Genomic DNA, 54,548 nt, shown 5'->3' on the forward strand with positions numbered 1-54,548 from the left:
GGTGGCATCGACTTTCGCCTGCGCCGGCAGTGCCCACGCCCCCGCCATCAGCAGTACAGCAAGTTTCTTCAACACAGCAGACTCCTTTGCGACGGACTCCTGTCCGTCACTCTTATTTTCGTCCGCGGCGGATGCCGCTTTTTATTCAGGAGGTGAGGGTGGCCTTTGCGGCCTGCCGGGTGGTCCCGGTCTGTAGGGTGTTTCTGCGTGAAAAAGGCCTGCTGTGCAGGCCTTTTCCGTACATCAGTCGACGCGCTCGAACTTCAGGTCCCAGACGCCATGCCCGAGTCGCTCCCCGCGACGTTCGAACTTGGTGACCGGGCGCTCTTCCGGGCGCGGCACATAGGTATTGTCCGCTGAAAGGTTGCGATAGCCGGGTGCGGCATTCATCACTTCCAGCATGTGTTCGGCATATTGTTCCCAGTCGGTGGCCATGTGCAGCACGCCGCCGACCTTCAGCTTCTGCCGCACCAGCTCCGCCCAGGCTGGCTGCACGATGCGACGCTTGTGGTGACGCGACTTGTGCCACGGGTCCGGGAAGAACAGCAGCAGGCGGTCGAGGCTGGCATCGGCCACACAGTCGCGCAGCACTTCAAGGGCATCGCAGCTGTAGACGCGGATGTTGCTCAGGTCCTGGGTCAGCATGCCGTTGAGCAGCGCGCCGACACCGGGACGGTGCACTTCCACGCCGATGAAGTCCTGCTCCGGCGCGGCAGCGGCCATCTCCAGGGTGGCGTGGCCCATACCGAAGCCGATCTCGAAGGTACGCGGTGCCTGGCGCCCAAATACCTGGTCGAAATCCCGCAGCCCGTCTGCCAGCTCCAGGCCGTACTTCGGCCAGCCCTGGTCGAGGCCGCGCTGCTGGCCTTCGGTCATGCGCCCGGCGCGCATCACGAAGCTCTTGATGGCGCGCATCGGACGGTTATCGGCGTCGGGCTGATTCTCGGGCTGATTCTCGGGAATGTCACTCATGACTCGGACCTTGCGGGTAAATGCACGCGCGGGCCGGCTGCCTTTGGCAAACCGGCCCGCGCGTCGGTGTCTATTAAATGCCTGCCAACGATCTCGCGAGCTAGAGCGGAACTAGGCGAAAAGTGGGGCGGGAGCGGAGTTTACACGCAGTAAATGAGCATCCCGAACCACTTTTCAACGACGTTCCGCCGACGCGCAGCAGATCGTTAATTGATCAGGCCCGTCATCGGCGACGATGCGCTCGCGTACAGCTTGCGCGGCATGCGGCCGGCCAGGTACGCCAGGCGCCCGGCGACGATAGCGTGCTTCATCGCCTCGGCCATCATCACCGGGTTCTGCGCATGGGCGATGGCGGTATTCATCAGCACGGCCTCGCAGCCCAGCTCCATGGCGATGGTGGCGTCGGAGGCGGTACCCACGCCGGCATCCACCAGCACCGGGACGGTGGCTTCTTCGAGAATGATCCGCAGGTTGTACGGGTTGCAGATGCCCAGGCCCGAGCCGATCAGGCCGGCCAGCGGCATCACCGCGATGCAGCCGATCTCGGCCAGCTGGCGCGCGATGATCGGGTCGTCACTGGTGTACACCATGACGTCGAAGCCGTCCTTGACCAGCACTTCGGCGGCCTTGAGGGTTTCCACGACGTTGGGGAAGAGGGTCTTCTGGTCGGCCAGGACTTCCAGCTTGACCAGGTTGTGGCCATCGAGCAGCTCGCGGGCCAGGCGACAGGTGCGCACGGCCTCGACGGCGTCGTAGCAGCCGGCGGTGTTCGGCAGGATGGTGTAGCGATCCGGCGGAATCACGTCCAGCAGGTTCGGTTCGCCCGGGTTCTGGCCGATGTTGGTGCGGCGCACGGCGACAGTGACGATCTCGGCGCCCGAGGCCTCGATGGCGACGCGGGTCTCCTCGAGATCCTTGTACTTGCCGGTGCCGACCAGCAGCCGCGAATTGTAGGTGCGGCCAGCCAGGGTGAAGGGCTTGTCGACCGGCAGGTTGGAGTTGGGTTGGCTCATCGAATCACTCCTGAAGGAAAGGCGGGCGGGGCCTGAAAGTCTGGGAGGCGGCTGCTAGCCGCCGCCGATGGCATGCACCACTTCCACCTGGTCGCCTTCGCTCAGGGCGGTGGCGGCGTGCTGGCTGCGCGGCACGATGTCCTGGTTGAGCTCGACCGCGACACGCTTGCCGGTGAGGTCGAGACGCTCGAGCAGATTGGCGACGCTGTGGCCGTCGGGCAGCTCGAAAGGTTCGCCATTCAACTGAATACGCATGGGCGGGACGGTCGTTGCTGGAGGGGGTCGGCATTCTAGCCCGATCGCGCTCGATGACCAAGTTACCGGAGCGTCGCACTCGGGCTTTTCTGACGCCCGGGTCAACCCAGGCGGAAGGCCGCGGCCAGCAGCAGCGCCCAGCCGATCAGGAAGAACAGCCCGCCGATCGGGGTGATGATGCCCACACCCAGACCGGCCAGGGTCAGCAGGTAGAGGCTGCCGGAAAACAGCAGGATGCCGACGGTAAAGGCCCAGCCGGCGAGGCTGACCAGGGTGCCGCCGATGTGCGCCGAGAGCAGCGCCACACCGAACAGCGCCAGGGCATGCAACATCTGATAATGCACGCCAGTCTGGAACACCGCCAGATACTCGGGGGTGAGCTTGCTCTTCAGGCCGTGGGCAGCGAAGGCGCCGAGGGCGACTCCGGTGAAACCGAAGAAGGCGGCGAGCATCAGGAAAGTACGCAGCATCGGAAAGCTCCAGACAGGTGAGTGCCGCTATAATGGCCCGCTCATCCGCCCAGGCAAAGCCTCGAATGCCCATGCTGCTCCGCCGCCTGCTCAAGATCGCGCTCTGGTTCGTCGCCATCAGCGTGGCGCTGGTCATCATCCTGCGCTGGGTGCCGCCACCGGGGACCATGGTCATGGTCGAGCGCAAGATCGAATCCTGGTTCAACGGCCAACCCATCGACCTGCAGCGCAGCTGGCGTTCCTGGGATGAATTGCCGGACAGCCTCAAGCTCGCGGTGATCGCCAGCGAGGACCAGAAGTTCGCCGAACACCACGGCTTCGACGTGCCGGCGATCCAGAAGGCCCTGGCGCACAACGAGCAGGGCGGCAAGGTGCGCGGCGGCAGCACCATCAGCCAGCAGGTGGCGAAGAACGTCTTCCTCTGGACCGGGCGCAGCTGGGTGCGCAAGGGCTTCGAGGCCTGGTTCACCCTGCTGATCGAGACCTTCTGGTCCAAGCAGCGGATTCTCGAGGTCTACCTCAACAGCGTGGAATGGGACGCCGGCGTATTCGGCGCCCAGGCCGCTGCCCAACATCACTTCGGCGTCGATGCGAAACGCCTGTCGCAACAGCAGGCCAGCCTGCTGGCGGCCGTGCTACCAAACCCGCGCAAGTGGAGCGCCGGCAAGCCCGGTCCCTACGTGCGCCAGCGCGCCTCCTGGATTCGCCAGCAGATGTGGCAGTTGGGCGGCAGCGACTATCTCGAACGCCTTTAAGGCGTCTCGCCGGCCTTGAACGTACTGCGCGGCACCACCCGCACCCATTGCAGGCTGCCGTCGCGGTGCAGCAGGGTCATGCCCTTCTCCGGATAGACCCAGGCTTCGCCGCCATCGACCTGCAGGCGCAGGCGTGGATCGCCCAGGCTCACCGCCAGACGACCGACCGCCAGGTCTTCCTGCGGCGCCAGCGCCAGCTCGGAAACCGGCTTGTTGCCCAACTGCCCCATCAGCTCGGCGCTCAGCGGCTGGTCCTTGCTGCCCGGCTGCATGCCGGTGGCCTTGGCCAGGCTGGCGTGCTCGGCCTCGCTCAGCGCCAGCTCCGCCTCGACATGCCAGGGTCCCTCTTCCGTCACCAGCCGGCCGCGGTAATGCAGTTGCGGGCCATCCTGGCTGGCAGTCAGCCATAGCTCGCCTGGCTGCTGGTCCTGCAGCTCGTTCAGGGTCAGTTGGTCATCGGCCAGCGGCTCGAAGACCTTTTCCTTCCAGTCGCTGAACCACTGCGGCGGCTTGGGCGGCGCCGACGTGCGGGCGACCCAGGTTCCCAGCCCGAAGGCCAGCAGGGCGATGACCAGGAAAAACATCCCGTGGACGGGACGCAGGCGCGGCATGGGACTCTCCAGACGCTGAATGCGGACAGAAAAAAACCGCACCAGGGTGCGGTTCGCGACTCGCAGGGTGCGTCGAAGCCGATCAGGCTTCGATGCGACCCTTGAGCTTGTTCATCGCGTTCTTTTCCAACTGACGAATCCGCTCGGCGGATACGTTGTACTTGGCCGCGAGGTCGTGCAGAGTCGCTTTCTCCTCGGCCAGCCAGCGCTGGTAGAGGATGTCGCGGCTGCGCTCGTCCAGGCCTTCCAGCGCCTCGTGCAGACTGGCGGTGGAGCTGTCGCTCCAGTCCGCTTCCTCCAGCTGGCGCGCCGGGTCGTAGCGATGGTCTTCCAGATAATGCGCCGGGGACTGGTAGGCGCTTTCGTCGTCGGCATCCGCCGCCGGGTCGAAGGCCATGTCATGCCCAGTGAGACGGCTTTCCATCTCGCGGACTTCGCGGGCCTCGACACCGAGGGTTTCCGCGACGCGGTGCACTTCGTCGTTGCTCAGCCAGGCCAGTTTCTTCTTCTGGCTGCGCAGGTTGAAGAACAGCTTGCGCTGCGCCTTGGTGGTCGCGACTTTCACGATCCGCCAGTTGCGCAGGATGAACTCATGGATCTCGGCCTTGATCCAGTGGACGGCGAACGACACCAGGCGCACACCCATTTCCGGGTTGAAGCGCTTCACGGCCTTCATCAGGCCGACGTTGCCTTCCTGGATCAGATCGGCCTGGGCCAGGCCGTACCCGGAATAACTCCGGGCGATATGCACGACGAAGCGCAGGTGCGCCAGAACCATTTGCCGTGCCGCTTCCAGATCTTGCTGGTAGAAGAGGCGTTCGGCCAGTTCGCGCTCCTGCTCCGGCGTCAGCAGCGGAATGCTGTTCACCGAGTGCACATAGGCTTCCAGGTTCGCACCGGGAGCCAGGGCATAAACAGGTTGCAGAGAAGTGGTCATGCGAATCCTCCGATTCACGAAACTCGCGCAGTGTAGCACTGCGAAATCTGACTGCAAGCGGGTGTAAAAGTTCCTTTACACCCACTTAACCCCTGCATAATCAGGGGTTTCAGCGCGGTGCCAACTCGCGCAGGTGGCGCGCCACGGCCAGCCAGGCACCGATCCAGCCCAGCAGCACAGCGCCGATGGTGAGCGACAGGCCGTCGTCGACCGGTACGCCCGCCAGGCCGAAATCACTGCCGTACAGCCCGGCCAGGTTGACCACGGAGCTGTTCAGCCAGTCCAGACCGAAGGCCAGCAGCGCCCAGGACAGGATTCCCGCGCCCAGGCCATACAGCGCGCCCATATAGAGGAAGGGGCGACGTACGTAACCGTCCGTCCCGCCGACCAGCTTGATGACTTCGATTTCGTTACGGCGGTTTTCGATGTGCAGGCGGATGGTGTTGCCGATCACCAGCAACAGGGTCAGCACCAGCAGGATGGTCAGGCCGAAGACGAAACGGTCGCCCAGCTTGAGGATCGCCGACAACCGCTCGACCCAGACCAGGTCCAGTTGCGCCTGTTGTACACCCGGCAGCTCCGACAACCTTTGACGCAAGGCATCCAGCTGGGCCTTGTCGATCTGTTTGGGCGTCACCGAGATGACCGCGGGCAGCGGATTGTCAGGCAGCTCCTTCAGCGCTTCGCCAAGGCCGGACTGCTCCTGCAACTCCTTCAGTGCATCTTCGCGACTGATCAGTTGCGCCTCGATCACATCGGGCATTTTCTCGATCTGTTCGCGCAGGTCCTGGCCCTGGGACTCGCTGGCCTTCAGGTCGAGGAACAAGGAAATCTGTGCGGCGCGCTGCCAGGAGCCGCCGAGGCGCTCGACGTTGTTCAGCAGCAGCGAAAGCCCCATGGGCAGGCTCAGGGTGATGCCCATCACCAGGCAGGTGAAGAAGCTGCCGAAGGGGTGGCTGACCAGGCGATGCAGGCTGTCCATCAGGCTGGCGCGGTGGTTTTCCGCGTAGGCCGAGAGGGACGCACTGTGGTCCTGGTGTTCGTTATCGTCCGGGCGCTCGCGGGTGTTGCGCGTCGGGGTGCCTTCTTCGTCACCGCGGGGCAGGTCATTGGCGCTCATCAGGCGTTCTCCTCACGGTCGGCAATGATGCGGCCGCGCTGCAGGGTGATCATCCGGTGGCGCATGCGCGCGATCAGCGCCAGGTCATGGCTGGCGATCAGCACGGTGGTGCCCAGGCGGTTGATGTCTTCGAACACGGACATGATTTCCGAGGCCAGGCGCGGGTCGAGGTTGCCGGTGGGTTCGTCGGCGAGCAGCAGGGCCGGACGGTGCACCACCGCGCGGGCAATGCCGACGCGCTGCTGCTGGCCGGTGGAGAGATCGGACGGACGGTCCTCGGCCTTCTCCTTGAGGTTCACCCGGTCCAGCGCCGCTTCGACGCGGTAGGCGATGTCTGCCTTGGGCAAGCCGAGAATCTGCATCGGCAGCGCAACGTTCTCGAACACGCTGCGGTCATCCAGCAACTGGTGGTTCTGGAACACCACGCCGATCTGCCGACGCAGGAAGGGAATCTGCGCGGTGGAGATGCGCGAGACGTCCTGGCCGCCGAGCAGCAGCTTGCCGGAGGTGGGCCGTTCCATCGCCAGGATCAGGCGCAGCAGGGTGCTCTTGCCCGCACCGGAGTGGCCGGTGACGAACATGATCTCGCCGCGCGGCACGCGGAACGAAATCTCGTGCAGGCCGACGTGGCCGTTGGGATAGCGTTTGCCAACCTGCTCGAAACGGATCATGCGATTTCCCGGGTCTCGAAGAGTGCACGGACGAAGGCATCGGCTTCGAAGGTTCGCAGATCGTCGATCCCTTCGCCGACACCGATGTAGCGGATCGGCAGGCCGAACTGCTTGGCCAGGGCGAAGATCACCCCGCCCTTGGCGGTGCCGTCCAGTTTGGTCAGGGCCAGGCCGGTGAGTTCCACGGCGTTGTTGAACTGCTTGGCCTGGTTGATGGCGTTCTGCCCGGTTCCGGCGTCCAGCACCAGCAGGACTTCGTGGGGAGCCGTCTCGTCCAGCTTGCCGATGACGCGGCGCACCTTCTTCAGCTCTTCCATCAGGTTGTCCTTGGTGTGCAGGCGACCGGCGGTGTCGGCGATCAGCACGTCCACGCCACGGGCTTTGGCGGCCTGCACGGCGTCGAAGATCACCGAAGCGGAATCGGCGCCGGTGTGCTGGGCGATCACGGCGATGTTATTGCGCTCGCCCCAGACCTGCAGCTGCTCGACGGCAGCGGCGCGGAAGGTGTCGCCGGCGGCCAGCATGACTTTCTTGCCATCGAGCTGCAGCTTCTTCGCCAGCTTGCCGATGGTAGTGGTCTTGCCGACGCCGTTCACGCCGACCACGAGGATCACGTAGGGCTGCTTGTCGGTGGGGATGGTCAGAGGCTGCTCGACGGGACGCAGCAGGCCGGCCAGTTCTTCCTGCAGGGCCTTGTACAGCGCTTCGCTGTCGGCCAGTTCCTTGCGCGCCACGCGCTTGGTCAGGTTCTGCACAATGGTGGTGGTGGCCTCGACGCCGACGTCGGCGGTCAGCAGGCGGGTCTCGATCTCGTCCAGCAGGTCGTCATCGATAGCCTTCTTGCCCAGGAACAGGCTGGCCATGCCTTCGCCGAGGCTGGCGCTGGTCTTCGACAGGCCCTGCTTGAGGCGGGCGAAGAAGCCCATCTTGGCCGGTTCTCCGGCGGCAGGCTTGGCCTGCGGTTCGGGTTCCGGCTCAGGCTCAGGCTGCGGGGCAACCTCAGGCTCGGGCTCCGGCTGGGCTACTGCGACGGGTTCGGGCTGGACGGGCGCAGCGACGGGCGCGGGCTCGACCGGCTGCGCAATCGCATGCGCCTCGATTGGCTGGACGACGGGCTGCGGCGCTTCGACAACGATCGGCGCAACGGGTTGCGGCTCAGGTTGCGGTGCGGGCTGCGCCAGCGGCTCGACCGGCACGCTGGCGGGCACCACGTCGATCACGGGCTCAGGCGTGGGCTCGGCGCGCGAGGCGACCGGCTCGGCCTGGACGGCGGGAGCCTGCTCGGGGGCGGGAGCCGGTTCAGCGGCAACAGGCTGTTCAGCCTGGGACTCGGCCTGCTCGGCGGGTTGTTCCTCGGCCTGGGGCTTCTTGCGCCACCAGCCGAACAGACCCTTCTTCTCCCCGGCTGGCGGGGCCTTCTTGTCGTCGTTGGAACCAAACATGTAGGGATCGAATCTCTAGGGGGCGCCACACAGGCAGGCAACAAAGAGCCAGGCAGAAAAAAGCCTCGAAACAGCTTTGCGAAGCCCTGAACGTGGCCGCCCGGAAAACGGATGGGTATCCTAGCATCTCCTCGCCCGCCGGGGTTAAGAGGCTGGCCGCCAGCCTGCATAGACCCCGCGGACAGCCCGAAAGGTTCAGTCCACGATGAAAACCCTTGCACGCCGTCACGCCGGCCTGCTGCTCGGTTCCCTGTTGCTGCCGCTGATGGCGAGCGCCGCGGAACCACAGCCCACCCACGAATACACCCTGGACAATGGCCTGAAGGTCGTCGTCCGCGAGGACCACCGCGCCCCCGTGGTGGTCTCCCAACTCTGGTACAAGGTCGGCTCCAGCTACGAGACGCCCGGCCTCACCGGACTCTCCCACGCCCTGGAGCACATGATGTTCAAGGGCAGCCGCAAGCTCGGCCCCGGCCAGGCTTCTCTGGTCCTGCGCGACCTCGGCGCGGAAGAGAACGCCTTCACCACCGACGACTACACCGCCTATTACCAGGTACTCGCCCGCGACCGCCTGCCGGTGGCGCTGGAGCTGGAAGCCGACCGCATGGCGCACCTCGCCCTGCCGGCCGACCAGTTCAAGAGCGAGATCGAGGTGATCAAGGAAGAGCGCCGCCTGCGCACCGAGGACAAGCCCAGCGCGCTGGCCTTCGAGCGCTTCAAGGCCGCCGCCTACCCCGCCAGTGGCTACCGCACGCCGACCATCGGCTGGATGGCTGACCTGCAGCGCATGACCATCGACGACCTGCGCCACTGGTACCAGGCCTGGTACGCGCCGAACAACGCCACGCTGGTGGTGGTCGGCGACGTCAGCGGCGACGAGGTGAAGGCCCTGGCCGAGAAGTACTTCGGCGAGATCCCCAAGCGCGACCTGCCCGCCGCGCGCAAACCACTGGAACTGGCCGAGCCGGGTGAACGCCGCCTGAAGCTGCACGTGCGCACCCAGCTGCCCAGCCTGATCATGGGCTTCAACGTGCCGACCCTGGGCAGCAGCGATGACTCGAAACAGATCAACGCCCTGCGCCTGATCTCGGCGATCCTCGACGGCGGCTACAGCGCGCGCCTGTCCGCGCGCCTGGAGCGCGGCGAGGAAATCGTCGCCGGCGCCTCGGCCTCCTACGACGCCTTTTCCCGCGGCGACGGCCTGTTCTTCCTCTCGGCCACCCCCAACGTGCAGACCGGTAAGACCCTCGACCAGGTCGAGTCCGCGCTGTGGAAGCAGTTGGAGGACCTGAAGAAGAACCCGCCGAGCCAGAAAGAACTGGAGCGCGTGCGCGCCCAGGTCATCGCCGGGCTGGTCTACGAGCGCGATTCCATCGCCGGGCAGGCCAGCACCATTGGCGAACTGGAAAGCGTCGGCCTCGGCTGGCGCCTGGCGGACAAGGACCTGGAAGCCATCCAGGCCGTCACCGCCGAAGATATCCAGCAAGCCGCCCGCACCTACTTCACCCGCTCCCGCCTGACCCTCGCCCAGGTCCTGCCGGAAGTCGCCACCGACAAGGAGCCGAGCCATGAGTGAACGCAATGGCCTGCGCTACGGCCTGGTCGGGCTGATCGTCATCGCGCTGATCGCCGGACTGGTGCTGTTCGTTTCCCGCCCCGCCGCCGAGACCGCCACCGCCGCCCCTGCGCCCGCGCAACCGGCTGCCGCCGAGACCGCCGCCCCCACCGGCCTGCAATCGCTCGCCGAAGCTGCCGGCAAGGCGCCCAGCCACCGCAAGCTGAACATCCAGCAATGGCAGACTGCTGAAGGCGCCCGCGTGCTCTTCGTCGAGGCCCATGAGCTGCCGATGTTCGACCTGCGCCTGACCTTCGCCGCCGGCAGCAGCCAGGATGGCGACGCCTACGGGCTGGCCATGCTGACCAACGCCATGCTCAACGAAGGCGTACCCGGCAAGGACACCAGCGCCATCGCCGCCGGTTTCGACGACCTGGGCGCCAACTTCGGCAACGGCTCCTACCGCGACATGGCGGTGGCCAGCCTGCGCAGCCTCAGCGAGCCAACCAAGCGCGACGCCGCGCTGGCGCTGTTCGACCAGGTGATCGGCCAGCCGACCTTCCCCGAGGACGCCTTGGCGCGCATCAAGAACCAGGTCATGGCCGGCTTCGAGTACCAGAAGCAGAACCCCGGCAAACTGGCTGGCCTTGAGCTGTTCAAGCGGCTCTATGGCGACCATCCCTACGCCCATTCCAGCGACGGCAATGAGAAGTCGGTGCCAAAGATCAGCGTCGCCCAGCTGCGCGCCTTCCACCAGAAGGCCTACGCCGCCGGCAACGTGGTCATCGCACTGGTCGGCGACCTGACCCGCGAGCAGGCCGAAGCCATCGCCGGCAGCGTCTCCAAATCCCTGCCCACGGGCCCTGCCCTGCCAGCGCCGGGCGAGCCGCGGACACCCAAGGCCGGCGTCACCCACATCGAGTTCCCGTCCAAGCAGACCCAGCTGATGCTGGCGCAGCTGGGCATCACCCGTAACGACCCGGACTACGCCGCGCTCTACCTGGGCAACCAGATTCTCGGCGGTGGCGGCTTCGGCACCCGCCTGATGGACCAGGTGCGCGAGAAGCGCGGCCTGACCTACGGCGTGTACTCCGGCTACACCGGCATGCAGTCGCGCGGGCCATTCACCATCGGCCTGCAGACCCGCGCCGAAATGAGCGAAGGCACCCTCAAGCTGGTCCAGGACATCGTCCGCGACTACCTCGACAAGGGCCCGACGCAGAAGGAACTCGACGACGCCAAGCGCGAGCTGGCCGGCAGCTTCCCGCTGTCCACCGCGAGCAACGCCGACATCGTCGGCCAGCTGGGCGCCATCGGCTTCTACAACCTGCCGCTGGATTACCTGGAGACCTTCCTCAGCCAGGTCCAGGGCCTGAGCGTGGAACAGGTGAAACAAGCCATGCGCCGCCACCTCGACCCGGACGCCTTCGTCATCGTCACCGCCGGCCCCACCGTGCCGCAGCAACCGCTGCCCCCGCCCACCGACAAACCCGCCGCGCAACCTGCCGGCGTACCGGAGCATTGATGAGCAAACGACCCGGTGGCGCCCCGCGTGCCGCACAGAAGCCCCACGGCGGCCAGGGCCAGCTGCGCATCATCGGCGGGGAATGGCGCAGCCGGCGCTTCGCGTTCCCCGACGGCCCGGGCCTGCGCCCTACACCCGACCGGGTGCGCGAGACCCTGTTCAACTGGCTCGCGCCCTACGTTCCTGGCGCCCGCGTGCTCGACCCCTTCGCCGGCAGCGGCGCGCTGTTCCTCGAAGCGCTGTCCCGTGGCGCCAGCGCGGGCCTTGCGCTGGACACCAACGGTGAAGCCGTGGCGGCGCTGCGCGGCACCCTCGACACCCTCAAGTGCGCCACCGGCCAGCTGGTGATGACCGACGCGCTGCGCTACCTCGATAACCAGGCGGCGCAGCCTTTCGACCTGGTCTTCCTCGACCCTCCCTTCCACCAGGACCTGCTGCAGAACGCCTGCCGTCTGCTTGAAGAGCGTGGCTGGCTGGCCAAGGACGCGTGGGTCTACACCGAAAGCGAAGCCGTGCCCTCCAGCCTCGGCCTGCCGGGCAACTGGCGGCTGCACCGGGAGAAGAAGGCGGGTTCGGTGCATTACGCGCTTTGGCAGCGACAAGAGTCCTGAGCAGCAGCGAACCGTTGCAGCCATTGCAACGGTTCGCTTTTGAGGAGTCGCAGGAGCGACTCCCGACAGGAAGTAGCCCCATCAACTGGCAGCAAAGGACGGCTGAATCATGACCACCTTCCCGCTCTCGATCCGCGAACAACTGCTGGCGCTGGACGAGCGTTGTTTCGAACAGCCGGCCAGCGACTGGGCCGGTGAGATCGCCCTGCCCGCCGAGCTGGAACGCTTCTACCGCGAAGTCGGCCCGTGCGACTGCACCCTGGATACCGCCGGCAATCCGTTCTTCATCCCTTCGCTGGCGAAGCTGTGGAAACAGCAGGCCGGCTACCGCTGGCACGGCCTGACCGGCGAGCGGCTGGCGGGGTGGATCGATGACTGGATCGTGGTGGCGGACCAGGGTTCCGATCCCTTCATCCTCGAATGCTCCAGCGGCCGCATCCTCTTCGACCAGCACGGAGGTCCCTGGGATCCCGCGCCGATGTTCGACAACATCTGGCAGATGACCGCCTGCCTCGCCACCTTCGCCCAAGTGTGGCGTGGGGCCGGCGAGGACATCTTCGCCGAGGATTACAGCGTCAATCCGCTCTACCGCCGCGAACTGATCGGCGAGCTGTCGCAGTTGCTCGGCGACGCCCGCCGCGCGGAAAGCCTGGCCGACGAGTTCGGCTGGTAGCGAGCCTCACTGGCTCGCTGATTCCGCGGCGTCTGCCGCCTCTGCTGCATCAGCCGAGCTGGCTTCCACGGCTTCGGGCTCGGACGATGCATTCTCCACAGCGCGATTGGCGTGTCGGCGATCCGCCGCACCCGAGCAGTCCGCAGTACCGGACAGCTCGCCATCCAGCGCAGCGTGGGTCCAGTTTTCCAGACGGGTGTACCAGGCGGTGTCCTCGCCAGTCTTCAGCCAGGCGATGGCTTCCGCGTCCTGCTGCTGCGCGGCCTTTTCCAGCCAGAGCCGCGCCTGCAGCTTGTTCATGCCCGCGCCGGAACCATTCCAGTAGGCCTCGCCGACCTTGAACTGGGCGCGGGCATTGCCCTGGGTCGCCGCCTTGCAGAACCATTGGAAGGCCCTTTCGCGGCTGGCGGCGTAGCGGTCCAGCAGGGCGGCTTCCTCCTCACTGGCGGCGTCGTAGACGCCCTGGGAATCGTCGAGGTAGAACCACCCCAGGTTGGTCTCGGCATCCTCGCTGCCCGCCTTGGCGGCGCGCTCGAACCAGGTGCCGGCCTTGACCCGGTCCTTGTCGACGCCTTCGCCGCCCCAGTAGAGGACGCCCATCTCGTTCTGCGCGCCGGCATCACCCTGCTCCGCCGCCCTGGCGAACCAGCGTGCCGCCTCGACCTTGTCCTCCGGACCCCCGTCGCCATCGCGATAGAGCATGGCCAGTTGGACCTGCGCGCGAGCCATGCCGGCCTCGGCAGCCTTGCCCCACCATTTGCGCGCACCGGCGTAGTTCTGCTGGTGGTAGAAATAGGCACCGAAATCGAACAGCGCCTGCGGCTCGCCCGTTGCGGCGGCCTGCTGCAGGCGGGTGAATTCGGCGAACAGTTCTTCGCCGCGTGAATCACTCTGCTCGGCGCTGGGCGCGTCGTCACTGAAGTCGGAAGAAGCGCCCTCGGCCCAGGCAAAACCGGGCAAGGCTACGGTGAGTGCGGAGAGGAACAGCCAGCGGCTGAACATAGGGGACAATCCTCATGTCGGTTGAATCGGTCGGCCATCCGGGCCGACACCTTGATGCTGCTGGTGCAGCAAGCCCTCAGATGGACTTGCCGATATCGACGGTGCTGGTACGCACCAGTTCCACGTCATCGACCACCATCTTCCACTGGTTACCGTCCTGATAGGGCGGCTTGGAGACCTTGAAGTGCGTGTCGAACGGACCGAATCCAACCGTGAAGCCGTCGGCCTCGTAACGCTTGATCGGCGCCTCGATGGACTTCGAAGTGCTGCCCGATACCCGCTTGTAGACGACGCGCCCGTCGGCGGTGACCAGAAGGCTCATCTGCGGCGCAGTCCACAAGCCGACGTATGACTTGTGCTCCTGCGGCACCGGTTCGCCGCACGCGGCCAGCCACACGAGCAGGCTCAACGCCGCGATTTTCTTCCACATTCCATCCGCTCCTTTGCGTGGGTTTTCCTGACGATGGATGCATGAGGCATCCATCGCACGGCCGACTTGGCGTTACTATCACGACTCGTCGGCCCCATTCGATCCGTGATGACTATACCCTCCCCGTTCAAACCCGCCTGGTGGCTACCCGGCCCGCACCTGCAAACCCTCTATGGCTCGCTCGCACGCAAGGCGCCCAGCCTCGAGCGCACTCGCGAGCGCCTGTGGCTGGAGGACGGCGATTTCATCGACCTCGACTGGCACGGCCCGCACGAGGCGGATGCGCCGCTGGTGCTGGCGCTGCACGGGCTGACCGGCTCGTCGTCCTCGCACTACATCCTCGGCCTGCAGCAACAGCTGGCGGCGCAGGGGTGGGCCAGCGTGGCGCTGAACTGGCGCGGCTGCTCGGGCGAGTCGAACCTGCTGCCGCGCGGCTATCACTCAGGCGTCAGCGAAGACCTGGCCTCGGTGGTCGCCCACGTCCGCGCCAGGCGGCCGATGGCGCCGCTCTATGCCGTAGGCTATTCGCTGGGTGGCAACGTGCTGCTCAAATACCTGGGCGAAGCCTCGGACAGCTGCCCACTGAAAGGCGCAGTGGCGGTCTCGGTACCCTTCCGCCTGGACCAGTGTGCCGATCGCATCGGCATCGGCTTCTCCAGGGTCTACCAGGCGCATTTCATGCGCGAGCTGGTGGCCTATGTGCAGACCAAGCGCCAGGCCTTCGCCGCCGGCGGCCACGCGGAAAACCTCGCTGCACTGGAACGCCTCGGGCCGCTGGATGGCATGCGCACCTTCTGGGACTTCGACGACCGGGTGACCGCACCGCTGCACGGTTTCGCCGATGTACACGACTACTACCGGCGTGCCTCCAGTCGCTATTACCTGGGCGGCATCCGCGTGCCGACGCTGATCATCCAGTCCAGCGACGATCCGTTCATCCACGCCCACAGCGTGCCGCAGCTGGACGAGCTATCGGCCTCGACGCAAATGGAACTGCTGCCCCATGGCGGCCATGTCGGCTTCATCGGCGGCTCGCCAACGCGCCCGGACTACTACCTGGAGCGCCGTATCCCGCAGTGGCTGCGCGAACAGCGAGAGTCCTGACTGCGCTGGGTCAGCCACTGGGCGCCGGAATGAGGCAGACTGGAACTGCACCAGGAAGGAAACGCCAGGAAGGAGCGCCGCGATGCACGACACGCCGCTGACGATTCTGCACAACGAACCGCTGAGCGATGCCCAGTGCGCGGGCATCGCCGCGCTGTACCGCGCCGTGGGCTGGGGTTCGCCCGGCACCACCGCGGAGCTGCGCGACCTCTATGAATTCTCCAGCTACTTCCTGCTGGCCGTGGACGGCGAGCAGGTGCTCGGCCTGCTGCGCGCCGAAAGCGAAACGGCGCAGACCACGTGGCTTGCGGAAATCGCCGTGCTGCCGGGCTTCCAGTCCCGCGGGATCGGCCTTGCGCTGATGGCGCGCTTCCTCGCCGATCACCCGAACCGCACGCTCTACACCGATGCCACCGAGGGCGTGGAGGAGTTCTTCCTGCGTCACGGCATCGCCCTGCGTCGGCCACGGGTGCCGGGGCCGCGCCAGGTGGATGCCTGACGTGTTGAGCGGGATGGCCGGCGGATAACGCTGGCGCGTTATCCGCCCTACATAACCTGAGCCCCTTCCCAAGAGCCCCTCACCCTAACCCTCTCCCAGGGGGAGAGGGGACCGTTCGGCGCAAGGAGAAGCCAATTTATCAGCCGGCAGGATCTGCCCCCTCTCCCTACGGGAGAGGGTTGGGGTGAGGGAAAGGCGATCGCTCGGAAACATCCTGGCTGTAAGAATCAGTCTTCCAGCGGAACGTATAACCGGTCGAACACCGCCGCCACCGCTTCGCGGAACGCCGGGGCGATGTGCCCGCTTTCCAGCGCCAGCACCTGGTAGATACCGCGCCGCATCAGCGCTTCGCTGAGGTCGCTGGCCACTTCACGAGTGGTGCACAGGTAGCGCACCCAGGAGGTGAGGATGATCCAGGCGTTGAGGGTCAGGGCTTCGAGCTGGGGTTCGTCCATCTGCAGGATGCCGGCGTCGACGAAGCCCCGGTAAATCGCCTTGGCGTTGTCCATGGCGCGGCGGGCGAAGGAGCGATAGCCGGCGGCCAGCTCCGGGTCGGAATCCAGCAGGTGTTCCAGGTCGCGGTGCAGGAAGCGGTAATGCCACATCGCGGCGAGCAGCGCTTCGAGGTAGAAGGTCTTGTCCTCCACCGTCAACGCGCGCCCCTCGGGCAGGTGCAGGAACTGGTCGACGTGGCTTTCGTACTCGGCGAACAGCTGGGCGATGATCACCTGCTTGTTGCGGTAGTGGTAGTACAGGTTGCCCGGCGAGATGCCCAGGTGCGCGGCGATGTGGTTGGTGGTGACGCTGCGTTCGCCCTGGGCGTTGAACAGCTCCAGGCTGGCCTGGGCGATGCGGTCACGGGTGTTGATGCGTGGTGCCATTGCCAAAACTCGTCGAAGCGGATTGCGCGGATGCAAAGGTACACCGATTGCTACCACCTGACACAACGGGTGGGTCCGCCCAACTTTTCGTTGGCTGGGCCTGGCGGCGCGGAACCGGCATGCTGATTGACACTCTAGAGCAATTGCTCTAAAAAACCAGCGACAGCATAAAAACGCGAGGCATCCGGGATTCCTGTGCGAATCACCCGAGAGCCTCCCCACCACGCTTGCGCCAGGAGCCCGTCATGGTTGCCGATATCGCCTACCTGCAGCAGACCCAGCAGCAGATCAGTCAGCTGGAAACTCTTCTCGAACGCCAGCGCCAGGCGTATCGCGCCAACCCGATGCCCGACGCCGGCCAGCGCATCCAGTGGCTGAAAAGCCTCGCCAACCTGCTGGTGACCGAGCAGAAGGCGATCATCGACGCGATCAACGCCGACTTCAGCAACCGCTCCGCCGACGAGACCCTGCTCGCCGAAGTGCTGCCCAGCCTGCACGGCGTGCATTACGCGGCCAAGCGCGTGAAGAAGTGGATGAAGCCCTCGCGCCGCTCCGTGGGCATGCAGTTCATGCCAGCCTCGGCCAAGGTCATCTACCAGCCGCTGGGCGTGGTCGGCGTGATCGTACCGTGGAACTACCCGCTGTTCCTCGCCATCGGCCCGCTGACCGGGGCGCTGGCTGCCGGCAACCGGGTGATGATCAAGATGAGCGAATCCACCCCGGAATCCGCCCGCGTGCTGAAAGAGCTGCTGGGCAAAGTGTTCCCCGAAGACCTGGTCGCCGTGGTTCAGGGTGAAGTGGACGTCGGTGTGGCCTTCTCCAAGCTGCCCTTCGATCACCTGCTGTTCACCGGCGCCACCAGCGTCGGCAAGCACGTGATGCGCGCCGCCGCCGAGAACCTCACCCCGGTCACCCTGGAGCTGGGCGGCAAGTCGCCGGCCATCGTTTCCGCGAGCGTGCCGATGAAGGACGCCGCCGAGCGTATCGCCTTCGGCAAGTCGCTCAACGCCGGCCAGACCTGTGTGGCGCCGGACTATGTGCTGGTGCCGCAGAACCGCGTCGACGAGTTCGTCGAGAGCTACCGCCAGGTGGTCCAGGGCTTCTTCCCGAAACTGGAGAACAACCCTGACTACACCGCGATCATCAACGAGCGTCAGCTGTCGCGCCTGAACGGCTACCTCGCCGATGCCCAGGCCCGTGGCGCCACTGTCGTGCCGCTGTTCCCGCAGGCCCAGGGCCGCCGCCTGCCGCAGGCGCTGGTGCTGAACGTGACCGACGAGATGAAGATCATGCAGGAAGAGATCTTCGGCCCGCTGCTGCCGGTGATCCCCTACCAGAGCCTCGACCAGGCGCTCAGCTACATCAACGAGCGCGACCGCCCGCTGGCGCTGTACTTCTTCGGCTACGACAAGCGCGAGCAGGACCACGTACTGGCCCAGACCCATTCGGGCGGCGTGTGCCTGAACGACACCCTGCTCCACGTTGCCCAGGACGACATGCCGTTCGGCGGCGTCGGCCCGTCCGGCATGGGCCACTACCACGGCCACGAAGGCTTCCTGACCTTCTCCAAGGCCAAGGGCGTGTTCAGCAAGCCGCGCTTCAACGCCGCGCGGGTGATCTACCCGCCCTACGGCAAGTCGCTGCAGAAACTGGTCTACAAGCTGTTCATCCGCTGACCGACCCCATCCACCCAAGGTGACAGAACAAGAATGACAGACACCTCCCTGAGCGCGCCGGGACTCTCCCGGCGCGGCGTGCTCAAGATCGGCCTGCTGGGCGGAGCCTTCCTCGCCACGGCGGGCGTCACCGCCACCCTGAGCGGCTGCTCGGCCAGTACTCCGGCCAACGGTTTCGCCGTGCTGCGCGACTCCGACCTGCCCTTCCTGCGTGCGCTGATCCCGGTGATGCTGGCCGGCGCAGTGCCCGCCGAGCGCATGGCCGAGGCGGTCAAGGGCACCATCGAAAGCCTCGACAACAGCCTCAATCACCTCTCCCCGGAGATGCTCAAGCTCACCGTGCAGCTGTTCGACGTGCTCGCCCTGCCGATCACCCGCGGGCCGCTCACCGGCATCTGGGGCAGCTGGGACAACGCCAGCGCGGACGACGTGAAGAACTTCCTGAACCGCTGGCAGAACAGCTCCATCTCCCTGCTGAAGATGGGCCACAGCTCGCTGCTGCAACTGGTGATGATGGCCTGGTACGGGCGCACGGAATCCTGGGGCCACTGCGGCTACCCCGGCCCGCCGAAAATCTGATTTCGCCAGAACAACAAGAATTCGCCTGAGAGATTCCCGATGCCCGTACCCGATCTGTTCGCCGAGGGCCTGGCCCGCGGCTGGAAAGTCCATAACGGCTCGCGCCTGGACAAGGACCTGACCCTGGAAGCCGACGTCGTCATCGTCGGCAGCGGCGCCGGTGGCGGCACCACCGCCGAAGCCCTGAGCGCTGCCGGCTACAAGGTGCTGCTGGTGGAAGAAGGCCCGCTCAAGACCAGCACAGACTTCAAGATGCAGGAGTCCGACGCCTACCCCAGCCTGTACCAGGAAGGCATCGGCCGGATGAGCAAGGATGGCGCCATCACCATCCTCCAGGGCCGCGCCGTGGGCGGCACCACCCTGGTCAACTGGACCTCCAGCTTCCGCACCCCCGAGCCGACCCTGGAACACTGGGCCAAGGAACACGACGTGAAGGGCCACAGCGTCGCCGAGATGGCGCCCTGGTTCGAGAAGATGGAGCAGCGGCTGGGCGTCGCGCCCTGGATCATGCCGCCCAACGCCAACAACGACGTGATCCGCAATGGCTGCGAGAAGCTCGGCCTGCACTGGAAGGTCATCCCGCGCAACGTCCGTGGCTGCTGGAACATCGGTTATTGCGGGATGGGCTGCCCGACCAACGCCAAGCAGTCGATGCTGGTGACCACCATCCCGGCGACCCTGGAAAAGGGCGGCGAACTGCTGTTCCTCGCCCGCGCCGATCGCCTGCTGCACGACGGCAACAAGGTCAGCGGCCTGGAGTGCTCGGCCATGGACGAGCGCTGCGTCGCCCCCACCGGCCGCAAGATCACCATCAAGGCGCGTCACTACGTGCTCTCCGGCGGCGGCATCAATACCCCGGCGATCCTCCTGCGCTCCAAGGCGCCGGACCCGAACGGCCGCGTCGGCCAGCGCACCTTCCTGCACACGGTGAACTTCAGCGCCGCCCTGTTCGACGAGGTCATCAACCCCTTCTACGGCGCGCCGCAGTCGATCTATTCCGACCACTTCCAGTGGGACGATGGCGCCGCCGGGCGCATGTCCTACAAGCTCGAAGTCCCGCCGCTGCAGCCGGCGCTCAGCGCCACCCTGCTCGGCCGCTTCGGCGAGGACAACGCGCTGCGCATGGAGCAGCTGCCGCACACCAACGTGATCCTGGCGCTGATGCGCGACGGCTTCCACCCGGACAGCGCGGTCGGCTCGGTCAGCCTGCGCGGCGACGACACCCCGGTGCTCGACTACCAGATGACCGACTACACCTGGGACGGCATCCGCCGCGCCTTCCACACCATGGCCGACATCCAGTTCGCCGCTGGCGCCAAGGCCGTGCTGCCGCTGCATGCCGATGCCGACTACGTGAAGAGCGCCAAGGAAGCCCACGAACTGATCGACGGCCTGAGCCTGGAGCTCTACCGCACCCGCCTGGGCAGCGCCCACGTGATGGGCGGATGCGCCATGGGCGAGGATCCAAAGCAGTCGGTGTGCGACAGCCTCGGCCGCCACCACCAGTTGGAGAATCTGTCGATCCACGACGGCTCGCTGTTCCCCACCAGCATCGGCGCCAACCCGCAGCTCTCGGTCTACGGCCTCACCGCGCAACTGGCCGACGCCCTGGCCAAGCGCCTGGGCAGGGCCTGAGGCGCAATCCGGCTCCCGTAGGGCGCATAACGCGCCAGCGTTATCCGCCGCGGGTTGGCCGGCGGATAACCCGTTCCGGGTTATTCGCCCCACGAAACAGAGCAGCATCAGGCAAGACCACACGCGCAGGCTCTGGCACAGGCCCTGCGCGTGACTCACCGGTCTCTCGCCGGCTATCTCAGGTAGTCCGTTCACAGAAGCACTACCAAGGTCGCTTGGCCCCACGGACATGCTGCGTTACCATCCGCCCGCTATTGCACCAGCCTGCCAACAAGAGCCGACCAGGACGCCGCGATGAATCGAGTGTTGTACCCGGGTACCTTCGACCCCATCACCAAAGGCCATGCCGATCTGGTGGAACGCGCCTCGCGACTGTTCGACCAGGTGATCATTGCCGTCGCCGCCAGCCCCAAGAAAAACCCCCTGTTCCCGCTGGAACAGCGCGTAGAACTGGCCCGCCAGGTCACCTCGCATCTGCCCAACGTGGAAGTCGTCGGTTTCTCGACGCTGCTCGCCCATTTCGCCAAGGAACAGAACGCCAACATCCTACTGCGCGGCCTGCGCGCGGTGTCGGACTTCGAGTACGAGTTCCAGCTGGCCAACATGAACCGCCAGCTCGCGCCCGACCTGGAAAGCATGTTCCTCACACCGTCGGAGAAATACTCCTTCATCTCCTCCACCCTGGTGCGCGAGATCGCGGCGCTGGGCGGCGACATCACCAAGTTCGTGCATCCCGCGGTGGCCAGCGCCCTGGCCGAGCGCTTCAAGCGCTGACCGCGCAACCGCCAAGGACGGCGGTTTCCGTCTACTGACTCCCCTTCGCGTGCACTAACCGCGCCGATACGGCACAATTTCACCATTGTTGCTACCGATCGCCATGGCTGCCGTCATGGTTGGAGTTGTTCGATGTCCCTGAAAATCACTGACGATTGCATCAACTGCGACGTCTGCGAACCCGAGTGCCCCAATGCCGCGATCTCCCAGGGCGAGGAGATCTACGTCATCGACCCGAACCTGTGCACCGAGTGCGTCGGTCACTATGACGAGCCGCAGTGCCAGCAGGTCTGCCCGGTCGACTGCATCCCCCTCGACGAAAGCAACGTCGAGAGCAAGGATCAGCTGATGGAAAAGTACAAGAAGCTCACCGGCAAAGCCTGACTTCGCGCGTTTCGACACTTTTTCATTGAGTTCTCACAAACCCGGGGCGTTGTGGATTGTCTATCCTCCACCTTCGCCCCGTTTGGTTTTCCAGCCGGCCCTGCCGGCGGTTCGTGAGATGCCATGTCCTCGTTGAATTCCCGCTCCCGCGCCTCCCTGCTTGGCTTCTGTAGCCTCCTGCTGCTGAGCTTTGCCCTGCACGCTGCGGAACATCCGGCCCAGGCCAGCGTTGCCAGCGCGCACCCATCGGCTACCGTGGCCGGCCTGGAGACCCTCGCTGACGGCGGTAACGCCTTCGACGCCGCCGTGGCCATCGCTGCTGCGCTGGCGGTGGTCGAGCCCTATGGTTCCGGCCTGGGCGGGGGCGGCTTCTTCCTGCTACGCAAGGCCGGCAACCCGCCGACCTACCACTTCATCGACGCCCGCGAACGCGCCCCGCTAGCCGCCCACGCGCGGATGTACGAGCGCAACGGCAAGGTCGACCCGCAACTGTCGCTCAACGGCCCGCTGGCCGCCGGCATCCCCGGCCTGCCCGCCGCCCTGGCGGACATCACCAGCCGCTATGGCCGCAAGACCCTGGCGAACAACCTTGTGCCGGCGATCCGCCTTGCCACCGACGGCGTGTCCATCGACCGCGTCTACATCGACCGCGCCTCCTGGCGTCTGGACGCGATGCGCAAGGACCGCGAGACCGCGCGCATCTTCCTCGATCAGGGCAACCTGCCCGAGGAATACAGCCTGATGCGCCAGCCGCAGCTGGCCAACACCCTGGAGAAGCTGGCGCGCTACGGCCGCATCGGTTTCTACGAAGGCGAAACCGCCGAGAAACTGGTGGAAGGCGTGCGCGCCGCCGGCGGCGTCTGGAGTCTGGAAGACCTCGCCAGCTACCGCACCGTCGAACGCCAGGCACTGCGCTACCCGCTGGCCGACGGCCGCGAACTGATCAGCGCCCCGCCGCCCTCCGCCGGCGGCGTGGCCCTGGCGCAAAGCCTGGGCATGCTGCAGCAACTGCCTTGGCAGAAAGCCGAACCGGTGCAGCGCGCGCATTACGTAGTCGAAGCTCTGCGCCGCGCCTACCGTGACCGCGGCCTGCTGGGCGACCCGGACCGCGTCGCCAACCCGGTCAACCAACTGCTCGCGCCGGACTACCTGAAGCGCCTGGCCGCCGGTATCGATCCGCAGCGCGCCACGCCCAGCTCCTCCCTGCCGCCGGCACCCGCCTGGCGCGAAGGCGATCACACCACCCACTTCGTGGTAATGGACGCCGACGGCAATGCCGTCGCCGCCACTTTGTCGGTCAACCTTCCGTTCGGCGCGGCCTTCACCGTGCCGGGCACCGGCGTATTGCTCAACGACGAGATGGACGACTTCGCCACCGACGTCAGCGGCGCCAACGCCTACCAGTTGGCCGGCAGCCAGGCCAATGCGGTGGCCGCCGGCAAGCGCCCGCTGTCGAGCATGAGCCCGAGCTTCATCGAAAGCCCCACCGAACTGGCCGCCTTCGGCACGCCGGGCGGCAGCCGGATTCCCAGCATGGTGCTGCTGGCAATACTGGAGTACCTGGACGGCAAGCCGGTGCAGCGCTGGGTCTCTTCGCCGCGCTACCACCATCAGTTCCTGCCCGACGTGATCGAGCATGAACCGCGCGCCTTCACCGCCGCCGAAATGGCCGACCTGCAGCGCCGGGGTTACACCCTCAAGGACGTCGGTCGCGCCTATGGCAACCAGCAGGTGTTGCTGTGGAACAAGAAGTCCGGCGAGGTGCAGTCCGCCAGCGATCCGCGCGGCATCGGTCTGGCGACCGAACTGGCGGCGCCGCTGCGCTGATCAGGGCAGGATGAGGGCCGGAGCGTCCTCTTCGCGAGCATCGAACAAACCATGTTCGGTGCCCAGTTGCAGCACGTTGCGCAAGCTCTGGATGATCCGGCTGACGTAGCCCAGGTCGTTCATCAGCGAGCTCATCTGCAGGCCGTCCAGCTCCTGTCGGCGCACCGCCGCGAACAGGCGCTGGCGGAACGCCGCGTCGAACTCCGCAGCGCTTTCGTCGAGCAACTGCAGACGCGCCACCAAAGCCTCCTCCGGCAGATCGCCGCCAAGCAGCGAGCCCAGCGCGCGGACTTCACGCAACATACCGATCAGGTGCCGGCGCAGCTCGACGTAGGTGTCGCGCAGCGTCGAAGGCTCACCCAGCAGTGCCTGGCCGAGGTTCTTCTGCAGGTGCTTGGCGTCCTTCACCGCGTCCACCAGCTGCAGCGCCACCACCTGGCAGGACAGCCAGAAGCGCTGGTGTTCCTCGTCCAGCGGCACTTCCAGGCGGCTCATGAAGCTCAGCAGGTCGCCATACACGCCCTTGATATGGCGCTGGTAAAGCACTTCCGCTGCCAGCGCATGGCGATCCGGTGCAGCCTGCAGCTGGCTCTCGTCCACCCGCGGCTGGTTGAGCATCTCCACCGGCAGGTACAGCGCGTGGCAGATCACCTCGATGCTCAGGCGCCCCAGGTGGCGCAACTCCTGCAGCACCGCGCTGGCGGCGGCGTCAGCGGAATCCAGCGCGCGTTCGTTGAGGTAGCGCGCATGGGTGCGTTCGATGGAGGGCAGAGCCGGCGCCATGTCGGTGATCAGCACCGTCGGCTCTTCGACCTCCGGCAGCCAGCGCACGAGCGCATTGGCCAATGCACCCTGGATCGGCCAGAAGAGCACCACGCCCATGCCATTGAACAGGGTGTGGAACAGCGCCAGCTGGATCATCGGATTGTCCGCCAGCCCCACCGGCGTCACCAGCCAGTGCACCAGCCAGGTCAGCGGTGCGAGCAGGAGGAACGCCAGCACCCCGGTCACCACGTTGAACAGCACGTGCGCCAGCGCCAATCGCTGCCCGCTGCGGTTGCCGCCCAGGGAGCCGACAAAGGCCGTGGTGACGCTGCTGCCGACATTGGAGCCGATGGCGATCGCAAGGCTCTGACCCAACTCCAGCTGGCCGCCCGCAAGGGCGGCTAACGTCAGCATCAGGGTCGCGTGACTGGACTGCAGCACCACGGTGATGAGGATGCCGAAAGTGACGAACAGCAGCGCGCCGAGCATGCCCTCCGAGCGCAGTTCGCTCATGTCCATGGCGTCGCCGAAGCTGCCGAAGCCATCCTTGATCTGGTCGATGCCCAGGAAGATGAAGGCGATGCCCAGCAGGATGCGTCCGGCGGCCTTGCTCTTGGCGCCGTTGAACCCCATCAGCACGCCGAACACCAGCAAGGGCAGCGCCAGGGGGCTGAGGCTGAGGTTCTGCCCGGCCAGCGCCAGCAGCCAGATGCCGCTGGTGGCACCGAGGTTTGCCCCAAAAAGAATGGCGATACCACCGGCCAACTGGATCAGCCCGGTGCTGATGAAGGCGATGGTGAGCAGGGAAACCAGGGTCGAGGATTGCAGTAGAAAGGTGCCGATGAGGCCGAACAGCAGGCTCTTGCCGCGGGTTGCGGTGCTCTTCTCCAGCCAGCGCTCGAGCTGGCTGCCGGCGAGGTCGCGCAGGCCTTCCTCCAGGCACTGCATGCCGAACAGGAACAGCGCCAGGCCCGCTCCCAACTGCAGCAGACCGGCGCTGGACCAGAAGGTGTAGCCCAGGGCGACGGCGACCAGCAGCAGAAGCAGCGGACGCAGGTGCTTCTTCAGCGCGCTCAGGTTCATCGGCTACCCAAGGAGTTCACCCGGCGATCCGGGCTGGCGAGGCGGCCACGCCGCCCCAGCCGATCAGTCCTTCTTGTAGCCGCTGGTGGTGCAGCCCAGGCAGCGCACGAAGGCGGCCTTGCCCGGATCGACCACGAGCGCCTGACCGGCTTCCTTGACGTTACCGCCAGCCGCGCTGAACGGCAGGGTCACCACGAAGGCCGCGGTACCGACTACGGTGGCGGCGATCAGCAGCGGACGCGCGATCAGCAGGTCACCGAGCATCGAATAAAACGGTGGGGCCGAGACGACGTAGGTCGGGTCGCCACTGACGTTGCTCACTTCTTCCTGAGCAACAGCCGGCAGCACCGAAAATGCACAGACCAGTGCCATCGCAGTGGCGGCGGTGCGGAACAGGGTCATGGAGGGAAGTCCTTTTTTGTGTAGTTGGGGCAGGCAGACTGCCATAACTATAACAGCGCTCCATGACTTGTCGCGTGACAGCCTTCAATCGCCGAAGAATGCGTATTCCGGCTTTTTCGGCACGAACGGCCGATAGAACGCCAGCATCCGGCGCAGGTCGGCGGCTTCATCGCCGGTGGGCCAGAACGGCTCGCCGATGACGATGCGCCGGCCGGGGTAATCCAGCGCCGCCAGCACGATGGGCACGCCCGCGCCACGGGCGATGTGGTAGAAGCCCATTTTCCAGCGTTCGACCTTCTTGCGCGTGCCCTCCGGGGAGAGGATCAGCATCATCTCGCGGTTATCGTGAAAGGCCTGGATCGCCTGGTCCACGGTATTCAGCTTGCGGTGGCGCTGGATCGGGATGCCGCCCCAGCGGCGCATGAGGCCGCCAAAGGGCCCGCGGAAGATGGTGTGCTTGCCGAACCAGCGGGCGTTCAGGCGCAGCACGAACTTCACCGCCAGAAAGAGAATGAAGTCCCAGTTGGACGTATGGTGCGCGCCGATCACCACGAACTTGTCGAGTGGGGGCAGCGCACCTTCGATACGCCAGCCGGCCAGGCGCAGCATGCTGTGGCCGAGCGCCTCGGCGAACGGGTTGCGGGGCAGATAGTTGCCGGACATGAGTCACCTGAAGGCCCCTCTTCGGAGGCCTTTGTTGTTATGAGGGAGGGCAGATCGGGCAGCTTAACGGCCGCCCACGGGCTTCAGCGTTGGCAGCGCGGACAGTAGACGCTGGCGCGCTGGCCGAGGCGCACTTCGCGCAGGGTCGAACCACAGACCTTGCACGGCTCGCCACCGCGCCCATAGGCGAAGAGTTCCTGCTGGAAATAGCCAGGCTGGCCATCGCCACCGACGAAGTCGCGTAGCGTCGTGCCGCCGCGCTCGATGGCAATGGCGAGGATGCGCTTGATCTCCTGGGCGAGCTTAACGTAGCGCGCCCGCGAGATGGTTCCGGCTTCGCGGCGCGGGTCGATACCAGCAGCGAACAGCGCCTCGGTGGCGTAGATGTTGCCCACGCCGACTACCACCGCGTTGTCCATGATGAAGGGCTTCACCGCCATGCTGCGGTTGCGCGACAGCTGGAACAGCCGCTCGCCCTCGAAGGCATCGGTCAGCGGCTCCGGACCGAGGTGGCGCAGCAGTTCGTGCTCCAGCGGCGTCAGGCTCCAGAGCAACGCGCCGAAGCGACGCGGGTCGGTGTAGCGCAGCGCCATGCCCGACTCCAACTCGATATCCACGTGCTCGTGACGCGCCGCCGGCGTGCCGCATTCCACCAGACGCAGGTTGCCAGACATGCCCAGGTGGCTGATCAGCGTGCCCACCTCGGCATTGAGCAACAGGTACTTGGCGCGCCGCTCCACCTTCACGATGCGCTGTCCGGACAGGCGAACGTCCAGATCCTCGGGAATCGGCCAGCGCAAGCGGCGCTCGCGGACGATCACGCGGCTGACGCGCTGGCCTTCGAGGTGGGGCGCGATGCCCCGGCGGGTGGTTTCGACTTCAGGTAACTCGGGCATGGGTCAGAATTTCTGAGGAGCTATCTATAGGGTAAGGGGTCAGTCCAGCGCGCGGGCGAGCTGGATAAGGTCACCGCGCCAGGCCGCGTCCTTGGGCAACGCCAGGAAGGACCCGTTGAGCAGACTCTCCCGCGCTTCATAGGTGAAGGGCTCGCCGCGCACGTCCAGCACTTCTCCGCCAGCGCCTTCCAGCACGCCCTGGGCCGCAGCGGTGTCCCACTGGCTGGTCGGCGCAAGGCGCGGATAGCAGTCCGCCGAGCCTTCGGCGAGCAGGCAGAACTTCAGGGAGCTGCCGATGTTGGCCAGGTTCAGGTCGCCGAAGCGCTGCGCGAGACCGGCCAGCAGCTTTTCCTGCTGCGGACTGGAGTGGCGCTTGCTGGCCACCACGGTGAAGACGTCGTCCGGCTCGGTGCGCACTTCGATGGCTTCGGGCTCGTTGCCGCGATCCTCGCACCAGGCGCCCAGGCCGGCACCGCCGTAGTAGCAGCGGCCGCTGGCCGGAATGCCGACCACGCCGAAAACCACCCGGCCGTGCTCGATCAGCGCGACGTTGACGGTGAATTCGTCACTGCCGGAGATGAACTCCTTGGTGCCGTCCAGCGGATCAACCAGCCACCAGCGGGTCCACTGGGCACGCTGTTCCAGCGGAATGTCGCAGTCCTCCTCGGACAGCACCGGCACATCTGGCGCCAGCGCGCGCAGACCGTCGGCCAGCACGCGGTGGGCGGCCAGGTCGGCGGCGGTCACCGGCGACTCGTCCGCCTTGCTCTGGACATCCAGGTCGCCTTGCCAGAAGGGCAGGATCACATCGCCTGCCTTGTGCACCAGGTCGATCACGGCAGGCAGAAAAGCATTCATCACGGCTGGAATTCCCCTCGTTGGGTCAGCAGGTCACGTACCAGATAGAGCGCGGCCAGGGCCCGCCCTTCGCTGAACTGGGCATTCTGCGCAAGACTGGAAAGCTCGCGCAGGCTGATCTTGTCCACGCCCATCGGCTCGGGCTCATCGCCGGGCAGCGATTCCTCGTAGAGGTCGCGGGCGAGCACCACCTGGATGCGCTGGCTCATGTAACCGGGCGACAGCGATAGCTCGGTGATGTACTCGAGCTGGCGGGCGCCATAGCCGGCTTCTTCCTTCAGCTCGCGGTTGGCGGCGTCGAGGATGTCTTCCCCCGGCTCCACCAGGCCCTTGGGCAGCGACAGCTGGTACTCGTCGACTCCGGCGCAGTATTCCTCGACCAGCACGGCGTGTTCGGCGTCGAGCATGGCGATCACCATCACCGCGCCGTAGCCCTGCCCCTTGCCCACCAGGCGCTCGTAGGTACGCTCAACGCCATTGGAGAAGCGCAGCTGCAGCTCCTCGACGGCGAAAAGCCGGCTTCTGGCAACGATCTCTCGGGCGAGGACCGTGGGTTTCTGACGCATGGGGCGACTCCTGGGGGTGGCCGGGTCGGCTATGATAACCCGCCTTTTCCGATTCTCCGTGTCAGATATCGCGCCGATTCCGTCCACCGGCGGCGCAATTGCGACACCCTTTTGCGAAAGCCCAGCATGTCACGCCTGCCCTGGAACCAGATCGACACCGTCCTCCTCGACATGGACGGCACCTTGCTCGATCTGCATTTCGACAACCACTTCTGGCTCGAACACCTGCCGCAACGCTATGCCGAACACCACAGCATCAGCCGCGCCGAGGCCGACGCCGAGCTGCTGCCGTTGTTCCGCGACAACGCAGGCTTGCTCAACTGGTACTGCCTGGACTTCTGGAGTCGCGAGCTCAAGCTGTCGATCCTCGACCTCAAGCACGAGGTCGCCGACCTCATCGCCCTGCGCCCGGACGCCGACCTGTTCCTCGCCGAACTGCGCCGGCATGGCAAGCGCGCGGTGCTGATCACCAATGCCCACCGTGATTCGCTGTCGCTGAAGATGCAGCGGGTGGAGCTGTCGCCCTGGTTCGACCGGCTGATCAGCTCCCACGACTATGGTTTCCCCAAGGAGGACCAGCAGTTCTGGCAGGCGCTGCGGGCGGACGTCGGTTTCGATCCGGCGCGAAGCCTGTTCATCGACGACAGCCTGCCGATCCTGCGTGCCGCGCGGACCTTCGGCGTCGCCCAGTTGCTGGCGGTGCGCCAGCCGGACAGCCGCCAGGGACCGAAGGACACCGAGGAATTCGCCGCCCAGGAAGACTACCGGGCGCTGCTCGACGGGTTATGAGGCGCGCGGCTGCAGAAACAGCGAGCCCGGCGCAGGGCCGGGCTCGTGGACTTCCTGTTGCAAAATCCGCTTATGCCGGAATCCGCAGCACCTGGCCGGGATAGATCTTGTCCGGATGGCTGAGCAGCGGCTTGTTCGCCTCGAAAATCTTATTGTAGAGGTTGGCGTTGCCGTACTCCGCCTTGGCGATGGCGCTGAGCGTGTCGCCCTTCTTCACCGTGACGAAGCGCGCTTCCGGGGCCGGGGCGGCGACGGTGATGTGGTCTTCCACACCGGAAACACCTGCGACGTTGCCCAGCGCGAGGAGGATCTTCTCCTTCTCTTCCTGGCTGGCCACTTCACCCGTGGCGATCACCTTGTCGCCTTCGACGCTGACCTGGATGTTCGGGTTGCCCAGACCCACCTTGGCGATGTGGTCCTTGAGCGATTCGGCGGCCTGCGCCTCCTGGCCCACAATGCTTTCCCACAGCTTCTCGCCGGCTTCCTTCACGAACGCAAAAATGCCCATTTCCAACCTCCCTACGGTTACAGTGACAAGCGGCCGGCATTGGGCAGACCGCGCGCCCCTGGAGTCTAGACGGCGACTTCCGCAGCGCCTGACGGAAAAGCCCTAATCCTTCCCCGACCCGACAGAACGCCCCGGAGCCCTCCCGCCGATGGACATCAAGCAGCTGAAATTCCTCTGCGCCCTGGACGAGACGCGGCATTTCGGCCAGGCGGCGGCGCGCTGCCATGTCACCCAGCCAACCCTGTCCATGCGCTTGCGCAGCCTGGAGGAAGAACTGGGCCTGGAACTGGTGCGCCGCGGGCAGCGCTTCGAAGGCTTCACCGAAGCCGGCGAACGTGTGCTGGCCTGGGCCCGCAGCCTGCTGGCGGCCCACGACGGGCTCTACGCCGAGGCAGCCGCGTGCCGTGGCCAACTGGTCGGCACCCTGCGCCTGGGCCTGGTACCCCTGGCGGGGTTCGACCCTATGCGGCTGATCGAGCTGTTCGCCCAGCGCCACCCGGAACTGCGCTTCCAGCTGTTCGCCCTGAGCTCGGAAAACATCCTCGAAGGCCTGGGCCGCAATCAGCTGGACCTCGGCCTGTCGTACCTCGACCGACTCGACCGCGAGCACTTCGAAAGCCTGGAACTGGCCGCCACGCGCATGGGCCTGCTGCACGACCGCCGGCACTTCCAGATCGACAGCCCGACCCTGAGCTGGGATGTCCTGGCGGAGCTGCCACTGGGTCTGCTCTCGGCCGGCATGCACTTCCGCCAGTCCATCGACCACGGCTTCCGCAGCCGCGGCCTGACCCCCCAGGCGCGCCTGGAAACCGACGCCGTGCACCAACTGGTGCAGGCCGTTGAGCGCGGGCTGTGTTGCGCGATCATGCCGCTGGGCAGCGGGCTGGACGCCCAGGGCGAGCACTTCGCCCTCACCCCGATAGAGGACGCGCGCACGCTGGCGCCGCTGGGCCTGATCCTGCGCCGCAGCGAGCCGCGCTCGGCGTTGGCCGAGGCCTGCTTCCGCGAAGCGGCGGTTTTGCTGGACGGTTCCGAGACCGACCGATAGACCGCGTCGATCACAACATCGACAGCAGCCATTAGACGCTGCCACGGCATAGGCATAGGCTGGTCGTATTACTAGAACCACAGGGCTCAGCCCATGCCTTGCCTGATCACCCGCCCGGCCAGCGCCGCGGTCCGGGATACCGTCGTGCCTGCCGACGGCTACAGCTACGCCGAACTCACCCCGAAGGGCGGCACCGGTCGCGCCGCGCTGGCCGGCGAAGTCGCCCTGGCGATTGCCTACAACGGGCTCAGCCAGGCCGTCATGATGGTCTCGCCGAACGACCTGGAAGACTTCGTCTACGGTTTCAGCCTAGGCGCCGGCCTCATCGCCTCCATCGACGACATCTATGACGTGCGCCTGTCGCCCCACGGCGACGCCATCGCCGCCGAGTTGCAAGTCAGCAATCGCGCCTTCTGGGCCCTCAAGGACCAGCGCCGGCAACTTGCTGGCAATACCGGCTGCGGCCTGTGCGGCGTCGAGGCACTGGACCAGGCGCTGCCCGACCTGCCGGTACTGCCCCCGGCGCCGCTGCCGCCCGCCGCGCACCTCGAGCACCTGCGTGAGCGGGTCAACGCCGTGCAGGAAATCGGCCGCCGCAGCGGAGCCCTGCACGCCGCGCTGTTCGTCGATGCCGCCGGCGAGATTCGCCTGTGCCGCGAGGACATCGGCCGCCACAACGCCCTGGACAAGCTGATCGGTGCCCTCAAGCGCCAGCGCCTGGACCTGGCTGGCGGTTTTGCCGCGGTCACCAGCCGCTGCAGCCTGGAACTTATCCACAAGGCCGTGCGCGGCGGGCTGTCGACCCTGGTCAGCCTCTCCGCGCCGACCGCCCTCACTGTGCAGTGGGCCCGCGAGCACAACCTGAACCTCATCCACCTGCCGCACCGCAGCGCGCCGCGCGTCTACAGCCCGGCTCCGCCCGCCGCCTGAACGCCCGCTTTCGAAGATAAAGAGATCCCATGAGCCTGCAGCAAGAGAATCCCCGCTACCAACCCTACAAGGGCGCAGCCGCCGGCTGGGGCGCGCTGATCAGCGTCACGCGCTTCTGGCTGGACAGCAAGCAGCCGTTCAAGAACCTGCGCGCCCTGCTCAAGACCAACCAGAACGGCGGCTTCGACTGCCCCGGTTGCGCCTGGGGCGACTCTCCGGAAGACGGCCGGGTGAAGTTCTGCGAGAACGGCGCCAAGGCGGTGAACTGGGAGGCCACCAAGCGCCGCGTCGACCCGGCCTTCTTCGCCCGCCACAGCGTCAGCTCGCTGCGCGAGCAGAGCGACTACTGGCTCGAATACCAGGGCCGGCTGACCGAGCCGATGCGTTACGACGCGACCACCGACCGTTACCAGCCGATCGCCTGGGACGATGCCTTTGCGCTGATCGCCCAGCACCTGAATGCGCTGGAAAGCCCGGACCAGGCCGAGTTCTACACCTCCGGCCGGGCCAGCAACGAGGCGGCCTTCCTCTACCAGCTGTTCGTCCGCGCCTTCGGCACCAACAACTTCCCCGACTGCTCGAACATGTGCCACGAAGCCAGCGGCGTCGCCCTGGGCCAGAGCGTCGGCGTCGGCAAGGGCAGCGTGACCTTCGACGACTTCGAGCATGCCGACGCGATCTTCGTCTTCGGCCAGAACCCCGGCACCAACCACCCGCGCATGCTCGAACCGCTGCGCGAGGCGGTAAAGCGCGGCGCCCAAGTGGTCGCCTTCAACCCGCTGAAGGAGCGCGGCCTGGAACGCTTCCAGCACCCGCAGCATGCGCTGGAAATGCTCACCAACGGCTCCGAGCCGCTGAACACCGCGTTCTTCCGCCCCGCCCTGAGCGGCGACATGGCCGCCGTTCGCGGCATGGCCAAGTTCCTCCTGCAATGGGAACGCGAAGCCCAGGCCAAGGGCGAGCCGGCAGTGTTCGACCATGAATTCATCGCCGAGCATACCCAGGGCGTCGACGCCTACCTAGCCGCCGTGGACGACACCAGCTGGGACCACATCGTCCAGCAGTCGGGCCTGAGTCTCGAGGAGATCGAGCAGGCCGCGATCATGTACCGCCGCGCAGACCGCGTGATCGTCTGCTGGGCCATGGGCATCACCCAGCACCACCACTCGGTGCCGACCATCCAGGAACTGGTCAGCCTGCAACTGCTGCGCGGCAACGTCGGCCGCCCCGGCGCCGGCCTGTGCCCGGTGCGCGGCCACAGCAACGTGCAGGGCGATCGAACCATGGGCATCAACGACCGCCCGCCGGCCGCGTTGCTCGACGCCATCGAGCGCCGCTTCCAGTTCAAGGTGCCGCGCGAGAACGGCCACAACACCGTCGAGGCGATCAACGCCATGCTCGATGGCCAGTCGAAGGTATTCATCGGCCTGGGCGGCAACTTCGCCCAGGCGACCCCGGACAGCCGGCGCACTCATCAAGCCTTGCGCAATTGCGCGCTGACCGTGCAGATCAGCACCAAGCTCAACCGCAGCCACCTCACCGTCGGCGGCGACGCGCTGATCCTGCCGTGCCTGGGCCGCACCGACATCGACCGCCAGGCAGAAGGCCCGCAGGCGGTGACCGTGGAAGATTCCTTCAGCATGATCCACGCGTCCTTCGGACAGTTGGAGCCCTCGTCGAAGCAGATGCGCTCCGAGCCCGCGATCATCGCCGGCATCGCCAAGGCAACCTTGGGCAACCACCCGGTGGACTGGGACGCGATGATCGCCAACTACGACCGCATCCGCGACCTGATCGCCGACACCATTCCCGGCTTCAGCGACTTCAATCGCCGCGTAGCCAATCCCGGCGGCTTCCATCTGGGCAACTCGGCCGGTTCGCGGCGCTGGAACACCGCCAGCGGCAAGGCCAACTTCCACCATCATCCGCTGCCGACCGACCTGATCCACGCGAAGATCCGCGAGACCGGCCAGGAGCCACACCTGATCCTGCAGACGCTGCGTTCCCACGACCAATACAACACCACCATCTACGGCCTGGATGACCGCTACCGCGGCGTGCGCGGGCACCGCGAGGTGGTGTTCGCCAACGAGGCCGACATCCGCCGCCTGGGCTTCGAGCCCGGCGAGAAGGTAGACATGGTGTCGCTCTGGTCCGATGGCGTGGACCGCCGCGTCAGCGGCTTCACACTGCTGGCCTACGACATCCCCGCTGGTCAGGCCGCGGCCTATTACCCGGAAACCAACCCGCTGGTGCCGCTGGACAGCCACGGCGTGGGCAGCCATACGCCGACCTCGAAGTTCGTCGCCATCCGTTTCGAGAAGGCGCGGCCGAGTCTGCGGATCGTTTGACGCCCCTCACAGCGCTCCGCTGGGAGCGCCGCCTGCCTCCAGTTCGCGAGCAAGCTCGCTCCTACAGGTTCCGGCTTACATGCTCTTCGTAGGAGCGAGCTTGCTCGCGAAGCTGTCAGGCGCGCGCGAGCGCTTCTTCCTGCGAAAAATCCGCTGGATTGGTGCCATGTCAGAAAGGGATGAAAGGTAAACTCGGAAGGGCCAAGGAAATTTTCGTGAAAAGCCATCATTTCAATGGCAATTTGCGAGAAAAACACCTCACAAATGGAACCCTTGAATAACACTCAGACCGCCCGAAATCGAAAAAGTTCTGACCATAAATCAAATACTTGCAATATTTGATGAAAGTCGTGTTACTCGTCGGAACCCCCTTGTCAGAGCCTTCGCACGAACCGAGGATCGCTTCCAACATCCCCACAGAGAGATCCTCTCTATGAAGTACTCCTCGATGCTCCTGTTGTCTTTTGCGCTGGTCGGTGGTACCGCCTTTGCGGACGGCGACACCCGTGCCGGCGTCGGTGGCGCCCTGGGCGGGGTATTGGGCACTGCGGTCGGCCAGGCGGTCGGCGGTAGCACCGGCGCCGCCATCGGTGGCGGCCTTGGCGGTGCAGCAGGCGGCGCAATGGGCGCCCGCCACGGCAACAAGACAGAAGCCGCCATCGGCGGCGGCCTGGGCGCAGCCGGCGGCCAGGTGCTGGGCAACAAAATGGGCGGCACCACCGGTGGCCTGATCGGCGCGGCCCTCGGCGGCGGCGCAGGCGGCGCGTTGGGCAACCATTACGCCGACAGCAACCGCGATGACGACGATGACGACTACCGCGGCTACCGTCGCGCCCGTTACGACGACCATCGTCATTATGATCGCCGCTGGCACGACAACGGCCGCCACCGCGGCTGGTACAAGCACAAGCACCATCATCGCGACTGGGATTGATCCGCGGCATAACTAACCGCGATCAGTCCACGGAAACGACGACTGGCAGCCGGGCCTGATTGCCCGGCTGTTTTGTGTGCGGGACAATTCTCCCGATAATTCCTACATTCAGGTTCGCAACATGCGTAAGACTCTTTCTGTTCTGGCACTGGCCCTGCTGGCCAGCCATGCCATGGCTGACGACACCAAATCTGCCATTGGCGGCGGCGTCGGCGGCGCCCTCGGCAACGTGGTCGGCGGCGCACTGGGCGGCTCCACCGGTGCGGCCATCGGTGCTGGCGTAGGTGGTGCGGCTGGCGGCGCGATGGGCGCGAAGAACGGCAACAAGACCGAGGCAGCCATCGGTGGCGGCCTGGGTGCGGCCGGCGGCTCGGTCATTGGCAACAAGGTCGGCGGCTCCACCGGTGGCGCCATCGGCGCGGGCCTGGGTGGTGCGGCTGGCGGCGCGCTGGGCAACCACATGGCCGACAAGAACAACGACGACGATCACCACAGCAGCGGCCACAGCCACAACAAAGGCAAAGGCCACTACAAGCACAAACACAAGCATCACGACGACTGACGGATGCCCGTGTGAAAAAGCCCGCCAATAGGCGGGCTTTTTCGTTCAGGGCTTAGGGCTTAGAGCTCAGGCGCATGCCGGCAAGCAGGACAGCAACGCGCTCAGCTCCATCGGCGGCCGCCGCTCGATGCGCCAGTACTCGCCGCCATCTTCGGTGCGCGCGAGCCAGCCACCGTCTACCAGCGCCCTTCGTAGCAGCAGGTGGTCACCCAGGCATTCCTGGGCGCGCAGCCGATCGTTGAGCTCGCGCTCGTTCCAGCGCTGCCGTGCCGGTAGCCGCGACCACAGCACCCAGAGGCAGGCCTCGCGGTGGCTGTGCTTCTTCGGCCAGCGTTGCAGGCAGCCGGCGTCATCGAAGTAGCGCCGCCATTGCTCGACGAGGCGGAAATCCACCACCGCCTCGGGCTCGGCTTCACGCGCCAGGCGCGTCTCGGCCTGATGGCTGGCGCGCAGCGCCTGGTAGTTGCGGAAGCCCACCGCGCGGGCGAGCAGGTTGAGCAGGTCGACATGACCGGGCCGCTCGGGCGATTCATCGAGCTGGTGCGCCAGCGATTTCGCCAGGGCAGAGATGTCGGGGGCGTGATAGGGCAAGCGTTGCCTGGACACAGTGCAATCCTCGTTGCGTGCCAAGACCTCGCGCAGGAGGTTATCGGGGGTCGCCATTCCGATGCGGCACGGGGAAAGTGTGTCGGATCGTCAAAGGTGCGGGGAACCGCGCGGCAGGTTTAGCGCTCTCCATACGGAGGCGGCGACGCCTGGGTGAACTGCCGACCGGCGGCCAGCATAGGCCGGACGCGCCGCCCAGGACAAGCCCCGTGTCATCCCGCGAGGCTGGTATAGGCTTGCCGGGGAAGGATCACTGCCGACAAGGAGTTACTCGTGAAAGCTCTCGCTGCCGCCGGACTGCTGCTGACGCTTGGCGCCGCGCAGACCGCGTACGCCGGGGACTGGCAGGTCTGCCAGCTGGAAGTGGAAATCACCGGAGCACTGAAGCTGCCCGTGCGCGGGCTGGAAGGCCGGGTCGCATCGGCCAAGCCGCGCTCGGCGGGTACCGAGTGCCCGAGCCCGGGCGAGGTCATCGCCTTCGAACCGGAAAGCGCCGACTGGCAGAGCCGCATCCCACGCCAGCACTGGCCTGCGGCCGGGCAACGGGTGTGGATGCGCTACCAGTACCTGGACGGCATCTGCAAGGGCGACGGCAACAGCCGGCCCTGCCGCATCGAGCATTACCCGATGGGCTGGTGAGACGTCCGCCCCTACCTGGAAACTCCGCGCTGGGGCTCCCCTCTCCCCCCGCCCTCTCCCTGAAGGGAGAGGGAGTCGTCCGATGCCGTCGGTCAGCTCGGTGCTTCGCTTGATGCCAATCAGTCCCCTCTCCCTTCAGGGAGAGGGAAACACAGGCACGGACTTTCCGAAGAAGACAGCAGGGTGGGGCCTTGCAGAGCGGTGCGAATCAGCCGCGAACCAGCACTTCTATCGCCCCGCGTAGCGCCGGGGGTATCGACACGGGTCGATTGCTGGCGCGGTCCACGAACACGTGCACGAACTTGCCGGCCGCGCAGGCCAGTTCATCACCCTCACGGAAGATCGCCAGTTCGTACTGCACCGAGCTGTTGCCCAGCTTGCCGACCCGCAGGCCGACCTCGATGCGCTCGGGGAAGGCCACCGGCGCGAAGTAGTCGCAGCTGGAACTGACCACGAAACCCACCACGTCGCCGTCGTGGATATCCAGGCCGCCGCGCTCGATCAGGTAGGTATTCACCGCCGTGTCGAAGAAACCGTAGTAGGTCACGTTGTTCACGTGGCCGTAGATGTCGTTGTCGTGCCAGCGCGTGGTGATCGGCTGGAAGTGCGCGTAGTCGGCGTGGCTGGGGTGCTGTTCGCTCATCGGGTTCTCAGAAGGCGGCTCGATAGATAGCCAGCGCGTCGCTCTCGCTGACTTCGCGGGGATTATTCACCAGCAGGCGCTGCTGCAGCATCGCATCGGCGGCCAGGCGCGGCAGGCTGCCCTCCGGCACGCCGGCATCACGCAGCCGCGATGGCAGGCCGCTGCGCGGGCTGAGGTCGGCGAGTTCGGCGATGAACTGCTCAGTGCGATCAGCATTGCTGCGCAGGCGCTCACCCAGTAGCAGCGGCGCCAGCTCGGCGTAAAGCGGGCCGGCGTTGGGCGCATTGAAGCGGATCACCTCGGGCAGAACCAGCGCGTTGCTCAGTCCGTGGGGAATGTGGAAGTGCCCGCCCAGCGGATAGGCCAGCGCGTGCACGGCCGCCACCGGGGCGTTGGCGAAGGCCTGCCCGGCGAGACAGGCGCCCAGCAGCATGGCCTGGCGTGCCTCGCGGTTGCGACCGTTGTGCACCGCCTCGTCGAGGTTCAGCGCCAGCAGGCGCAGGGCCTCGCGGGCCAGCAGGTCGGACAGCGGATTCTTCTTCAGCTTGCTGGTATACGCCTCGATGGCATGAACCATGGCGTCGATGCCGGTAGCAGCGGTGACAGCCGGCGGCAGGCCGAGGGTGAGGTCGGCGTCGAGCACGGCCAGGTCCGGCAGCAGGTGCGGGCTGACCACGCCCATCTTGGTGGTCTCGCCGGTGGTGACGATGGCAATCGGCGTGACTTCCGAACCGGTACCGGCGGTAGTCGGCACCTGGATCAGTGGCAGTCGCGGGCCACGGGCGTTGCCGACGCCGAAGACATCCTTCAGGCCCTGTGACGCCAGCGGGTGGGCCAGCAGCGCGACCAGTTTGGCGACATCCATCGAGCTGCCGCCGCCAAAGCCGATTACCAGCTGCGCGGCCATCCTGCGCGCCTGGTCAGAGGCTTCCAGCACGATGCTTTCCGGCGGGTCGGCCAGCACCTGATCGAAGACTTCCACCGCCACGCCGGCCGCAGCGAAGCCCGGCAGCACGCCCTCGAGCATGTTCAGGCGGGTGATGCCGGGGTCGGTGACGATGAGCACGCGCTGGGCTCCGCGCTCGCGGCAGAGCTCACCCAGGCGGGCGGCGGAACCACTTTCGCAGAGAATCTGCGCCGTGGTGGCGAAGCTGAAAGGCTGCATGACGGTCCCCGGTCTTGTCGTTGTAGTGCGGAAAATCCGTTGGCCGCTGTTCGGCGGCCAGCCGGGGGAGCATAGCAATAGGATGCAGCCCTATGGAACCTTGTACCGCCAGGCGGAACGGTTATTCACCGAGTGAATGGTTTAGCCGTTTATGGGCGTTGGATCGCTGAAGGTCCTGTAGGAGCGAGCATGCTCGCGAACAGGGTCCCGCTCAAAGCCTGAGCGGTTCGCGAGCAAGCTCGCTCCTATGAAGAGCTCGCAGCCAAGGCCAGGCCGCGCGGAAACAAAAAAGGCCGGCATTGCGCCGGCCTTTACTTCATCGAGGACAGGTCAGACAGCGACCGGTGCCTTGATGTGCGGGTGAGCTTCGTAGCCGACCAGCTCGAAGTCCTCGAAGCGGAAGTCGAACAGGTCCTTTACCTCGGGGTTGATCTTCATGGTGGGCAGCGGCAACGGCTGGCGGGTCAGCTGCAGGTCGGCCTGCTCCAGGTGGTTGGCGTACAGGTGACAATCGCCACCGGTCCAGATGAACTCGCCCGGTTGCAGCCCGGCAACCTGCGCCACCATCAGGGTCAGCAGCGCGTAGCTGGCGATGTTGAAGGGCACGCCGAGGAAGATGTCGGCCGAACGCTGGTACAGCTGGCAGCTGAGCTTGCCGTCGGCCACATAGAACTGGAACAGCGCGTGGCACGGCGGCAGGGCCATTTCGTCGATCAGCGCAGGGTTCCAGGCGGAGACGATCAGGCGGCGCGAGTCCGGGTTCTTCTTCAGCATCTCCATCAGGTTGGCGATCTGGTCGATGTGGCGACCGTCCGGCGCCGGCCAGGAGCGCCATTGGTAGCCGTAGACCGGCCCCAGGTCGCCGTTCTCGTCTGCCCATTCGTCCCAGATCGAAACGCCGTTTTCCTTCAGGTAGGCGATGTTGGTCGAACCTTTGAGGAACCACAGCAGCTCATGAACGATCGATTTGAGGTGGCACTTCTTGGTGGTCACCAGCGGGAAGCCTTCGGCGAGGTCGAAGCGCATCTGGTGGCCGAACACGCTGTAGGTGCCGGTGCCGGTGCGATCGCTTTTGAAGGTGCCGTGTTCGCGCACGTGGCGCATGAGGTCGAGGTACTGTTTCATCGCTGCGGTTTCACCCAAAAGCCAGTCGATGGGCTCTGCGGCGCGGCTCCGGGGTGGGCCGCCGGCAGAACCAATCGCCCGGCAGAATCTGAACAAGCGGCAATACTAAGGGCCTGGGCACGCTATCGCCAGTCCGACCGACAGACCGGCGACGCGGCCGATGGAAGCATCCAGCGCCAGTATTCAAGCGGCGACAGACCGCGCTCCCCAACCGTTCGCCTGTTGCAAGAGAGGTTGTCATGTCCGAGGCACCACTGCCCGCCTTTCCCCTTTCGCGCCGACGCCTGCTGGCGGTGGCCTGCGCCAGCGCCGCCCTTGGCAGCGTGCTGCTCAGCCCTGCCGCGCGCACCTGGGCCGCGCTGACACCCCAGGCCGAGAAGGAGCTCGAAGGCTTCATGACCCTCTCCCAGCGCCTCACCGGGCGCAGCAACCTCGATCCACGTATCGGCCAGCGGCTGTTCCAGGCCCTGGCGCAGCGCGACACCGCGCTCAAGCAGAGCCTGGCCGAGCTGCTCGAACGGCTGGGCGACGCGCCGGACAGCTGGAATGAGCGCCAGCAGTGGCTGGCCCGGCAGATACTCGGCGGCTGGTACCTGGGGCAGGTCGGCGATGACACCAGCGCCACGGTCGTCACCTACGAGCAGGCGCTGATGTTCCGCGCGGTGGACGATGTACTGGTGATCCGCAGCTACTGCCCGAACAAGCCGGGCTTCTGGGCGGCGCAGCCCACCGAGCGGGGGGCATGAGCATGGCCGAGACGCAACGCGCGGATTTCGTGGTGGTCGGCTCCGGTGTGGCCGGCGCCCTGGTCGCCCATCAGCTGGCACTGGCCGGCAAGGACGTGCTGATCCTCGAAGCCGGCCCGCGCATGGGCCGCTGGGAGATCGTCGAGCGCTTCCGGAACCAGGCGGACAAATCCGACAACCAGGCGCCTTACCCATCCAGCCCGCACGCGCCGCATCCGCAGTTCAAGCCGGACAACCACTACCTGATCCAGAAGGGCGAACACCCCTACGACGTGCAGTACATCCGCGCCGTGGGCGGCACCACCTGGCACTGGGCGGCGTCCGCCTGGCGCTTCCTGCCCAACGACTTCAAGCTGCGCAGCCTCTACGGCGTGGGCCGCGACTGGCCCATCGAGTACGCCGAGCTGGAGCCCTGGTACCAACGCGCCGAGGAGGAACTGGGCGTCTGGGGCCCCGGCGACGAAGAGCTCGACTCGCCCCGCAGCCAGCCCTACCCGATGCCGCCGCTGCCATTGTCGTGGAATGAGCAGCGCATCAAGACCCTGCTCAACGCCAACGGCTACCGCGTGGTCACCGAACCGGTGGCGCGCAACAGCCGCCCCTACGATGGTCGGCCGACCTGCTGCGGCAACAACAACTGCATGCCGATCTGCCCCATCGGCGCCATGTACAACGGCATCGTCCACGTCGAGAAGGCCGAGGCCGCTGGCGCGCGGCTGGTCGAGAACGCCGTGGTGTTCAAGCTGGAGAAGGGCGACGGCGGCAAGATAGTCGCGGCGCTGTACAAGGACCCGCAGGGCAACGAGATGCGCGTCGAGGGCGATACCTTCATCCTCGCAGCCAACGGCATCGAGACGCCCAAGCTGATGCTGATGTCCGAGGTCGGCAACAGCTCGGACATGGTCGGCCGCAACCTCATGGACCACCCCGGCACCGCCGTGCAGTTCTATGCCGACGAGAAGCTCTGGCCGGGGCGCGGGCCGCAGGAGATGACCTCCATGGTGGGCTTCCGCGATGGCGCCTTCCGCAGCGAATACGCCTCGAAGAAGATCCACCTGTCCAACCTCTCGCGCACCGACCAGGTGGCAGCCGAGCTGATCCGCCACGGGCCGCTGCTACTCGGCCATGACCTGGAAGCGAAGATTCGCGACCGCGCCGCGCGTTTCGTGCGCTTCGACAGCTTCCACGAAATCCTCCCGCACCCGGAGAACCGCATCGTGCCCAGCGCCACCGAACGCGACGCGGCGGGCATCCCCAAGCCCGAGTTCACCTATGCAATGGACGACTACGTGCGCAAGAGCGCGGTGCACACCCGCGAGGTCTATGCCCACGCGGCCAAACTGCTGGGCGGCGAAGAGGTGCAGTTCGACGACAGCTTCGCCAACAACAACCACATCACCGGCACCGTACTGATGGGCGCAGACCCGAAGGACTCGGTGGTGGATACCCAGTGCCGCAGCCACGACCACCCCAACCTGTTCATCGCCAGCAGCGGCGTAATGCCCACCGTCGGCTCGGTGAACTGCACCCTGACCATCGCCGCCCTGGCCCTGCGCCTGGCCGACCACCTGAAGCGGGAGGCCAAGGCATGAAGCGCTTCCTGCTGCTCGCCCTGCTGGCTGCACCGCTGGCCGCCCATGCCGCCAAGGCCCTTGACCCTGCGCCGACGGAGTTGCTGCAACGCGGCGAATACCTGTCCCGCGCTGGCGACTGTGCGGCCTGCCATACCGCGCCCGGCGGCAAACCCTTCGCCGGCGGCCTGCCGCTGGCCACGCCGCTGGGGGCGGTGTACTCCACCAACATCACCCCCGACCCGAAGACCGGCATCGGCAGCTACAGCTACGACGACTTCGCCCGTGCCGTGCGCGAAGGCGTGGCCAAGGGCGGCACACGGCTCTACCCGGCGATGCCCTACACCGCCTACTCGAAGATCACCGATGAGGACATGAAGGCGCTCTACGCCTGGTTCCTCGAAGGCGGCGTGCAGGCCGTCGCGCAGCCCAACCAGGATTCCGACATCGTCTGGCCGCTGAACATGCGCTGGCCGCTGGCAATCTGGAACCTGCTGTTCCACGAAGACGCGGTCTACCAGAACAACCCGAAGCAGAGCCCAGCCTGGAACCGTGGTGCCTATCTGGTCCAGGGCCTGGCCCACTGTGGCACCTGCCATACGCCGCGCGGCATGGCCTTCCAGGAGAAGGCCACGGACGAGCGCGGCGCCGGCTTCCTCGCCGGCGCCGCGCTGGGCGGCTGGTACGCCTTCAACATCACCCCCGACACCCACAGCGGCATCGGCGGCTGGAGCGACGCGGAGATCGTTCAGTACCTGAAGACCGGCCGTCTCCCGGGCAAGGCGCAGGCCGCCGGACCCATGGCCGAGGCAGTGGAACACAGCTTCCAGTACATGACCGACGCCGACCTGCAGGCCATCGCCAGCTACCTGCGCAGTGTGCCGGAGGTCAGCGATGGCGAACGCAAGGCCCGCTTCGCCTGGGGACAACCGGCGGACGATGTGGCCACCCTGCGCGGCCAGGACTTCGCCGCGCAAAAGCACGACGACGGCGCCCGCCTCTACCTCGGCAATTGCGCCAGCTGCCACTCCTGGAGCGGCGAAGGAGTGAAGGACGGCTACTACCCGATGTTGCTGAAGAACAGCGCAGTGGGCGCCCTGCAGCCGGACAATCTGGTGCAGGTGGTGCTCGGCGGCGTGCACCGCAAGGTAGGCAATGAGGACGTGTTCATGCCCGGCTTTGCTGGCACGCTGAACGACGAGCAGATCGCCGCTCTGGTGAATTACCTCACCGCGCAGTTCGGCAATCCCGACGTGAAAGTCGACAGCGCAAGGGTCGCCGAGATTCGCCAACCCTGATTCTTCCATCGTGGCGGGCCGCCAGCTCCCAAGGAAGGCAGCCTACCCGCGTTGACAGCACCCACCGGCTCGCGGAAGCTCCGTTACCCACGGAGTCGCCGCGGAAAATGGATGTCCATGCCTCACAAGACCAAGAAGCCTCGCCCCGTCGCTCCCGCCGCCGCGCAGCCCACCGGGCTTCGCCGCACCTGGCTCGCCGCTGTCGCCGGGGTTCTGCTTCTGGCTACCATCGGGGCGTGGATCTGGGTCGAGCAGGACAATGGCGTGCAACTGCCCAGCGGCCATCCACCGATCCCGGCCACCACGCCCAAGGCTTCTGTCCCGACACCGGCGGTGCAGCCCGCACAACTGGTCGATGAATCCACCTGCGCCGGCTGCCACCAGTCGCAGCTCAAGGACTGGCAGGGCTCGCATCACCAGCAGGCGATGAAGCCGGCCACTGAAGGCAACGTGCTGGGCGACTTTGCCGATGTGACCTTCAAGGGCGAAACCGAGACCAGCCGCTTCTTCCGCAAGGACGGTGAGTACTGGGTCAACACCCCCGGCGCCGACGGCAAGCCGGCGGACTTCAAGGTCGCCTACACCTTCGGCTTCGAACCGCTGCAGCAGTATCTTCTGGCGTATCCTGGCGGTCGCCTGCAGGCCCTCGGCGTCGCCTGGGATAGCCGCAAGCACCAGTGGTTCCAGCTGATGCCCGGCCAGCGCATCGACTTCAAGGACGAACTGCACTGGACCCGCCCCGCGCAGAACGCCAACTTCATGTGCGTCGAGTGCCACACCACCGGTTTCAAGCGCAACTACGACGCAAAAACCGACACTTTCGCCAGCCACTGGAACAGCCTCGGCGTCGGCTGCCAGGCCTGCCACGGGCCGGCGTCGAAGCACCTGGAGTGGGCGCGGAAGCCCGACCGCGACGTCGCGAAGGGCTTTGACGTGCCGCTGCAGAACGCCAGCCAGAGCACCATCGTCGAGACCTGCGCGCGCTGCCACGCCCGCCGCGCACCGCTGGGCGACGGCTACCAGAACCAGCACCGCTTCATGGACGATTACCTGCCCAGCCCCCTGACCCGCGAACTCTACGAGATCGACGGCAAGATCAAGGACGAAGTCTTCGAATGGGGCTCCTTCACCCAGAGCAAGATGTTCGCCAAGGGCGTGCAGTGCACCGACTGCCACAACCCCCACAGCGGCGAACTGAAAGCGCCGGGCAACGGCGTCTGCCTGCAATGCCACAACACCGCCGGCAAGGCGGTGCGCCCGCAGATTGATGGCAAGGGCCTGCAGGCGAAGAACTACGACTCCCCCGAGCACACCCACCACGAGCCCGGCACCCCTGGCGCGCAGTGCACGTCCTGCCACATGCCGGGCCGCTACTATATGGTCAACGACTACCGCCACGACCATGGATTCACCCTGCCCAATCCGGCGCACGCCCGACGTATCGGTGCACCGGATGCCTGCCTGGCCTGCCACAAGGACACCCCGGCGAAGAAGATCAGCGACCAGTTCCGCCAGTGGTACGCCAGCGAACTGCCGACCAAGGCCAACGCCTCCAGCAACCCCGTCCCGCGTTATGACGACACCCTGTGGAAAGCCCGCAATGGCAAGCCCGGCGCCTCCCGCGCCCTGCATCTGCTGCTGGCGGACACCAGCCTGCCAGCGATCCGCCGCGCCACGCTGATCGCCGAGCTGCCCAGCTACCCAAGCCAGCGCTCGCTGGAACTGGCCGCGCTGGCGCTGAAGGACGCCGACCCGCAAGTACGAACCGCCGCCATCAACGTGCTGCTGTCGCTCGCCAACGGCCCGCAACAGGGCCTGGTGCTGCCGACGCTGCTGGCGCCGCTGCTGAATGATCCGATCCGCGCCGTCCGCATCGCCGCCGCCTGGCAACTCGCGCAGTTGCCGCCGCAGACCCGCGCCGGCCTCAGCGCCGCGCTGGAGAAGGGCCTGAGCGAGTACGAAGAGGTTCAGAACGACCTGACCGAGCGCGCCGAAGCGAACCTCAACCTCGCCATGCTCTACCAGGCCACCAATCGACCGGAAAAGGTGGAGCCTGCGCTGCGCGCCGCCATCGCCCGCAATCCGGACTTCCTCCCGGCCACGGTGACGCTGATCCAGTGGCTCGAAGCCAGCGGCCGAGCGCCCGAGGCGCGCCAATTGCTGGAAGACAGCCTGCGCCTGCACCCCGGCTCCGGCCTGCTGCACCACGTCAACGGCCTCGCCCTTGTCCGCGCGGGCCAGAGACCGCAAGCGCTGAAGGAACTGCGCGAAGCCGTGCGCCTGGCGCCGGACGACGACCAGTTCCGCTACGTGCTGGCAATCGCCCTGCACGACACCGGCGACGCCGATGGCGCCTGCCATGAACTGGAGCAGTTGCTGCAACGGCACCCGGCCAACCGCGCCGCGCGCCTGACACTGCTCGACTACCTGAGGGAAACCGGACAGTTCCAGAAGGTGCAGCAATTGACGGCGGAGCTGGAGCAGCAGAACCCGGACGACCCCTCGCTCAAGCGCGAGTGACGGCCAAGACGACAGGCAACTCCGGCAAAGACCGCTACGGCGACAGACATTTCCGACGGCAGGACGGAACTGCGGAATTTTCCGATGCTCTGAGAGGCGCGAAATCACTCAAGGAAGCATCATGCGTCGCCGTTCTGCCCCTATTGTCGTAGCCCTCACCCTGCTCCCCCTCACCTGCGCCATGGCCGAAGATCGTGACTTCTGGCGCAGCGTCCTGACCTCCGGCGCCACCACCGCGTCGAGCTACCTGACCAGCCATGACGATCACAAGCTGATCGGCCCGGCCCAGGACGATGCCGCCAGTTTCATTGCCACCGATGGCGCCATCCGCGGCCCCTACCTGGAAGCCACGCTGCAGCAGATGCGCAGCGCAGACCCAACCCTGGCGCAAGCCAGCGACGCCGAGCTGGCCTCGGCCATCCTCGCCGCCCAGCGCTGAGTCCCGTCAAGGTGCGTGGGCGACCGCTCGCGCACCTTCTTCGCAGAATCTTGGAACTCCCGCCAGGCGCCGCACCTCTCACCTGTACACGGACCTTGCCGAGGTGTACCCGATGCGTACCGCGAAACTGGCCACGGCCTTTGCCCTGATCGCCCTGCCCGTTGCTTCGGCCATGGCCGACGGCTTCTGGCGCGACATCATCTCGTCCGGCGCCACCACCGCGTCGACCTACCTGACCTTCAAGCACGACAAGCTGATCGTTGCCGCCCAGGACGACGCCAGCGCCTTCGTCGCCAGTGACGGCGCCATCCGCGGTCCCTACCTGGAAGCCGCCCTCACGCGCCTGCGCAGCGACGACGCCGCGCTGCAGGATCGCAGCGACATGGAGCTGGCCAACGCCATCCTCGTCCGCCGCGATGACGCACCCACCCAGTGACACCCTCCGGCGCGGCCCGTGGCGTTCGCCGCGGGCCACGCCGAGCGGCCGCGCCTGTGTTCTACTGACACTCCCAATCCGACACGGAGTGTCCCATGAACGATCCCATCCAGCCGTTGAAGATCACCCTGATCCTGCTGATCGTCAGTGAAGGCTTCTGGCTGCTCAGCCGCCTGCTCAGCGTGGTCGGCCTTGAGATCTACTCGCTGCTGCCCTCGACCGTCTACAACCTGATCGGCATGCTCAGCAATGTACTGATGATCCTGCTGTTCGTGTTCCTGATCCGCCTGATCGGCCGCTTGCAGCTCAAGCCCTGAGCCCCGCCGCAGACACCGGCGCCCCTCTCAGGAACGCGACTGCAGCGGACGCCAGGTATCGCCGCCGAACTCTGACGTGCCTCGGCCCGCACCGGCTCCAATGAAAAAGCCGCCCGAAGGCGGCTTTTTCATTCAGCGCACAGTCGCTTCAGCGCACCGCTCACTCGCGGTAATCGTCCACCGGCACGCAGGCGCAGAACAGGTTGCGGTCGCCGTAGACGTTGTCCACGCGGTTCACCGCCGGCCAGTACTTGAAGGCGCGGGTGTGCTCGGTCGGGGTCACCGCTTCGGCGATCGGGTAAGGCCGATCCCACAACCCGGTAACGTCCGCCAGGGTGTGCGGCGCGCGCTTGAGCGGGTTGTCCTCTGCCGGCCATTCGCCGGTCTCGACCTTGGCAATCTCCGCGCGGATCGACAGCATCGCCTCGATGAAGCGGTCCAGCTCGTGCTTGGACTCGCTTTCGGTGGGCTCCACCATCAGCGTGCCCGGCACCGGGAAGGACATCGTCGGCGCGTGGAAGCCGTAATCCATCAGGCGCTTGGCCACGTCTTCCTCGCTGATCCCGGTCTGCGCCTTGAGCGGGCGCAGGTCGAGGATGCACTCGTGGGCGACGCGTTCGTTGCGGCCGCGGTAGAGCACCGGGAAAGCGCCATCGAGCTGCTGCGCGAGGTAGTTGGCGTTGAGGATCGCCACCTCGGTAGCGTCAGCCAGCTGCGGGCCCATCATGGCGATGTACATCCAGCTGATCGGCAGGATGCTCGCGCTGCCCCAGGGCGCGGCGCTCACCGCGCCGTTCAGCGGGTTCGGGCCTTCGATGCGGATCACCGGGTGGTTGGCGACGAAGGGCGCGAGGTGCTTCTTCACGCCGATCGGGCCCATGCCCGGGCCGCCACCGCCGTGGGGAATGCAGAAGGTCTTGTGCAGGTTCATGTGCGACACGTCGGCGCCGATGTCCGCCGGGCGCGCCAGGCCGACCTGGGCGTTGAGGTTGGCGCCGTCCATGTAGACCTGGCCACCGTGGCTGTGGATGACCTCGCAGATTTCGCGGATGCCTTCCTCGTACACGCCGTGGGTCGACGGATAGGTGATCATCAGGCAGGACAGCTGCTCGCCGGCTTCGGCTGCCTTGCGCTTGAGGTCCTCCAGGTCGACGTTGCCGCCCTTGTCGCACTCGACGATGACCACGCGCATGCTCGCCATGATCGCCGAGGCCGGGTTGGTGCCGTGGGCCGAGGACGGGATCAGGCAGATGTTGCGGTGCGCATCGCCACGGCTCTCGTGGTACTTGCGGATCGCCAGCAGGCCGGCGTACTCGCCCTGGGCGCCGGAGTTGGGCTGCATGCAGATGGCGTCGAAACCGGTGATCGCGCACAGCCAGCTTTCCAGCTCCTCGATCATCAGTCGGTAGCCCTCGGCCTGCTCGCGCGGCACGAAGGGGTGCAGGCTGGCGAATTCCGGCCAGGTGATCGGGATCATCTCGCTGGTGGCGTTGAGCTTCATGGTGCAGGAGCCCAGCGGGATCATCGACTGGTTCAGCGCCAGGTCCTTGCCTTCGAGCTGGCGCAGGTAGCGCAGCATCTCGGTTTCGCTGTGGTGGCGGTTGAATACCGGGTGGCTCAGGTAGCCGCTGCTGCGCTGCAGGTCAACGGGGATGCCGTCGGCAATCTTGCCGGCATCGAGCTGGGCGACGTCCAGGCCGTGGCCGGCACCGAGGATGATGTCGAACAGGCCGGCGAGGGTGGCGGCGCTGGTGGTTTCGTCCAGGCTCACGCCCAGGCGGTCTTCACCGACGATGCGCAGATTCACCCGGGCGGCGCGAGCGCGCTCGACGATGGCCTGCTGGCCGGCGCCGACATCCAGGGTCAGGGTGTCGAAGAAGTGCTGGTTGACGATCTTCACGCCCTTGGCGGCGAGGCCGGCGGCCAGCACCGAAGTCAGGCGGTGCACGCGCTGGGCGATGCGTTTCAGGCCCTGCGGTCCGTGATAAACGGCGTACAGGCTGGCGATGTTGGCCAGCAGCACCTGCGAGGTACAGACGTTGGAGTTGGCCTTCTCGCGGCGGATGTGCTGCTCACGGGTCTGCAGCGCCATGCGCAGCGCGGTGTTGCCACGGGCATCCTTGGATACGCCGATGATCCGACCGGGCATGGCGCGCTTGTAGTCGTCACGGCAGGCGAAGAAGGCCGCGTGCGGACCGCCGTAGCCCATGGGCACGCCGAAGCGCTGGGCACTGCCCAGCACCACGTCAGCGCCCAGCTCGCCCGGCGGGGTGAGCAGCAGCAGCGCGAGCAGGTCGCTGGCGACGCAGGCGATGGCCTGCTGGGCATGCAGCGCGTCGATAACCGCGCGCAGGTCACGGATTTCGCCACGGGTGTCCGGGTATTGCAGCAGCGCGCCAAACACGGCGTGCTGGCCGAGGTTGTCCACCTCGTCGACCACCACGTCGAAGCCGAAGGCTTCGGCGCGGGTCTGCACCACGGAGATGGTCTGCGGGTGGCAATGCACGTCGACGAAGAACAGGTTGCTCTTGGCCTTGGCCACGCGCTTGGCCAGGGCCATCGCCTCGGCGGCGGCGGTAGCCTCGTCGAGCAGCGAGGCGCTGGCGAGGTCCAGGCCGGTGAGGTCGATGGTCATCTGCTGGAAGTTCAGCAGGGATTCGAGACGGCCCTGGGCGATCTCCGGCTGGTACGGGGTGTAGGCGGTGTACCAGCCCGGATTCTCCAGCACGTTGCGCAGGATGACGGTCGGAGTCAACGTGCCGTAGTAGCCGGTGCCGATCAGGCTCGTCCACAGCTCGTTCTGCTGCGCGTAACCCTTCAGCTTGGCCAGCGCGCCCTGTTCGTCGAGGGCGGTCGGCAGGTCCAGCGGCCGGTTCAGGCGGATCGCCGGGGGCACCGTCTGCACGATCAGGTCGTCGCGGTTGCCGAGCCCGAGGGTCTCGAGCATAGCTTGCTGCTCGGCGGCGTCGGGGCCCAAGTGACGGGCGAGGAAGGCATCAGGCTGGTGCAGCTGGGAAAGCGAAGGGGTGTTCGACATGGCCACGGTCTCGAAAGGGTCGTTCCCTAAAAAGAACAGGCCCCGACGAGTCGAGGCCTGTGTTTACAGCAGTGTCTTACGCGTCGGCGTCGCTGGCAGCGCGGTAGCCGGCGGCGTCGAGGAGCTTGTCCAGCTCGGCCGGGTTGCTCGGCTTGAGCTTGAAGAACCAGGAACCGTACGGGTCGTTGTTCACTTCTTCGGGGGTGTCGGCCAGCACGTCGTTGACGGCAATGACTTCGCCGCCCACCGGGGCGTAGATGTCCGAAGCGGCTTTCACCGACTCGACGACACCAGCTTCCTGGCCGGCGGCGAGGGTCTTGCCCACTTCCGGCAGTTCGACGAAGACCACGTCACCCAGGGCTTCCTGGGCATGGTCGGAAATGCCCACGGTCACGGTACCGTCGGCTTCCAGGCGCGCCCACTCGTGGCTGGCGGCATAACGCAGGTCGGCGGGGATATTGCTCATCTTGTTGTTCCTCGAGGACTGGGCGACGGGCGGCGATGCCGCCCTCTTCTAAGTTAGATCATGCAATTTAGATCAGGGCTTTGCCATGACGCACGAAATTCGGCTGAACGACGCGGACCGGGTACCACTTGCCACGGATTTCCACTTCGGCGCGGTCGCCGGTGGCCGCCGGCACGCGGGCCAGGGCAATGGACTTGCCGAGCGTGGGGGAGAAACTGCCGCTGGTGATCTCGCCGTCGCCGACGCCGGCAACGCGAACCACCTGGTGGGCGCGCAGCACGCCGCGCTCTTCCAGCACCAGGCCGACCAGCTTGGGCGCATCGCCGGCAGCCTTCTGCGCTTCCAGGGCCTTGCGGCCGATGAAGTCGCGGGCTTCGGGTTCCCAGGCAATGGTCCAACCCATGTTGGCAGCCAGCGGGGTGACGTCTTCGTCCATGTCCTGGCCGTAGAGATTCATCCCGGCTTCCAGGCGAAGGGTATCGCGTGCGCCCAGGCCCGCCGGGGCAATACCGGCGCCGACCAGGTCGTTGAGGAAGCCTTGCGCCTCGACGGCCGGCAGCATGATTTCCAGGCCGTCCTCGCCGGTGTACCCGGTACGGGCGATGAACCAGTCACCGTCGGCCTTGCCTTGGAAGGGCTTGAGTTCGCGGATCAGCGCGGCGCGGGAGGGCGTGACCAGCTCGGCGGTCTTCTCGCGGGCGTTGGGGCCCTGCACGGCCAGCATCGCCAGGTCCGGGCGTTCGGTCAGGGTGACGTCGAAGCCTTCGGTGTGGGCCTGCATCCAGGCCATGTCCTTGTCGCGGGTGGAGGCGTTGACCACCACGCGGTAGCCGTACACGCCGAGGTAGACGATCAAGTCGTCGACCACCCCGCCGCGTTCGTTGAGCATGCCGCTGTACAGCGCCTTGCCCGGAACCTGAAGTCGCTCGACGTCGTTGGCCAGGAGTCGCTGCAGGTATTCCTTGGCCTGCGGACCGGTGACGTCGACCACAGTCATGTGGGAAACGTCGAACACGCCGCAATCGCGACGTACCTGGTGGTGCTCTTCGACTTGCGAGCCGTAGTGCAACGGCATGTCCCAACCGCCGAAATCGACGATCTTGGCGCCGAGGGCGACGTGCAAATCATAGAGCGGCGTGCGCTGTCCCATGGGTGTTCTCCTTCCGGGCGAGGCGGGTGCGGAGCGCGAGTACGGCCCGCACGAAACGCGCGCATTGTAGTCGCATGGCAGGACTCTGGACAGCTTGTCCGACGGCCGATTCTCAGGAACGCGAAGAGCCGCTCTGGCGCGCGGACCGACGGATCAGGCCGATCACCGGGAATAATCCCACAAGCACCAGCGTCAGCGCCGGCAACGCCGCTCGGGCCCACTCCCCTTCGCTGGTCATCTCGAAGACGCGCACCGCCAACGTGTCCCAGCCAAACGGGCGCATCAGCAGGGTCGCCGGCATTTCCTTGAGCACGTCGACGAATACCAGCAGCGCGGCGCTCAGCGCACCCGGCAGCAGCAGCGGCAGGTAGACGCGCAGGAACAGGCCGACGCTGCCGACACCCAGGCTGCGAGAAGCCTCCGGAAGCGACGGGCGAATTCTCGCCAACGCACCCTCGAGCGGGTTGTAGGCCACCGCCATGAAGCGGATCAGGTAGGCCACCAGCAGCGCCCCGAGGCTGCCCAGCAGCAGCGGCTTGCCGGCACCCCCGAGTGTGCTGGAGAGCGGGATCACCGCGTGATTGTCCAGCCAGCTGAAGGCCAGCATGATCGCCACCGCCAGCACCGAGCCGGGTAGCGCGTAGCCAAGGTTGGAAATGCCGACTGCCGAGCGCACCGCCGGCGTCGGCGACAGGCGACGGGCGAAGGCCAGCAGGAGCGCGACAGCCACCGTCAGCACGGCCGCGAAGCCTCCGAGGTAAAGGCTGTGCAGGATCAGGCCCCAGTAGCGCTCGTCGAGGTCGAAGCGGCCTTTCTGCCAGACCCAGACCAGCAGCTGCAGCACCGGGATGACAAAGGCGCAGGCGAAGACCAGCAGGCACCAGGCACTGGCGGCGAGAGCCTTCCAGCCGTACAGCCGGTATAACGCGGAGCCGCGCGGCCGCTCATTGGGCGCGCCGCTGCGGCCACGGCTGTAGCGCTCACCCAGCAGCACCAGCATGACGAAAAGCAGCAGCAGGCTGGCCAGTTGGGTCGCGCTGGAGAGGCTGTAGAAGCCGTACCAGGTCTTGTAGACCGCAGTGGTGAAGGTATCGAAGTTGAACACCGACACCGTGCCGAAATCTGCCAGGGTCTCCATGATCGCCAGCGCCAGCCCGGCGCCGATGGCCGGCCGCGCCATCGGCAGGGCAACGCGCCAGAAGGCCGCCAGCGGCGACAGCCCGAGCACCCGCGCCGCCTCCATCAAGCCGCGCCCCTGGGCGAGGAAGGCGGTGCGCGCGAGCAGATAAACATAGGGATAGAAGACCAGCACCAGCACCGTGATCACCCCACCGGTGGAGCGCACCCGCGGCAGCCGCAAGCCGCTGCCGAACCATTCGCGCAGCAGCGTCTGCACGGGGCCGGAGAAGTCCAGCAGGCCGACGAAGACGAACGCCAGAACGTACGCCGGCACCGCGAAGGGCAGCATCAGCGCCCAGTCCAGCCAGCGTCGGCCGGGGAACTCGCAGAGGCTGGTGAGCCAGGCGAGGCTGATACCCAGTACGGTCGCGCCGACACCCACACCGGCCACCAAAACCAGGGTATTGCCCAGCAGGCGCATCATCTGGGTTTCCCACAGGTGCGACCAGATTTCGCGGTCGATCTGGGCCCAGCTCAGCAACAGGACGCTGATGGGCAGCAGGACCAGCGCGGCGACGGCGAAAGTGATGAGGTTCCAGCGATTGGCGCGCATGCGTCGGTGCATCCAGACTTCAAGTGACGTTCACGGGGGACGCGTCCGATTCGGTTACGGAAACTTCCAACGTTGAACTCGAATTCGCCCGATCCTCAGAAGACAGGGATAAAGCACAAGGTACTGCGGTCGAATCCGCCACTTTGCCACTCCCCTGCCCAAGGAAAAAGCCCATGCCAGCCCTCCGCACCCTGCCTGCCCTGCTCCTCGTCGCCCTTTGCGGGCCGGCGTTTGCCGACGACGCCCCAACGCCCATCGAAGGTTGCCTGGACCTCGCCTCGCGCTCCTTTGCCGGCGATCCGACGATGCAGGAGCGCTGGCAGCAGTCCTGGCTGGACCATGGATCACTGCGCGAGGAAGCCTACGATGGGGAAGTCGAGGGGCAGCATGCGAGCAAGGCGCTGAAGGCGCAGATACGTGAGGGCGAGAAGGTCGCCGGGCAGTTCACCTGCCTGCTGACGGAGGGCAGCAAGCCGCTCTCGGTGCAGTACCAGGTGCAGCAGTCTGGCGCTGGCGAGACAGCTGCCCAACCGGCGGCGAAAGCGTCAGAACCGGAGTCCTGATCAATTCCAGCCGGCGCGGTCCATCAGCTTGATCGCCTCGGCCTGGCGTTTGCCGGCAACTTCCACCGGGATGCTGTCGGCCTTGAATTCCCCCCAGGCCGCCACTTCCTGCGACGGCGCCACTTTCGGGTTGGCCGGGAATTCCTGGTTGATGCCGGCGAACAGCGTCTGGGCCTCCGGGCCGGTCATCCACTCCACCAGCTTCTTCGCGGCTTCCGGGTGCGGCGCATGCTTGGTCAGGCCAATCCCGGACAAGTTGACGTGCACACCACGGTCGCCCTGGTTCGGCCAAAACAGCTTCACCGGCAGCTGCGGATTGTCCTTGTGCATGCGCCCGTA

57 protein-coding genes (2 of these 57 cut by a window edge) are annotated in these 54,548 nt (G+C 66.3%); 28 read left to right on the forward strand and 29 right to left on the reverse strand.

The features are described from left to right. The 5 genes from ACIPK7_RS14450 to ACIPK7_RS14470 form a co-directional block, all read right to left on the reverse strand. Positions 1-75, reverse strand: partial view of a DUF1329 domain-containing protein gene (locus tag ACIPK7_RS14450; RefSeq protein WP_401088439.1) — the beginning only. It extends 1,272 nt beyond the left edge of the window; 75 of the gene's 1,347 nt are visible here — the first part of the coding sequence; it begins with the start codon at positions 73-75; its stop codon lies beyond the left edge, outside the window. A 168-nt stretch (positions 76-243) separates the two neighbouring features. Next, positions 244-915, reverse strand: a complete 672-nt coding sequence (gene trmB / locus ACIPK7_RS14455; RefSeq protein ID WP_401088591.1) for a tRNA (guanosine(46)-N7)-methyltransferase TrmB — start codon at positions 913-915, stop codon at positions 244-246. Positions 916-1,178: 263 nt separating this feature from the next. Beyond that, entirely contained in the window at positions 1,179-1,985 is an 807-nt protein-coding gene (locus ACIPK7_RS14460; RefSeq protein WP_017520102.1) for a thiazole synthase, read from the reverse strand. A gap of 54 nt (positions 1,986-2,039) precedes the next feature. Beyond that, positions 2,040-2,240, reverse strand: a complete 201-nt coding sequence (gene thiS, locus ACIPK7_RS14465) for a sulfur carrier protein ThiS (protein ID WP_017520101.1) — start codon at positions 2,238-2,240, stop codon at positions 2,040-2,042. Positions 2,241-2,341: 101 nt separating this feature from the next. After that, positions 2,342-2,710 (reverse strand): DUF423 domain-containing protein, encoded by a 369-nt coding sequence (locus tag ACIPK7_RS14470; RefSeq protein ID WP_045213015.1) that lies wholly within the window; start codon positions 2,708-2,710, stop codon positions 2,342-2,344. Positions 2,711-2,742: 32 nt separating this feature from the next. Between ACIPK7_RS14470 and mtgA the strand changes: the two genes are divergently transcribed. Next, positions 2,743-3,465, forward strand: a complete 723-nt coding sequence (gene mtgA / locus ACIPK7_RS14475) for a monofunctional biosynthetic peptidoglycan transglycosylase (protein ID WP_192432241.1) — start codon at positions 2,743-2,745, stop codon at positions 3,463-3,465. On the opposite strand, the gene ACIPK7_RS14480 is transcribed toward mtgA, so the two are convergent. From ACIPK7_RS14480 to ftsY, 5 genes are all read right to left on the reverse strand, one after another. Then, on the reverse strand, positions 3,462-4,076 hold the full coding sequence (locus ACIPK7_RS14480) for a hypothetical protein (RefSeq protein WP_401088442.1): 615 nt from the start codon (positions 4,074-4,076) through the stop codon (positions 3,462-3,464). The genes mtgA and ACIPK7_RS14480 overlap by 4 nt on opposite strands. A gap of 82 nt (positions 4,077-4,158) precedes the next feature. Beyond that, positions 4,159-5,013 (reverse strand): RNA polymerase sigma factor RpoH, encoded by an 855-nt coding sequence (gene rpoH, locus ACIPK7_RS14485; RefSeq protein WP_192432243.1) that lies wholly within the window; start codon positions 5,011-5,013, stop codon positions 4,159-4,161. A gap of 109 nt (positions 5,014-5,122) precedes the next feature. Then, positions 5,123-6,133, reverse strand: a complete 1,011-nt coding sequence (ftsX, locus tag ACIPK7_RS14490) for a permease-like cell division protein FtsX (RefSeq protein ID WP_401088444.1) — start codon at positions 6,131-6,133, stop codon at positions 5,123-5,125. Continuing rightward, positions 6,133-6,804 carry a cell division ATP-binding protein FtsE gene (gene ftsE / locus ACIPK7_RS14495; protein WP_017520095.1) on the reverse strand — a complete coding sequence of 224 codons (672 nt, stop codon included), beginning with the start codon at positions 6,802-6,804 and terminating at the stop codon, positions 6,133-6,135. The genes ftsX and ftsE overlap by 1 nt, the downstream gene beginning before the upstream one ends. Continuing rightward, on the reverse strand, positions 6,801-8,246 hold the full coding sequence (ftsY, locus tag ACIPK7_RS14500; protein WP_401088446.1) for a signal recognition particle-docking protein FtsY: 1,446 nt from the start codon (positions 8,244-8,246) through the stop codon (positions 6,801-6,803). Before ftsY ends, ftsE begins: the two co-directional genes overlap by 4 nt. Positions 8,247-8,451: 205 nt before the next feature. Between ftsY and ACIPK7_RS14505 the strand changes: the two genes are divergently transcribed. The 4 genes from ACIPK7_RS14505 (at position 8,452) to ACIPK7_RS14520 (ending at position 12,610) form a co-directional block, all read left to right on the forward strand. Further along, the gene (locus tag ACIPK7_RS14505) at positions 8,452-9,822 is read left to right on the forward strand and encodes a M16 family metallopeptidase (RefSeq protein ID WP_401088448.1); all 1,371 of its coding nucleotides are present in this window, start codon (positions 8,452-8,454) and stop codon (positions 9,820-9,822) included. After that, the gene (locus ACIPK7_RS14510) at positions 9,815-11,326 is read left to right on the forward strand and encodes a M16 family metallopeptidase (protein ID WP_401088450.1); all 1,512 of its coding nucleotides are present in this window, start codon (positions 9,815-9,817) and stop codon (positions 11,324-11,326) included. The genes ACIPK7_RS14505 and ACIPK7_RS14510 overlap by 8 nt, the downstream gene beginning before the upstream one ends. Further along, positions 11,326-11,937 (forward strand): 16S rRNA (guanine(966)-N(2))-methyltransferase RsmD, encoded by a 612-nt coding sequence (gene rsmD / locus ACIPK7_RS14515; RefSeq protein WP_192432249.1) that lies wholly within the window; start codon positions 11,326-11,328, stop codon positions 11,935-11,937. The genes ACIPK7_RS14510 and rsmD overlap by 1 nt, the downstream gene beginning before the upstream one ends. 109 nt (positions 11,938-12,046) lie before the next feature. Then, entirely contained in the window at positions 12,047-12,610 is a 564-nt protein-coding gene (locus tag ACIPK7_RS14520; protein WP_401088452.1) for a hypothetical protein, read from the forward strand. A gap of 6 nt (positions 12,611-12,616) precedes the next feature. On the opposite strand, the gene ACIPK7_RS14525 is transcribed toward ACIPK7_RS14520, so the two are convergent. Beyond that, positions 12,617-13,612, reverse strand: coding sequence for a tetratricopeptide repeat protein (locus ACIPK7_RS14525; RefSeq protein ID WP_401088454.1), 996 nt, complete (start codon positions 13,610-13,612; stop codon positions 12,617-12,619). A 76-nt stretch (positions 13,613-13,688) separates the two neighbouring features. Further along, entirely contained in the window at positions 13,689-14,042 is a 354-nt protein-coding gene (locus ACIPK7_RS14530) for a hypothetical protein (RefSeq protein WP_401088456.1), read from the reverse strand. Between the two features lie 108 nt (positions 14,043-14,150). Between ACIPK7_RS14530 and ACIPK7_RS14535 the strand changes: the two genes are divergently transcribed. Both ACIPK7_RS14535 and ACIPK7_RS14540 read left to right on the forward strand, forming a co-directional pair. Further along, positions 14,151-15,146 carry a hydrolase gene (locus ACIPK7_RS14535; RefSeq protein WP_401088458.1) on the forward strand — a complete coding sequence of 332 codons (996 nt, stop codon included), beginning with the start codon at positions 14,151-14,153 and terminating at the stop codon, positions 15,144-15,146. A gap of 82 nt (positions 15,147-15,228) precedes the next feature. Next, positions 15,229-15,645: a GNAT family N-acetyltransferase gene (locus tag ACIPK7_RS14540; RefSeq protein ID WP_192432254.1), complete on the forward strand. Its 417-nt coding sequence runs from the start codon at positions 15,229-15,231 to the stop codon at positions 15,643-15,645. A 227-nt stretch (positions 15,646-15,872) separates the two neighbouring features. Here ACIPK7_RS14540 and ACIPK7_RS14545 read toward each other — a convergent pair whose 3' ends face one another. Next, positions 15,873-16,526 carry a TetR/AcrR family transcriptional regulator gene (locus ACIPK7_RS14545; protein WP_401088460.1) on the reverse strand — a complete coding sequence of 218 codons (654 nt, stop codon included), beginning with the start codon at positions 16,524-16,526 and terminating at the stop codon, positions 15,873-15,875. Between the two features lie 245 nt (positions 16,527-16,771). On the opposite strand from ACIPK7_RS14545, the gene ACIPK7_RS14550 reads away from it, so the two are divergent. The 6 genes from ACIPK7_RS14550 (at position 16,772) to ggt (ending at position 23,401) form a co-directional block, all read left to right on the forward strand. Further along, positions 16,772-18,202 carry a coniferyl aldehyde dehydrogenase gene (locus ACIPK7_RS14550; protein ID WP_192432256.1) on the forward strand — a complete coding sequence of 477 codons (1,431 nt, stop codon included), beginning with the start codon at positions 16,772-16,774 and terminating at the stop codon, positions 18,200-18,202. Between the two features lie 33 nt (positions 18,203-18,235). After that, positions 18,236-18,781, forward strand: a complete 546-nt coding sequence (locus ACIPK7_RS14555; RefSeq protein WP_192432257.1) for a twin-arginine translocation pathway signal protein — start codon at positions 18,236-18,238, stop codon at positions 18,779-18,781. Between the two features lie 39 nt (positions 18,782-18,820). Beyond that, the gene (locus ACIPK7_RS14560; RefSeq protein WP_401088462.1) at positions 18,821-20,416 is read left to right on the forward strand and encodes a GMC family oxidoreductase N-terminal domain-containing protein; all 1,596 of its coding nucleotides are present in this window, start codon (positions 18,821-18,823) and stop codon (positions 20,414-20,416) included. A gap of 294 nt (positions 20,417-20,710) precedes the next feature. Next, positions 20,711-21,190 carry a pantetheine-phosphate adenylyltransferase gene (gene coaD / locus ACIPK7_RS14565; RefSeq protein ID WP_024767001.1) on the forward strand — a complete coding sequence of 160 codons (480 nt, stop codon included), beginning with the start codon at positions 20,711-20,713 and terminating at the stop codon, positions 21,188-21,190. 132 nt (positions 21,191-21,322) lie between these two features. Further along, positions 21,323-21,574 carry a YfhL family 4Fe-4S dicluster ferredoxin gene (locus ACIPK7_RS14570; protein ID WP_017521427.1) on the forward strand — a complete coding sequence of 84 codons (252 nt, stop codon included), beginning with the start codon at positions 21,323-21,325 and terminating at the stop codon, positions 21,572-21,574. A gap of 123 nt (positions 21,575-21,697) precedes the next feature. Next, complete coding sequence (gene ggt / locus ACIPK7_RS14575) at positions 21,698-23,401, forward strand: gamma-glutamyltransferase (protein WP_401088464.1); 1,704 nt, start codon at positions 21,698-21,700, stop codon at positions 23,399-23,401. Here the strand turns inward: ggt and ACIPK7_RS14580 are convergent, their stop codons facing one another. The 6 genes from ACIPK7_RS14580 to nudE form a co-directional block, all read right to left on the reverse strand. Beyond that, positions 23,402-25,249 carry a Na/Pi cotransporter family protein gene (locus tag ACIPK7_RS14580; RefSeq protein ID WP_192432260.1) on the reverse strand — a complete coding sequence of 616 codons (1,848 nt, stop codon included), beginning with the start codon at positions 25,247-25,249 and terminating at the stop codon, positions 23,402-23,404. It abuts the gene before it with no gap. Between the two features lie 63 nt (positions 25,250-25,312). Then, positions 25,313-25,651 (reverse strand): multidrug transporter, encoded by a 339-nt coding sequence (locus ACIPK7_RS14585; RefSeq protein WP_192432261.1) that lies wholly within the window; start codon positions 25,649-25,651, stop codon positions 25,313-25,315. Between the two features lie 84 nt (positions 25,652-25,735). After that, positions 25,736-26,314, reverse strand: a complete 579-nt coding sequence (locus ACIPK7_RS14590) for a lysophospholipid acyltransferase family protein (protein WP_401088467.1) — start codon at positions 26,312-26,314, stop codon at positions 25,736-25,738. A gap of 83 nt (positions 26,315-26,397) precedes the next feature. Beyond that, positions 26,398-27,210: a bifunctional DNA-formamidopyrimidine glycosylase/DNA-(apurinic or apyrimidinic site) lyase gene (gene mutM / locus ACIPK7_RS14595; protein WP_401088469.1), complete on the reverse strand. Its 813-nt coding sequence runs from the start codon at positions 27,208-27,210 to the stop codon at positions 26,398-26,400. A 39-nt stretch (positions 27,211-27,249) separates the two neighbouring features. Next, positions 27,250-28,068 (reverse strand): 3'(2'),5'-bisphosphate nucleotidase CysQ, encoded by an 819-nt coding sequence (cysQ, locus tag ACIPK7_RS14600; RefSeq protein WP_192432264.1) that lies wholly within the window; start codon positions 28,066-28,068, stop codon positions 27,250-27,252. After that, positions 28,068-28,634 carry an ADP compounds hydrolase NudE gene (gene nudE / locus ACIPK7_RS14605; RefSeq protein ID WP_088415924.1) on the reverse strand — a complete coding sequence of 189 codons (567 nt, stop codon included), beginning with the start codon at positions 28,632-28,634 and terminating at the stop codon, positions 28,068-28,070. Before nudE ends, cysQ begins: the two co-directional genes overlap by 1 nt. Positions 28,635-28,760: 126 nt before the next feature. Here nudE and yrfG point away from each other — a divergent pair, with 126 nt between their 5' ends. Continuing rightward, a complete protein-coding gene (yrfG, locus tag ACIPK7_RS14610) occupies positions 28,761-29,423 on the forward strand; it encodes a GMP/IMP nucleotidase (protein ID WP_401088471.1) in 663 nt (220 codons plus the stop codon). Positions 29,424-29,493: 70 nt separating this feature from the next. Here the strand turns inward: yrfG and lysM are convergent, their stop codons facing one another. Continuing rightward, complete coding sequence (gene lysM / locus ACIPK7_RS14615; RefSeq protein ID WP_401088473.1) at positions 29,494-29,931, reverse strand: peptidoglycan-binding protein LysM; 438 nt, start codon at positions 29,929-29,931, stop codon at positions 29,494-29,496. 148 nt (positions 29,932-30,079) lie between these two features. On the opposite strand from lysM, the gene ACIPK7_RS14620 reads away from it, so the two are divergent. The 5 genes from ACIPK7_RS14620 (at position 30,080) to ACIPK7_RS14640 (ending at position 35,756) form a co-directional block, all read left to right on the forward strand. Beyond that, complete coding sequence (locus ACIPK7_RS14620; protein ID WP_401088475.1) at positions 30,080-30,979, forward strand: LysR family transcriptional regulator; 900 nt, start codon at positions 30,080-30,082, stop codon at positions 30,977-30,979. 93 nt (positions 30,980-31,072) lie between these two features. Then, on the forward strand, positions 31,073-31,909 hold the full coding sequence (gene fdhD, locus ACIPK7_RS14625) for a formate dehydrogenase accessory sulfurtransferase FdhD (RefSeq protein ID WP_401088477.1): 837 nt from the start codon (positions 31,073-31,075) through the stop codon (positions 31,907-31,909). A gap of 29 nt (positions 31,910-31,938) precedes the next feature. After that, positions 31,939-34,260, forward strand: coding sequence for an FdhF/YdeP family oxidoreductase (locus tag ACIPK7_RS14630; RefSeq protein WP_401088479.1), 2,322 nt, complete (start codon positions 31,939-31,941; stop codon positions 34,258-34,260). A gap of 433 nt (positions 34,261-34,693) precedes the next feature. Next, complete coding sequence (locus ACIPK7_RS14635; protein WP_401088480.1) at positions 34,694-35,194, forward strand: hypothetical protein; 501 nt, start codon at positions 34,694-34,696, stop codon at positions 35,192-35,194. Between the two features lie 121 nt (positions 35,195-35,315). After that, positions 35,316-35,756: a glycine zipper domain-containing protein gene (locus ACIPK7_RS14640; RefSeq protein ID WP_192432272.1), complete on the forward strand. Its 441-nt coding sequence runs from the start codon at positions 35,316-35,318 to the stop codon at positions 35,754-35,756. A 66-nt stretch (positions 35,757-35,822) separates the two neighbouring features. Here the strand turns inward: ACIPK7_RS14640 and ACIPK7_RS14645 are convergent, their stop codons facing one another. After that, positions 35,823-36,362 carry a DUF2087 domain-containing protein gene (locus tag ACIPK7_RS14645; RefSeq protein ID WP_401088482.1) on the reverse strand — a complete coding sequence of 180 codons (540 nt, stop codon included), beginning with the start codon at positions 36,360-36,362 and terminating at the stop codon, positions 35,823-35,825. A gap of 273 nt (positions 36,363-36,635) precedes the next feature. Here ACIPK7_RS14645 and ACIPK7_RS14650 point away from each other — a divergent pair, with 273 nt between their 5' ends. Then, on the forward strand, positions 36,636-37,001 hold the full coding sequence (locus tag ACIPK7_RS14650; protein WP_192432274.1) for a hypothetical protein: 366 nt from the start codon (positions 36,636-36,638) through the stop codon (positions 36,999-37,001). 208 nt (positions 37,002-37,209) lie between these two features. Here ACIPK7_RS14650 and ACIPK7_RS14655 read toward each other — a convergent pair whose 3' ends face one another. The 3 genes from ACIPK7_RS14655 to ACIPK7_RS14665 form a co-directional block, all read right to left on the reverse strand. After that, on the reverse strand, positions 37,210-37,644 hold the full coding sequence (locus ACIPK7_RS14655; protein WP_401088484.1) for an acyl-CoA thioesterase: 435 nt from the start codon (positions 37,642-37,644) through the stop codon (positions 37,210-37,212). A gap of 7 nt (positions 37,645-37,651) precedes the next feature. Further along, entirely contained in the window at positions 37,652-38,809 is a 1,158-nt protein-coding gene (locus ACIPK7_RS14660; protein WP_401088486.1) for an iron-containing alcohol dehydrogenase, read from the reverse strand. Between the two features lie 330 nt (positions 38,810-39,139). Beyond that, positions 39,140-39,934: a thymidylate synthase gene (locus ACIPK7_RS14665; protein WP_017521408.1), complete on the reverse strand. Its 795-nt coding sequence runs from the start codon at positions 39,932-39,934 to the stop codon at positions 39,140-39,142. Between the two features lie 239 nt (positions 39,935-40,173). Between ACIPK7_RS14665 and ACIPK7_RS14670 the strand changes: the two genes are divergently transcribed. The 7 genes from ACIPK7_RS14670 (at position 40,174) to ACIPK7_RS14700 (ending at position 47,261) form a co-directional block, all read left to right on the forward strand. Continuing rightward, positions 40,174-40,680, forward strand: a complete 507-nt coding sequence (locus tag ACIPK7_RS14670) for a sugar dehydrogenase complex small subunit (protein WP_401088488.1) — start codon at positions 40,174-40,176, stop codon at positions 40,678-40,680. A gap of 2 nt (positions 40,681-40,682) precedes the next feature. Further along, positions 40,683-42,272, forward strand: a complete 1,590-nt coding sequence (locus tag ACIPK7_RS14675; RefSeq protein ID WP_401088490.1) for a GMC family oxidoreductase — start codon at positions 40,683-40,685, stop codon at positions 42,270-42,272. Further along, a complete protein-coding gene (locus ACIPK7_RS14680) occupies positions 42,269-43,549 on the forward strand; it encodes a cytochrome c (RefSeq protein WP_401088492.1) in 1,281 nt (426 codons plus the stop codon). Before ACIPK7_RS14675 ends, ACIPK7_RS14680 begins: the two co-directional genes overlap by 4 nt. Before the next feature lie 111 nt (positions 43,550-43,660). After that, positions 43,661-46,069, forward strand: a complete 2,409-nt coding sequence (locus ACIPK7_RS14685) for a tetratricopeptide repeat protein (protein ID WP_401088494.1) — start codon at positions 43,661-43,663, stop codon at positions 46,067-46,069. Between the two features lie 121 nt (positions 46,070-46,190). Then, on the forward strand, positions 46,191-46,508 hold the full coding sequence (locus tag ACIPK7_RS14690) for a DUF2388 domain-containing protein (protein WP_401088495.1): 318 nt from the start codon (positions 46,191-46,193) through the stop codon (positions 46,506-46,508). 112 nt (positions 46,509-46,620) lie between these two features. Beyond that, on the forward strand, positions 46,621-46,944 hold the full coding sequence (locus ACIPK7_RS14695) for a DUF2388 domain-containing protein (RefSeq protein WP_401088497.1): 324 nt from the start codon (positions 46,621-46,623) through the stop codon (positions 46,942-46,944). Between the two features lie 95 nt (positions 46,945-47,039). Continuing rightward, complete coding sequence (locus tag ACIPK7_RS14700) at positions 47,040-47,261, forward strand: hypothetical protein (RefSeq protein ID WP_401088499.1); 222 nt, start codon at positions 47,040-47,042, stop codon at positions 47,259-47,261. A gap of 160 nt (positions 47,262-47,421) precedes the next feature. Here the strand turns inward: ACIPK7_RS14700 and gcvP are convergent, their stop codons facing one another. The 4 genes from gcvP to ACIPK7_RS14720 form a co-directional block, all read right to left on the reverse strand. Next, positions 47,422-50,298 (reverse strand): aminomethyl-transferring glycine dehydrogenase, encoded by a 2,877-nt coding sequence (gcvP, locus tag ACIPK7_RS14705; RefSeq protein ID WP_401088501.1) that lies wholly within the window; start codon positions 50,296-50,298, stop codon positions 47,422-47,424. Between the two features lie 76 nt (positions 50,299-50,374). Beyond that, entirely contained in the window at positions 50,375-50,764 is a 390-nt protein-coding gene (gene gcvH, locus ACIPK7_RS14710) for a glycine cleavage system protein GcvH (protein WP_045213109.1), read from the reverse strand. A gap of 67 nt (positions 50,765-50,831) precedes the next feature. Continuing rightward, positions 50,832-51,914 (reverse strand): glycine cleavage system aminomethyltransferase GcvT, encoded by a 1,083-nt coding sequence (gene gcvT / locus ACIPK7_RS14715; protein WP_192432282.1) that lies wholly within the window; start codon positions 51,912-51,914, stop codon positions 50,832-50,834. A gap of 112 nt (positions 51,915-52,026) precedes the next feature. Then, a complete protein-coding gene (locus ACIPK7_RS14720; RefSeq protein WP_401088503.1) occupies positions 52,027-53,646 on the reverse strand; it encodes an ABC transporter permease in 1,620 nt (539 codons plus the stop codon). A gap of 173 nt (positions 53,647-53,819) precedes the next feature. On the opposite strand from ACIPK7_RS14720, the gene ACIPK7_RS14725 reads away from it, so the two are divergent. After that, positions 53,820-54,209 (forward strand): hypothetical protein, encoded by a 390-nt coding sequence (locus ACIPK7_RS14725; RefSeq protein WP_401088505.1) that lies wholly within the window; start codon positions 53,820-53,822, stop codon positions 54,207-54,209. Here ACIPK7_RS14725 and ACIPK7_RS14730 read toward each other — a convergent pair whose 3' ends face one another. After that, on the reverse strand, positions 54,210-54,548 hold the final stretch of the coding sequence (locus tag ACIPK7_RS14730) for a Fe(3+) ABC transporter substrate-binding protein (protein ID WP_401088507.1). Its footprint extends 663 nt past the window's final position; only the last 339 of its 1,002 coding nucleotides appear in the window; its start codon lies off the right edge, out of view; the stop codon is at positions 54,210-54,212. It lies immediately after the preceding gene.

Origin of the sequence: Pseudomonas sp. NPDC086581 (assembly GCF_044746165.1) — a bacterium.
Taxonomy (GTDB): domain Bacteria; phylum Pseudomonadota; class Gammaproteobacteria; order Pseudomonadales; family Pseudomonadaceae; genus Pseudomonas.

Bases quoted from the DNA above. Each gene is read 5' to 3' on its own strand.
- trmB (WP_401088591.1), bottom strand. From the start codon at position 915: ATGCGCGCCATCAAGAGCTTCGTGATGCGCGCCGGGCGCATGACCGAA.
- ACIPK7_RS14460 (WP_017520102.1), bottom strand. From the start codon at position 1,985: ATGAGCCAACCCAACTCCAACCTGCCGGTCGACAAGCCCTTCACCCTG.
- thiS (WP_017520101.1), bottom strand. From the start codon at position 2,240: ATGCGTATTCAGTTGAATGGCGAACCTTTCGAGCTGCCCGACGGCCAC.
- ACIPK7_RS14470 (WP_045213015.1), bottom strand. From the start codon at position 2,710: ATGCTGCGTACTTTCCTGATGCTCGCCGCCTTCTTCGGTTTCACCGGA.
- mtgA (WP_192432241.1), top strand. From the start codon at position 2,743: ATGGCCCGCTCATCCGCCCAGGCAAAGCCTCGAATGCCCATGCTGCTC.
- ACIPK7_RS14480 (WP_401088442.1), bottom strand. From the start codon at position 4,076: ATGCCGCGCCTGCGTCCCGTCCACGGGATGTTTTTCCTGGTCATCGCC.
- rpoH (WP_192432243.1), bottom strand. From the start codon at position 5,013: ATGACCACTTCTCTGCAACCTGTTTATGCCCTGGCTCCCGGTGCGAAC.
- ftsX (WP_401088444.1), bottom strand. From the start codon at position 6,133: ATGAGCGCCAATGACCTGCCCCGCGGTGACGAAGAAGGCACCCCGACG.
- ftsE (WP_017520095.1), bottom strand. From the start codon at position 6,804: ATGATCCGTTTCGAGCAGGTTGGCAAACGCTATCCCAACGGCCACGTC.
- ftsY (WP_401088446.1), bottom strand. From the start codon at position 8,246: ATGTTTGGTTCCAACGACGACAAGAAGGCCCCGCCAGCCGGGGAGAAG.
- ACIPK7_RS14505 (WP_401088448.1), top strand. From the start codon at position 8,452: ATGAAAACCCTTGCACGCCGTCACGCCGGCCTGCTGCTCGGTTCCCTG.
- ACIPK7_RS14510 (WP_401088450.1), top strand. From the start codon at position 9,815: ATGAGTGAACGCAATGGCCTGCGCTACGGCCTGGTCGGGCTGATCGTC.
- rsmD (WP_192432249.1), top strand. From the start codon at position 11,326: ATGAGCAAACGACCCGGTGGCGCCCCGCGTGCCGCACAGAAGCCCCAC.
- ACIPK7_RS14520 (WP_401088452.1), top strand. From the start codon at position 12,047: ATGACCACCTTCCCGCTCTCGATCCGCGAACAACTGCTGGCGCTGGAC.
- ACIPK7_RS14525 (WP_401088454.1), bottom strand. From the start codon at position 13,612: ATGTTCAGCCGCTGGCTGTTCCTCTCCGCACTCACCGTAGCCTTGCCC.
- ACIPK7_RS14530 (WP_401088456.1), bottom strand. From the start codon at position 14,042: ATGTGGAAGAAAATCGCGGCGTTGAGCCTGCTCGTGTGGCTGGCCGCG.
- ACIPK7_RS14535 (WP_401088458.1), top strand. From the start codon at position 14,151: ATGACTATACCCTCCCCGTTCAAACCCGCCTGGTGGCTACCCGGCCCG.
- ACIPK7_RS14540 (WP_192432254.1), top strand. From the start codon at position 15,229: ATGCACGACACGCCGCTGACGATTCTGCACAACGAACCGCTGAGCGAT.
- ACIPK7_RS14545 (WP_401088460.1), bottom strand. From the start codon at position 16,526: ATGGCACCACGCATCAACACCCGTGACCGCATCGCCCAGGCCAGCCTG.
- ACIPK7_RS14550 (WP_192432256.1), top strand. From the start codon at position 16,772: ATGGTTGCCGATATCGCCTACCTGCAGCAGACCCAGCAGCAGATCAGT.
- ACIPK7_RS14555 (WP_192432257.1), top strand. From the start codon at position 18,236: ATGACAGACACCTCCCTGAGCGCGCCGGGACTCTCCCGGCGCGGCGTG.
- ACIPK7_RS14560 (WP_401088462.1), top strand. From the start codon at position 18,821: ATGCCCGTACCCGATCTGTTCGCCGAGGGCCTGGCCCGCGGCTGGAAA.
- coaD (WP_024767001.1), top strand. From the start codon at position 20,711: ATGAATCGAGTGTTGTACCCGGGTACCTTCGACCCCATCACCAAAGGC.
- ACIPK7_RS14570 (WP_017521427.1), top strand. From the start codon at position 21,323: ATGTCCCTGAAAATCACTGACGATTGCATCAACTGCGACGTCTGCGAA.
- ggt (WP_401088464.1), top strand. From the start codon at position 21,698: ATGTCCTCGTTGAATTCCCGCTCCCGCGCCTCCCTGCTTGGCTTCTGT.
- ACIPK7_RS14580 (WP_192432260.1), bottom strand. From the start codon at position 25,249: ATGAACCTGAGCGCGCTGAAGAAGCACCTGCGTCCGCTGCTTCTGCTG.
- ACIPK7_RS14585 (WP_192432261.1), bottom strand. From the start codon at position 25,651: ATGACCCTGTTCCGCACCGCCGCCACTGCGATGGCACTGGTCTGTGCA.
- ACIPK7_RS14590 (WP_401088467.1), bottom strand. From the start codon at position 26,314: ATGTCCGGCAACTATCTGCCCCGCAACCCGTTCGCCGAGGCGCTCGGC.
- mutM (WP_401088469.1), bottom strand. From the start codon at position 27,210: ATGCCCGAGTTACCTGAAGTCGAAACCACCCGCCGGGGCATCGCGCCC.
- cysQ (WP_192432264.1), bottom strand. From the start codon at position 28,068: ATGAATGCTTTTCTGCCTGCCGTGATCGACCTGGTGCACAAGGCAGGC.
- nudE (WP_088415924.1), bottom strand. From the start codon at position 28,634: ATGCGTCAGAAACCCACGGTCCTCGCCCGAGAGATCGTTGCCAGAAGC.
- yrfG (WP_401088471.1), top strand. From the start codon at position 28,761: ATGTCACGCCTGCCCTGGAACCAGATCGACACCGTCCTCCTCGACATG.
- lysM (WP_401088473.1), bottom strand. From the start codon at position 29,931: ATGGGCATTTTTGCGTTCGTGAAGGAAGCCGGCGAGAAGCTGTGGGAA.
- ACIPK7_RS14620 (WP_401088475.1), top strand. From the start codon at position 30,080: ATGGACATCAAGCAGCTGAAATTCCTCTGCGCCCTGGACGAGACGCGG.
- fdhD (WP_401088477.1), top strand. From the start codon at position 31,073: ATGCCTTGCCTGATCACCCGCCCGGCCAGCGCCGCGGTCCGGGATACC.
- ACIPK7_RS14630 (WP_401088479.1), top strand. From the start codon at position 31,939: ATGAGCCTGCAGCAAGAGAATCCCCGCTACCAACCCTACAAGGGCGCA.
- ACIPK7_RS14635 (WP_401088480.1), top strand. From the start codon at position 34,694: ATGAAGTACTCCTCGATGCTCCTGTTGTCTTTTGCGCTGGTCGGTGGT.
- ACIPK7_RS14640 (WP_192432272.1), top strand. From the start codon at position 35,316: ATGCGTAAGACTCTTTCTGTTCTGGCACTGGCCCTGCTGGCCAGCCAT.
- ACIPK7_RS14655 (WP_401088484.1), bottom strand. From the start codon at position 37,644: ATGAGCGAACAGCACCCCAGCCACGCCGACTACGCGCACTTCCAGCCG.
- ACIPK7_RS14660 (WP_401088486.1), bottom strand. From the start codon at position 38,809: ATGCAGCCTTTCAGCTTCGCCACCACGGCGCAGATTCTCTGCGAAAGT.
- ACIPK7_RS14665 (WP_017521408.1), bottom strand. From the start codon at position 39,934: ATGAAACAGTACCTCGACCTCATGCGCCACGTGCGCGAACACGGCACC.
- ACIPK7_RS14670 (WP_401088488.1), top strand. From the start codon at position 40,174: ATGTCCGAGGCACCACTGCCCGCCTTTCCCCTTTCGCGCCGACGCCTG.
- ACIPK7_RS14675 (WP_401088490.1), top strand. From the start codon at position 40,683: ATGGCCGAGACGCAACGCGCGGATTTCGTGGTGGTCGGCTCCGGTGTG.
- ACIPK7_RS14680 (WP_401088492.1), top strand. From the start codon at position 42,269: ATGAAGCGCTTCCTGCTGCTCGCCCTGCTGGCTGCACCGCTGGCCGCC.
- ACIPK7_RS14685 (WP_401088494.1), top strand. From the start codon at position 43,661: ATGTCCATGCCTCACAAGACCAAGAAGCCTCGCCCCGTCGCTCCCGCC.
- ACIPK7_RS14690 (WP_401088495.1), top strand. From the start codon at position 46,191: ATGCGTCGCCGTTCTGCCCCTATTGTCGTAGCCCTCACCCTGCTCCCC.
- ACIPK7_RS14695 (WP_401088497.1), top strand. From the start codon at position 46,621: ATGCGTACCGCGAAACTGGCCACGGCCTTTGCCCTGATCGCCCTGCCC.
- ACIPK7_RS14700 (WP_401088499.1), top strand. From the start codon at position 47,040: ATGAACGATCCCATCCAGCCGTTGAAGATCACCCTGATCCTGCTGATC.
- gcvP (WP_401088501.1), bottom strand. From the start codon at position 50,298: ATGTCGAACACCCCTTCGCTTTCCCAGCTGCACCAGCCTGATGCCTTC.
- gcvH (WP_045213109.1), bottom strand. From the start codon at position 50,764: ATGAGCAATATCCCCGCCGACCTGCGTTATGCCGCCAGCCACGAGTGG.
- gcvT (WP_192432282.1), bottom strand. From the start codon at position 51,914: ATGGGACAGCGCACGCCGCTCTATGATTTGCACGTCGCCCTCGGCGCC.
- ACIPK7_RS14720 (WP_401088503.1), bottom strand. From the start codon at position 53,646: ATGCGCGCCAATCGCTGGAACCTCATCACTTTCGCCGTCGCCGCGCTG.
- ACIPK7_RS14725 (WP_401088505.1), top strand. From the start codon at position 53,820: ATGCCAGCCCTCCGCACCCTGCCTGCCCTGCTCCTCGTCGCCCTTTGC.